The organism is Glaciihabitans tibetensis (genome assembly GCF_003003265.1).
Lineage (GTDB): Bacteria > Actinomycetota > Actinomycetes > Actinomycetales > Microbacteriaceae > Glaciihabitans > Glaciihabitans tibetensis.
This window is the reverse complement of sequence record NZ_PVTL01000007.1, coordinates 113,304-170,592: the sequence shown is the minus strand read 5'-3', so window position 1 is coordinate 170,592 and position 57,289 is coordinate 113,304. Positions and strand designations below refer to the sequence as shown.

The following is a 57,289-nucleotide window of genomic DNA, read 5'->3' as shown; positions in this document are numbered from 1 at the left end:
CGAAGGTGATTGCAACTTCGAGCGCGGGAAGGTTGTGGAATAAGACATAGACGAAGGGCGGGATCATTCGGTCTCCTCTACAACGGTGGCGGAGGCATGCAACGTGCAGCGCCGCCGCCTTGTGCTGTCAACCTAGCACAAGATTGTGCTGCGAGCGCAGTGCAAGTGGCCGCGGTCCGGTCGGAGCGGGAGAGATTGGCTACAGCGCTACAGATTGGCTACAGATTGGCTACAGATTCGCCGCACTGCACGGACGCGGCTCAACTCGGAGAAATGACCAGTGCTCGAATGGTCGCACTCACTACCGCGTGGGCGGCGTCTTCGCTGATCGGATCGTAGAGCAGCTGCGACGCGAGCCCTGCCGCGAAGGCCAGAACCGCTCGGGACAGAGCATCTGCGCTCATGGCGCGACTGAGCTCACCCTCTTCATGGGCTCGACGGGCGAGAAGCGTGAGGCGGGAGCGCAACTCGTTGTCCCAGCTTGCGAGCGTCACGGCAATCTTGGGATCAAACGGCGCCCGATCAGCGAACGCGATGCCAACGAGGCAGGCGCTACGCCGTTCGTCATCCAGCGGAAGCGTTGCCATCACCAGCCCAATCAGCCAGTCGGCAAGAGTGGGGCGGCCGGGTTCACTACTCACCTGGTCCGAAACAGAACTCTGTGCGTAACGCAGGGTCGCTGCGATCATGTCGCTCTTGGAACGAAACGTCTTCTGCACCGCACCTAACGACCAACCGGACTCGGTTGCGACGGCCCTAAACGTCACCCCCGAGAGTCCGTCGCGGGTGACGATACGCAGAGCAGCACTCGCGAGTTCATCTGTGCGTTCCACGGCCACGTCTTCTCTCCCCTATCAACCACTCGATCTACCCACTCGCGTTGCTTGCCGGCACTCGCGTTGCTTACCGGCACTCACGGCTGACTTGCGCGTTACAAGAATACAAGCGTATTCTCCTCGATTGACTGCTTAATACATTCGTATTCACGGGCGGTCACCCAGGAGGTAAATCCATGTCCGATCCCGCTCTCACCGTCCGGCGACCATATACGCTCATAGCTCTCACAACAGTCACACTGGTCGTCTTTCTTGGAGCCGCAGGCACTGCGATCTATCTCACCAGCGCGCAGTCTTTGTCTCCGGTACCGGTGGTCTTCCTTCCGGTCGCCGTGGCGCTGGCGATGTGGGCGACGATCACGGAGCGATGGAGCGCTCTCGGATACCGATCGCCTAGCTCGGACGCGTCCCGAATCGCGCTAGCGCGAACCCTGCCGGTTATTGCAATGGTGCTGGCGGTCATCCTTGTCCTCACCGCAGCCACGACCGGTGGAACCGCAGACCTGACCGCGGCGCGATGGCTCGAGATCATCGGTCTCGTAGTGCTGGTTGCGTTTGTGGAGGAAACACTTTTCCGTTCCCTGTTCGTCGGAATCCTCCGCTCCCGCGGGGCGGGCCGCGCGATGATCGCGAGCTCTCTGGCCTTCTCGCTGGCCCATTCAGTCAACGCGTTGTCGGGGCAGGATGTCGACACCACGATTCGACAACTCGTCTTCGCGTTCGTTTTCGGGTTGTCTGCGTCCGCCATCTTCCTCAGCACGGGCACCATCTGGATCACCGTCGTTTTGCACGCGGCCTTCAACTACCTCCAGCTATCCGGCTTGAACCAGACGCCAGCGGTGGTCGACTGGGCTACCATCGGCATTTTCCTCGCCCTCGCGGCCTGGTTGTGGACAGGGTTGGCGACTCAGCGCGACAGCGCCTGAATTTGGTCGACCACACGGTCGGGGCGGGAGATAAAGGGGTGATGCCCGGTCGGCAACTCAACCGAGCGCGTCGCTCGGACTGCGTGAAAACGCTGCAACCGGGCCGAGGTGCTGCGATCCTGGGTGCAGACGATGTACGTCGAGTCGATCCCCTGCCAGCCGGCGGCGGTGGTCGGCGTCATGAATGCCCCGGTGGCCTGCGCGGTGACCCGGTCCCACGCGTGACGCTGCACCGTGACATCCGCATCCTGAAGAAATCTCGCTCCGAACGACGCCGCATCGTAGCCAGCGAGGCCCAGCGTGCCATCGCCGTTGTCGCCAATCGAAACCGGGTTGCTCTCACCGCTCATGATCGCGCCCTGCGACTGGCCGACGTCGGGCAGGTAGGACGAGATATACAGCAGGTGGGCGACCGCGGCATGCTGACCGGCCTCGGCAATGACCGTGCCGCCGTAGGAGTGCCCGACGACGATCGCGGAGTCCACCTCGTCAAGCTCCGCTCGAAGCGCGGCTGCGTCAGCACCCAGTCCGTCGGACACCTGCTCGGGCGCACTCTCGCCGCACGACGGCAACGCGACCGCGCGGCTTCGAATGCCCGTGCGCTCTCGGAGCAGGTCAGCGGCCGGCTGCCACCACCACTGCCCGTCCCGCACCAGGGCACCGTGCACGAAGATGAGTTCCATTGCGGGTTCCTCTCGGGTTCAGCGGCCACGGGGAGCCTAGCCGCCCGGACGATCACGCGGCTAGGGTGGAGGTATGTCCACGGCGGTCATTGTTGATGCGGTGCGCACGGCCTCGGGCCGCGGCAAGCCCGGTGGCGCGCTCGCGGGATTTCACCCCGTCGACCTGCTGGCCTCCGTGCTGCGGGGCCTGGTCGACCGCAATGATCTCGACCCGGCGCTCCTCGACGATGTGATTGGGGGATGTCTCAGCCAGGTGGGCGGCCAATCCAGCAACATCACGCGTGCTGCTGCCCTCGCCGCAGGTTTTCCCGAGTCCGTCCCCGGTACCACGATCGACCGGCAATGCGGCAGCAGCCAGCAGGCCGTCGCCTTCGCGGCACAGGGAGTAATCGCGGGCGCCTATGACGTCGTGATCGCGTGTGGTGTCGAGCTGATGAGCAGCTATCCCCTTGGCAGTGCGACCCTCGGCGTGGACACCGCGGGAGTGAAGCTCGCCGCCCGCTACGCGGACGGTTTGATCGGCCAAGGGATCTCAGCAGAGCTCGTGGCCGCCCGGTGGGGGCTCGACCGCGAGACCCTTGACGCTTACGCACTGCGATCGCACCAGCTGGCGGCGGAGGCGGACTTCGCGCGCGAAATCCTCCCCGTGCGCGCGAGCGACACGGACCACCCGCATCACCTCGACGAAACCATTCGGCCGACCACCACACTTGAGGCCCTCGCGCAATTGGCGCCGGCTTTCCGCAACGACGCCGCCGCGGCCCGCTTTCCGGAGATCGACTGGCAGATCACCGCGGGCAACTCCTCGCCGCTGACCGATGGCGCCTCGGCGGTGCTCATCATGAGTGAGGACCGGGCAAAATCGCTGGGGCTCACCCCGCGCGCCCGGCTCGCCGCCTTCGCGGTGACCGGATCCGATCCCATCGAGATGCTCACCGGAGTGATCCCGGTGAGTTGGCGCATCCTCGACCGGGCACGCCTGGAAGTCGACGACATCGACACGTTCGAGGTGAACGAAGCGTTCGCCTCCGTGCCCCTGGCGTGGCTACAGGAACTCGGCGCCGATCCGGCTCTGCTCAACCCGCGCGGCGGCGCAATCGCGCTCGGTCACCCGATCGGCTCGAGCGGAACGCGCCTGCTGACCACAATGCTGTCGACCCTCGAGCAGGGCGGCGGCCGGTGGGGGCTGCAGGTGATGTGCGAGGGCGGCGGCATGGCGAATGCGACCCTGATCGAACGGCTGGGCTGATCAACGGATGGGCTGATCAACGGATGGGCTGATCAACTGCTGGGCTGACCGCTGGGCTGATCAAGCGACTGAGCCGATCGACCTGAGCCGATCACCCTGAGCCGCATACGTGCCCGACGCGCCCGTCAGGGACTCGCTGGGCTTACCTGCCGTCACTCAATCCACGGCCCCGTCACCCAGCGGACAGTCGTCGACCTGAGCCCCCTGTTCAGCCCCTCCACCGGACAACAATCGACGCATTCCGGACGAAAAAGCGACGCTACAGCCCTTTCGATGAGCGGTCCTCCTACGTCGAGTCGACAGCTGTCCTGTCGGCACCGATGCCCGTCGGCAACTGTCCGCTCGGCAGGCGCATTCGGCTGGGAGGCGCATCCGGCCGGCAGGCGCTAGAACAGCTCCTTGCCGAAGCACAGCGACCCGGGCACGACCTCGTACCCTCGGAACGACGGGATCGGCACATATCCGAGTCCCTCGTACAGTCGAATGGCGTCGATCTGCAGGTCCGCGGTCTGCAGGATGAGGGTACGCACTCCCCCGCTGCGGGCAATGATCTCCAGCTCCCGCATCAGCAGCTTGGACACCCCGCGCCCGCGATAGTCCCGCGCCACAAAAACGCGCTTCACCTCGAGTTGGTCACCAAAGGCACGCAGCGCGGCGTGCCCCACCGCGACGTCTCCGTCGAGCACCACGATTGACGTGACAATGTCGGCCGGGTCAATGGCGAACGCATCCTGCATCGGCGGGATCGACTCGGGCGGCATCGTCGCGAAGCGCTCGGCGTAGAGCTCGCCCATTTCGGCGTCCATTTCGGCACGCAGACGCAGCCCACGCGGGTCATCCCACTCAACCTCGATGATCGAGAGCGGATCGGGAGCCACCGGAGCGAAGGGGGACACGTGCGCGGATTCGACTCGGGGTTCACGGACTTCAGACACGATCGCCCAGCTTATCCCCACGCGAACTCCGACAGCCACCGCAGCCGGAACGCCCCACCGCGACACTCACCCGCGACACCCACCTGCCGAGCTGCTGTCGACCTCCCAGCACGCGCGTCTCCTTGCCCGCCGACCCGCCGGCACGCACCTCTCACCACCCGCCGACCACCCGCCGGTGCCCCTGCGCCCGCGTAAGCTAAAGCTCTTGTGAGTTCTTACGCCAGTTTGTTGAAAACCCCGGGGGTCGCCCGGATCATTGCCGCGCAGCTGACCGCCCGATTCCCCAACGGGATGCTGTCGCTCGCGTTTCTCCTCCACATCGAGCACATCACCGGCTCGTACGGCTCGGCCGGCCTGGTACTGGCTGCGACGAGCGTCGGTCAGGCGGTCGCGGGCCCCGTGACCAGCCGCTGGATGGGCGTCTGGGGCATGCGCCGCGTGCTGGTGCTGACCATCGCGGTTTCCGCCGCAATGACCGCGGTCATCGCGTTCGTGGAAATGTCGGTACCCGCCTACATGGTGGTCGGCCTCATTGTCGGGTTGAGCAGCCCGCCCGTGCAGTCGGCCGTGCGCACCATTTACCCCAAGATGGTCAACTCCCGCCAGCTCACTCCCCTCTTCGCGCTCGACGCCTCGGCCCAGGAGATCATCTGGGTTGCCGGACCGGTCATCACCACCTTCGTCGCGCTGCAGTTCAGCACCGTCGCCGCGATCGTGCTCGCGCTCGCCTTCCTGATCTTCGGCGGCGCCTGGTTTGTGTTGTCCCCGGAGGTCGGGCGGGTACGCATCCCGCGCAGCCGACGCAAACTCGGCAAGGTGCTCACCAAGCGTGCCGTGCTGTTGTCCACCATCACCGGATTCCTGCTGCTCGGCGCCTGCTCGGCCGTCGAGGCGAGCGTGGTGTCCGCCTTCGGTCACGACGGTCTCGAGGGTGGCCTGGTGCTCGGCATCTTCGCGATCGGTTCCCTGATCGGCGGACTGGCTCTTGGCCACCTTCCGGTGAGTCCCTGGTCGATGGCGCGGCGCATGTTCGCGGTGTTCGTCGGGATGGCGCTCGCGCTGTTCTCGCTCGATTTCTGGTGGCTGGCAGTGACCCTGCTGATAGCGGGGATCGGGATCGCTCCGGCATTCGGGGTGATGTCGGCGATCGTGACCTCAAGCGTCAAATTCAGCGACACGGCTGAGGCCTACGGCTGGGTCGGCACGGGCCAGCTGATCGGCGCCGCCCTCGGCTCTGCCCTCGCCGGGTTCTTGATTGACCTAAACGGTCCCTCCGGCGGGTTCCTGGTCGCTGCCACCTTCGCGTTCTTCGGGTTCCTCTTTCCCACGCTGTTCCGACGCTGGCACCCCGACCTTCGCGGGCGCGATGCCAGCCCGATTCCCGACACCGAGCCGGTCTATACACAACCCAGCTGAGCCATGGCAACTATTGGGGACACCAGGCGATAATCGGGGAGAATAGGGGGATGACTCCTGCCGCTTTCTCCCCGGTCCTGCCACTGTCTGACGGCAACGTCATTCCCCAACTCGGCCTCGGGGTCTACAAGGTCGAGGACACCGTCGCCAGCACGCTGGTCGCCGGTGCGATCGAGGCTGGCTACCGGCACATCGATACCGCCGCGCTGTACAACAACGAGCGCGGGGTGGGCGAGGGAGTGCGCGCTTCCGGCGTCCCGCGCGAAGAGATCTTCGTCACCACGAAGGTCTGGAACGACCGGCACGGCTACGACGAGACGCAACGCGCGTTCGACGAGAGCCTCGAGTTACTGGGAATGGACTACGTCGACCTGTATCTGATCCACTGGCCCGCTCCCGAGCAGAATCGCTACACGGAAGCGTGGCGAGCGTTGGTCAAGCTGCAGGAAGACGGACGAGTGCGCTCCATCGGCGTCAGCAACTTCAAGTCGCACCACCTCAACCGGCTGCGCGACACCTCTGACGTACTCCCCGTTCTCAACCAGGTGGAGTTGCACCCCTGGCTGCCGCAGTTGGAGACCCGTACCTTCGACCGCTCGCTCGGGATCCTGACGGAGTCGTGGTCGCCACTGGCCCGTGGACGCGTGCTCGGCAACGACATCCTGGACTCGATCGCAGACAAGCACGGTAAATCACCCGCGCAGGTGGTGTTGCGGTGGCACATCCAGCTCGGACTGGTGGTCATTCCCAAGTCGAACTCGCTCGACCGCATTCGCGAGAACTCCCAGGTGTTCGACTTCACCTTGGACGTAGCCGACGTGGCCGCGATCGCGGGCCTCGAAACGGGCGAGCGCACCGGTCTCGACCCGGACGATCACGGCTAAACCAGAACCTGCCTACCAGCGCTCGTGAATCGCGGCCCGGAAGTAGCGGTCGTAGAGCTCGGTCACGGCTTCGGTGAACGCGGCGTCGAGCGTTTCGACACTGCCCGCTGACGCGTTGGACTGCGCCTGCTCGACCGAACGTGCACCGGGGATGACCATGCTGACGCCCTCGAGCTGCGCGACCCAGGCCAGCGCCGCCTGCGCGGGGGTGAGGTCATAGCTGTCGGCGAGTACCGAGAACTCCTGGGCGGCGGCAACGCCTCGCTCGAAGTCGACACCGGAGAAGGTCTCCCCCACGTCGAAGGCCTCACCGTGGCGGTTGAAGGTGCGGTGGTCGTTCGCCGCGAAGGTGGTATCGGCCGTGTACTTTCCGCTGAGCAGTCCGCTGGCCAGCGGCACCCGCGCGATGATTCCCACGCCCGCCTCGGTCGCGGCCGGCAGCACTCGGTCAAGCGGCTTCAACCGGAACGCGTTCAGGATGATCTGCACGCTGGCAACGTTGGGGCGCGCGATGGCTGCGAGCGCTTCATCCGCCGTCTCCACACTAACCCCGTAGTTTTTGATGGCGCCGTCGGCCACCAGGGTGTCGAGTGCGTCGTACACGGAATCTGTGGAGAGAACGGATGTCGGTGGGCAATGCAACTGCACCAGGTCGAGCGTCTCGACGCCCAGGTTCTTCCGGGAGCGATCGGTCCAGGCGCGAAAGTTCTCCAGGGTGAAGTTCGAAGGGTCCTGTGCCTCGCGGCGACCCATTTTGGTGGCGACGAAGATGTCGGCCTCGGGGCGGTCGGCCAGATATCCGCCGATGAGCTGCTCGCTGCGGCCGTCGCCGTAGACATCGGCGGTGTCGAAGGCGGTGACGCCCGCGTCAACGGCGGCGTCGAGAACGGCCCGGGCATCCGCCTCGGTCACATCCCCCCAGTCGGCACCAAGCTGCCAGGTGCCGAGAGCGATAACGGAAACGGTGCGACCTGTGCGGCCGAGGATGCGCTTTTGCATTCCCTGAGGTTACCCGAAGCCGCTGACAGGAGTCGCTGACAGGAGCCTCTACCCGATCACCCGCGATACCGCACGAGCCAGCCGCTTGCGCACCAGGTGGTCGGCGGCCTCTACCCGGTGCATCGTCACGTGCCGCATCTGCTCGATGATGCGCATGGTTCCCGGGGTGATGAACTGGTCGAGAGAGCCGAACACCACGTCGATCGGCACCCGCACCGCCGCGATGTCACTGATCGTAGTTTGGGACTCGATGCAGTTCTTCATGGACAGGATGAACGCGGTCCAGTTGCGTTCGGAGATCTCAAACACCTCGGAGATCTGCAACAGCCGGCCGATGCGGGCGGCGTTGGCGATGGTGAACTCCTTGTTCACCCGAATGAATTCATACGCCCTCATGTAGGCGCCCACCTGATTACGCACCCGCGTATCGCCGAGTTCGCTGGGTGCAAGGTAGACCGGCGGGCTGATCAATACGAGCCGGGCGACCCGCTGCGGGCGAACGGCGGCGTAGCGGGCAGAGATCAGGCTGCCCAGCGAGTGCCCGACCAGGATGAACGGGGCCCGCAGGCCGAGCGAGTCGAGTGTTGTCGCGAGGGAGGCGACGTGCTCATCGAGGGTGAAGGTGGCGTCGTCTGGCGCGACGGACTCGCCAAAACCGAGGAGGTCGATGGTGATCACCCGGTGCCGGTCGACCAGCAGCGGAACCAGCCTGCGGAAGGTGACCGACGACGACGCGATCCCGTGCACGAGCACCACCACGGGGCCCTCCCCCTGGTCAGAGGCGACGTGGAGCAGCGGCACACGCGCTCGGAACAGTCGGCTCAGCAGAGTCATCACCTCATTATCCCCACCACCATCCCGTGAAGCACAAACGAATCGTGACGAACGACTTGTGAAAAACGTTGGGTAGCGACTCGCCCGGCGACCCACCTACGGTGACACCATGAGCTACTTTCCTCGGCGTTCGTCCCGCCGATTCCCTCTCCGCACCGCCGCCGCATTTGCCGCCGTGCTCGCGGGCGCCCTCGCTCTGGCGGGGTGCACGGCGGGCGCTGATTCGTCGGATTCGTCCGGTTCATTCAGCTCCGATTCGTCGCTGGCGACGGGCACCATGGAAGGGCCCATTGCCTCCGAAAGCGCCCCGGAACTAGCCGCACCCGGCGCCGGGAGCTCGACAGACGCAGCGGGCGCGGCAGTCCCGGGTGTCGCAGCGGCCGCGACCAGTCGCGAGGTCATCAGCACGGGCTGGGCCACCATCACCGCAGACGATCCGATCTCCGCCGCCGAGGACGCCGTGCGTATCGTCGAGGGTGCAGGCGGCAGGGTGGATGCCCGTTCGGAGCAGGCTCCGGTGGATGACACGCGCGGCCAGGTCAGCCTGACGCTGCGGATCCCCGCCGCGACGTTCACCGACACGCTTGAGCAGCTGAAAGATCTGGGCCGGGACATTTCGGTCGAGACATCCGCCACCGACGTCACCACCCAGACCCAGGATCTCGACGCCCGCATCGCGGTGCTCACCACCTCGGTCGACCGGCTTCTCGGGCTGCTCGCCTCCGCGGCGACCACCTCCGAACTGATCGAGGTGGAGACCGCTCTGGCTTCGCGGCAGGGCGAACTCGACAGCCTCCAGACTCAGCGACGATCTCTTTCCGAGCAGGTCATGATGGCCACCCTCACGCTCACCCTGGTTGCCGAGGCCGAGACTCCCTCCCCCGCCCCTGACACGTTCTGGGATTCGCTGGTCGCAGGTCTTGCCGCGTTCTCCGCGTTCTTTACCGCAGCGTTCCTCGCCCTCGGGTATGCGGTGCCGTGGCTGGTGCTGGCGGGCGTCGTGCTGCTGATACTGCTACTGGTTGCAAGGCGCAGGCGCAAGGGTGCCACCGAGTAAAAACCGGGGACTTAAGGCACATGTTTTAGCCCTCACGGTCGCCGAAGCTTGAGGTAACGACAAGCGAATAATCCGGTAACCATTAAAGGGGAACCATGACAATCATCGAAACCGCAGCCGACACTACCGCCCAGAAAATCGACACTCTGGTCGCCGCAGGAAACGTAGCGCTCCGCGAGTACGCAAACTTCACCCAGGAACAGATCGACCACATCGTCAAGAAGGCGTCCGTTGCGGCGCTCAGCCAGCACGGCGAATTGGCCGTCCTCGCGGTCGAGGAGACCGGACGAGGCCTCTTCGAGGACAAGGCGGTCAAGAACCTCTTTGCCTGCGAGCACGTCACCAACTCCATGGCCAAGCTCAAGACCGTTGGCGTCATCGGCTACGACGACATCACCGGCATCACCGAGATCGCAGAGCCGGTTGGCGTCATCTGCGGCATCACCCCGGTCACGAACCCGACGTCCACCGCCATCTTCAAGTCGCTCATCGCGCTGAAGACCCGCAACCCGATCATCTTCGGCTTCCACCCGGCCGCCCAGAAGTCCTCCGTTGCCGCCGCACGCGTCGTGCGCGACGCCGCCATCCTCGCTGGCGCTCCCGAAAACTGTATCCAGTGGGTCGAGGTGCCGTCGCTCGAAGCGTCCACCCTCCTCATGAACCACCCGGGTGTGGCCACCATTCTTGCCACCGGTGGTAACGCCATGGTCAAGGCCGCGTACTCCTGCGGTAAGCCCGCCCTCGGGGTCGGCGCCGGAAACGTGCCCGCCTTCATCGAGAAGAGCGCCAAGCTCAAGCGCGCCGTCAACGACGTTGTGCTCTCCAAGGCGTTCGACTACGGCATGATCTGCGCATCAGAGCAGGCCGTCATCATCGAGGAGCCCATCTACGCCGAGGCAATGGCGGAGTTCAAGATCCTTCACGCCTACCTCGCCACCCCGGAAGAGAAGACCCTCCTCGAAGACTTCATCTTCGGTGTCACGGCGATCTCGGAAAACTGCGCCGGCGCGAAGCTGAACCCGACCGTTGTGGGACAGTCCCCCCAGTGGATCGCCCAGAAGGCCGGCTTCACCGTTCCGGAAGAAACTTCGATCATCCTCGTTGAGGTCGGCAGTGTCGGACCGCAGGAGCCGATGACGCGCGAGAAGCTGGCCCCCGTGCTGGCCGTCCTGCACGCCAAGGACGCGGAAGAGGGCATCTCGCTCTCTGAGCAGATGGTGGAGTTTGACGGCCTCGGCCACTCGGGCTCGATCCACAGCGAGAACCAGGACATCATCCAGGAGTTCGGCAAGCGCATCAAGGCCGTCCGCATCATCACCAACGCCCCCAGCTCGCTCGGTGGTATCGGTGACATCTACAACGCATTCATCCCCTCGCTGACACTCGGTTGTGGCTCCTACGGACACAACTCGGTCTCGAACAACGTGTCAGCCATCAACCTGATCAACGTGAAGCGCATCGGACGAAGGAACAACAACTTGCAGTGGTTCAAGGTTCCCGCAAAGACCTACTTCGAGCCGAACGCCGTTCGTTACCTGGCCGACATGCGCAACGTCGAGCGAGTCACGATTGTGACCGACTCCACGATGACCCGCCTCGGTTTCGTCGACAAGATCCTCGACGTTCTGAACCGTCGCGAGAACCGCGTTTCGCTGCAGATCATCGACAACGTGCTCCCCGAGCCGACCGTCGCCGCCGTGCTCAAGGGTGCGGAAGAAATGCGCGCTTTCAAGCCGGACACCATCATCGCCCTCGGTGGCGGCTCGCCCATGGACGCCGCGAAGGTGATGTGGCTGCTGTACGAGCACCCCGAGATCGAGTTCGCCGACATGAAGGAGAAGTTCTTCGACGTGCGCAAGCGCGCGTTCAAGTTCCCCGACCTCGGTGAGCTCGCCAAGCTGGTCTGTATCCCGACCACCTCGGGCACCGGTTCAGAAATGACCCCGTTCGCCGTCATCACCGACGACGTCACCGGCACCAAGTACCCGCTCGCGGACTACGCCCTGCTGCCGACCGTCGCCATCATCGACCCGAACCTCACGGCCATGATGCCCGCCTTCCTCGCGGCTGACTCCGGCTTCGACGCCCTGACCCACTCCACCGAGGCGTATGTCTCGGTCTACGCGAACGACTTCACCGACGGCCTCGCGCTGCACGCGATCAAGCTGATCTTTGAAAACATCGTCACGAGTGTCAACGGCGGCATCGGCAGCACCGATGACGACGTGGTCAAGGCCCGCGAGAAGATGCACAACGCCTCCTCGATGTCGGGTATGGCGTTCGGTAACGCGTTCCTCGGCATAGTCCACGCGATGGCTCACGTCACCGGCGCCAAGATGCACCTCATTCACGGGCGCACCAACGCAACGTACCTGCCGCACGTGATCCGCTACAACGGAACGGTTCCGACCAAGCTGACCAGCTGGCCCAAGTACGAGCACTACATCGCCCCGCAGCGGTTCCAGGAGATTGCCAAGCACCTCGGCCTCCCGGCATCCACCCCCGCAGAGGGCGTCGAGTCCTACGCCAAGGCCGTTGAGAAGCTGCGCGACCAGGTCGGCATCAAGCCGTCCTTCCAGGCGCAGGGTGTCAACGAGGCCGAGTTCATCGGCCGCCTCGACGAGCTCGCCATGGCCGCGTACGGCGACCAGTGCGCACCCGCCAACCCGCGGATGCCTATGGTCAACGACATGAAGACGATCATGGAGGCCGCGTACTACGGCACCTCGTTCGCCGAAGTTCGTGCCAGCCGCGCAGCGACGGCCGACGCCGCCGCCGTGACGGGTGCCGAGGTCAAGACCGACGCCGCCGCCAAGAAGGCCAAGGCCACGAAGTAGTAGCACCAGCAGTACTGAGCTAATTGCTCACCAGAACGGCCCCGCTTCCAGACATGGATGCGGGGCCGTTCTGCTGCGTGCGTCGCTCAGAACCCAGCCAACTCGAACCCCGCAGACTCAGAACCCAGCCAACTCAGAACCCAGCCAACTCGAACTCCACCCGCGAGTAGCGCTGCCCGTTCACCTGCAACTCCAGCGCGTGCATCCCCGGGTAGTGCACGCGGGTGGTCATCGGGCGGAACGCATGCTTCTTACGCAGCGCGATGCTCTCGCCGGCCAGCACCGTTGCGGTGGTGAGCTTGAATACCTTGCCCGCGGTCGTTCCGTTGCTTTTCACGTAGTGCACCACGTAGTCGATGGCGAGGCGGGCAGCTTCGGTTCCGGTGTTTTTCACTTCGACGGTGAAGGTGAGCTCTCCGGGCAGCTCGACGACCGGGGCATCCAGCATCACATCGCCGACCGCCACGGTGACAACCGCAAATCCGAGCAGCTCAAGCGCCCGTGGGTCTGCCTTTTTGATGAGCACCCGCAGCCCGTGCCGCACCACCCATTCGGTGTGGGTGTCGCTCTGGTGCATCCAGCGCGCCGCGAGGGCGGTCGCGACGTCGGGTGACTGGCGTCCGAGGTCGTTGAGGTGGTTGGCGACCGACCGGCGAACGTAGTCGCTGTCGTCGCCGCGCAAAGCGTCGAGAATCGGCGTCGTGCTCGTCGGAGCCGCCAACAGGGCGGGCACGCGCACCGCCCACGGCAGAAAGGCGCGCGTTCCCTCGCTCGCGAGTCTGCGCACATGCTCGTTCGGATGCTCGGTCCAGGGCCGGATGACGGCGAGCGCCCGGTCGAGGTCCGCCCTCAGAAAACGGCGAATGGCGAACTCCGAGGTCAGGCGCGGGGTCAGTTCCGACAGCAGCGTCAGTCCGTCCTCGAAGTCAGCCGGATCATCCGAGCCGAGCGCGAGTGTCGCGACGGTCTCCGTCACCGGCCACATCATCCATCCGGTGAACTCTGGTGACGCGAGCGCCCCACGAAACACCGCAGCCACCGTGGCGTAGTCGCCGGGAAGGTCCACAACAAGCGCCCCACTGACCAGGTCGCTGCGTTCGCGCAGGCTCAGTCCGTCGACGCCCGCGGCGGCAGCCTCGAGGGCCGTCCATCGAATCGGAGACGTGCTCCCAGAAAGCAGGGTGAGGGGGATGCCGCTGTGCCCACGCACGCTCGAATCCAGCAGCGCGCGCAACCTATCCACTACCGCCGCATTGATCAGTTCGTTCATGGCGCCCATAGGGGCCCCACGCTACGCGCTCGGGTACATCGTCGCGGCACCCGGCTCGAACGAGAAGAAGACCGCGGCGCCGGGGCTCAGGTCGAGGTCGACAACAACGCTCGGCAGCACGTCCGCGGCGAGCGCCTGTCCAGCGCCCTCTGCACCACCGAGGGCCCCGAGCCCGCTGACCACTCCACTCCCACCCACAACGCCACGCACCCGAACGACGTCGCCCCGCGGTTCAAGGTCGTGCACGATGCCGCGCAGCACGTTGAGGCCGGCGCTCCGGTCGGCACTCGCCTGCTCAGTGCTCGTTGGGTCAGCACTCGCATGCTCAGCACTCGCCCGCTCAGCACTCGCATGCTCAGCCACCGAGACCGACACCGCCGAGGGACGCACCGCCATCGCCGCCGCCGCGCCGATCGGGAACGCCGCACCGGCGGCCGAATGCGCGACCGCCGCCGCGATCACTCGGCCCTCAAAACCCGTGCCCCCGCCCATACTCATGCCCCCGTCCACGCGCGTACCCATGAGCAGGTTGAGCGCGGCCAGCTCGGCGGTGAACCGTGTGCGCGGGTGCAGCAGCACCTCCCGGGTGGGGCCCTGCTCGACGATGGCTCCGTCGTGCATCACGACCACGCGGTCCGCGAGGGTGAAGGCGTCGAGCACGTCGTGGGTCACCACAACTACGGTCCTGCTCTCGAGTACGCGGCGCAGCATCCGTCGAAGCGCCGGGGCAACCGCCACGTCGAGTGCGGCAAAGGGCTCGTCGAGGAGAAGCAGCTGGGGGTCCGACGCCAGGGCCCGGGCCACGCCGATCCGCTGGGCCTGGCCGCCCGACAGCGAGGCCGGACGCCGCTCGGCGAGTTCGAGGGCGTCCACTTCCTCCAACCAGATACGGGCGATTGCGCGCGCGTCGCGGCTGCTCTTGCCCGCGCTTCTCGGACCGAACGCGACGTTGTCGAGCACGCTGAGGTGCGGGAACAGGAGGGGTTGCTGCGCGAGCAGCGACACCCCGCGCTCATGCGGCGGAACCCAGACGTGCGCCGCCGGATCAGCCAGCGTGCGGCCTGCGAGCGTGCGGCCCGCCAGCTGCACATGGCCAGTGTCCGGTCGCAGCAGTCCCGCGACCAAATTCAGCAGCGTCGACTTGCCCGCGCCATTGGGCCCCAGCACGGCGACCGTCTCCCCCGCCGCGACGTTCAGTTCGACCGAGAAGTTGCGCGCGGTGACCGCCGCCGCGAGGTCGAGCGTCACGGCACGATCGGGCGTCACAGCCCGATCGGGCGTCACAGCACGATGGGGCGTCACAGCGGCATCCCGCGTGCCGGCTGGTCACGCTCTGACAGGCGGCGCTCTGAAAGGCTGCGCTCCGACCCTCCGCGCTCCGACCCTCTGCGCTCCGACACCCCGCGCGACAGCCCCACCACGACGACGGCCACCAGCACCAGAACCAGGGAAAGGGCGACCGCGGCGTCCGGGTCGGTTTCGCGCTGCAGGTATATCTCCAGCGGCAGGGTTCGGGTGACGCCCTGGAGGCTTCCCGCGAAGGTGAGCGTGGCGCCGAACTCGCCGAGGGCGCGGGCGAACGACAGCATGGCGCCGGAGATCAGGGCGGGAAGCACCAGCGGAAGGGTGACCCGCAACAGCACCGTCGTCGGCTTCGCGCCGAGGGTCGCCGCTACGGCCTCGTAGCGGGTTCCGACCGTGCGCAGCGCCCCCTCGAGGCTGAGCACGAGAAACGGCAACGCCACAAAGGTCTGCGCGATCACCACCGCGGTCGTGGAAAACGCGATCTGGATGCCGAGCACCTCGAGCGTCGACCCGAGCAGCCCGCGCCGACCGAACGTGTAGAGCAGCGCGATCCCGCCGACCACCGGCGGCAGCACCAGCGGCAGCAGCACCAGCGCGCGAAGCACCTTCTGCCCGGCGAACTGCGTGCGCGCCAGCAGCAGCGCCAGCGGCACGCCGAGCACGACACAGAGCGCGGTCGACACCACCGAGGTCCGCAGGCTCAGCCCCAACGCCGCCACAGACGACTCGCTCGTAACCAGTGCGCCAAATTCCGGCCAGTTCACCCGCGTGATCATGGCGACCAAAGGCAAAACGATGAAGAGGGCGCCGACGGATGCCACGATGCCCACCCACCGCGGAAGCCCGAGCACCACCGGCCTCGAGTTCGGCACCGGCTTCGAAGTCACCGAAGACACCGAAGTCACCGAAGACACGTCCCGGCGCATGTCACGGCGCATGTCACGGAGCACCGAAGCCCGCGTCAGCGAGCACACGCTGGCCGACCGGACCGGTGACGAAGTCGATGAACGCGGCGGCGAGCTCGCCGTTCCCAGAGCCGTTCCCAGCACCGTTCCCAGCACCATCGACAGCGGCGATCGGATACGTGTTCACGGCCGCGCCCGCTTCGTCGAAGGAGATGCCCGTCACTGACTCACCCGCCGCCTCGACATCAGTGACGTAGACGAGACCGGCGTCGGCTTCACCCGAGCTGACCTTGCCGAGCACGTCCGTGACCGATGACTCCTCGCTGACGGGCTTGAGTGTCACGCCCGTCGCCGTCTCGATGGCCACCGTCGCGGCACCGCACGGAAGCTGCGGCGCACACACCACCGTCTTCAGGCCGGGCGCAGCGAGATCGGCGAAATCCTTGATCCCCGCCGGATTTCCGGGCGGTACCGCGATCGTCAACGTGTTGGACGCGAAGTTCACCGCGTCACCGCTGAGCAGGCCAGCGTCGCCCAGCTTGGCCATGTTCCTGGTGTCAGCCGAGGCAAACACGTCCGCGGGCGCGCCCTCGGTGATCTGGGTGACCAGATCGGAGGATCCCGCGAAGTTCAGCACCACCGACGTATCGGGGTTGGCGGCTTCGAACTCGGTCGCGAGCTCCGTGAACGTGCTCGTGAGCGACGCGGCGGCGAACACCGTGATGGAACCCGACACGCGCGAACCGCCCGCACACCCCGAAAGCGCGACCGAGACACCAGCAGCAACGAGAGCAGCCGCGACAGCAACACGGGCAACACCCCGCGGGTTCCCCAAGCCGAGCCGCGAGCGACGTGCCGAGCCCATCTCAGCTTCTTCCGGGAGTCTCAACGATGACCGTCGTCGCCTTGACCACCGCGATGGCGACGGACCCGAGCTCGAGCCCCAGCTCGCGCACGGCCTCGCTGCTCATCAGAGACACCACGCGATGTGGCCCGCACTGCAGTTCCACCTGGGCCATCACCTTGTCCATCGTGATCTCGGTCACCAGCCCAACAAACCGGTTGCGCGCCGACCGGCCGATCTCGGACGGATCGACGGGCAGCACCGCGTTTTTGCGTGCGAGATGCGCGAGGGCGAGTCCGTCGAGAACCGTTCGGCCCGAGTCATCCTGACCCGCGTCGAGAAGCCCGTTGTCGATCCACCGCCGGACCGTGTCGTCGCTGACGCCGAGATACACGGCCGCGTCCTTTATCCGTATCTGCGACATGATCGCCATCGTACAGCCGCAACTGCGGGTCGCGCCAGAATGTCAGATCAGATGGGAAGCCAGATCAGACAGACGCTAGATCAGAGCAGACCCCGCCGCTCAGCCTCAGACACAGCCCTCCGGCGCGACGACACGTTGAGCTTGCGGTAAATGCCGCGCATATGCGTCTTCACGGTATTGACCGACAGCAGCATGTCTGAGGAGATTTCGGCGACCGTGCGCAACGACTTCAACTCAGCCAGCAGCTCGCGCTCCTTGGGGGTGAGATGGCCGAGCCCGGAATCGGGGCGACTCATACCGGACGCGATCAGCTGCTCCGCGACCGGAATGTGGTCGCCGAAGCGGTCGAGTCCGCGCGCGAGCACCGTGCGCACCACGGATGGCTCCGAGCGCAATACCTCGGCGAAGGCTCCAGTGTCGCCCGCCCCCGCGAGCGCCCGAATCATCGCCTCGTGCGCGCGGAACGAGTTACCGGACTCGAACTCGAGCACAGAATCCAACGACCAGGCGATGATCTCCGAGGACGGCGTGCGCGGGCGGTGAGACGATTCCAGGAGCGGGGAGAGGATGCCGCGGGCCGACGATTGGCGACCCATCGAGTAGTGCACCAGCGCAGAGGCGACCTGCCAGTCGTACCCGTCACCGAGAACAACCCGCGACCGCTCGAGCAGCCGCTCAGTCCACCGCGGCTCCCCCAGCGCGCGCGCCATGCTCAGCCCCGCGTGCAGCGACGGCACGACCAGGCTCGGTGCCGCCTGCAGCGCATAGTTTGGCGGCCACGCCCCGGTGAATTCCTGCGCGACCCTCCTGCGGTCGGGCAGAGTGTCGAAGGTGACCCACTGGTACACGTGGCGCGCTTGGAGTGCTAGTTCCTCCAGAGGCTGCTGGGCGGCAAATTGCTGGGCCAGCTCCGCGTTCGCTTGGGCCGCAGCGACATCCAACATCTCGAACCGACCCCAGGCGATGAGAATGTTCGCGGCCGCGAGGGCGAGGCTGAGGTCCTGGCTCTCGGTGTCCTCGGCCAGCGCGACGGCGCGTTCGGCGTAAGCGAGCGTTTGACGCAGGTCGGTTCGTCCGAGCGCCGTGGCCGCCAGCCCGACCATGCTCATCACCTCGCTCGAGAGGTCACCCCGGCTTTCGGCGGTGGCCCGGGAGGCCTCCAACTCCTCCCGGGCCCCGGAAACCTCGCCCACCCTCGTCTGGGCGAGTCCGCGGGTGAGGTGCACGGCGGTCCGCAAGGGTGCGGGGAGGGCGCTGATGGTTTCGTCGGGCCACCCCGACGACACCGCGGTGACGCGCTCGTTGTGGGCGAGCGCGATGCGCACGGCGACGACGTATTTCAGCCAATCCCACTCGAGGGCATCCTCATCCTGGAGGCCGCGGGGTTTCGCGTTGGCCATTGTTTCTTCGGCGCGCTCGACCTTTCCCTCGGACACGGCCGCGAGGGCAACGATCAACGGGGAGAACACGCCAGCCAGGAGGGCGGACCCGTGGGTGGCGGCGAGCGCCAGCAGGTCGGACGAGTGCCCGTCGGCGATGAGCTCGCAGCCGACGCGACGCATCACGGAGTGGAGCAGCTCGGGCTCGGCCAATTCGGCAGCGAGCCGGAGTGCGGCTCGGGGGTCGCCCCATTCCAGATGCCAGGCCACCGCGATCGCACCGCCGCGGCGGAGCAACCCGGGCTGGGAGCTGATCAGCTTTTCACGGAGAAATTCCGCATACAGCGGATTGACGCGGTACCAGGATCTTCCGTTGGAATCGGTGGACGTGCGGCGGAGCATGGGGTTGTTGCGCGCGAGCCGACGCAGCGAAATAGCGCTTGATTCCTGCTGCAGGATCGCGTCGGCCAGGTCCGCCGAGAGCACCGGGCAGATCGCAAACGCGAACAGCGTCGGTTGGTCCTGAGGATCGACCTGGTCGAAGATCTCGCGCTGGAAATATTCGTAGAGCACGTCGGGGTCGAGAAGTTCCCGCGCACTGGCCGCGGGTACGTCGGTGGGAATCGCGCCCTGGGGAAGTGCAACTTCGGGGAGCGCGAGCCCGAGTACGGCCGGCCACCCCTCGGACGAACGGAAAAGTTCGTCGATCACGCACTCCGCGACGGCGAAGCCATCGAACAGCTCGGCCGTCTCACTTCGTGTGAACAACAGGGACTTTGCGTCGATTTCGTGCACCCGACGCACGAGCCGCGCGCGCTGGTCCGGAAGAGACGTGCGGGTGGCGAATGCGAGGTGCGCGTTCGCGGGACACAGCTCGAGGAGCTCACGAAACTCGTCCTCCGCTGGCGAGCCCGCCAACAGGTGAGTGTCGTCGAGGATCACCGCAGCGCCGTCGCCCAGCTCCTCGAGCGCTGCCTGGATATCCAGCAGAAACCGGCGGTGATCCTTCGGTTCGAAACCGCCGGCCGGGGGCGGGGCCGGCAGGACCAGCTGTCCGCTGCTGACGCTCGCGGGAGCCGCCATCTCCACGGCCGTCAGTACCGACTCCCAGAACACCGATGGGTCGCGGTCATCCCGGTCCAGTGAGCACCATCCCACTGCGCGCCCGGCGGCTAAGGCGACCGACATCCACTGCCCAAGCAACACGGTCTTGCCGTGCCCCGCCGGCGCGCTGAGCACGACAAACGAACCACCGGGAGGGCTCAGCCCCGCCGCGAGCTCATCGAGCAGTCGTGGGCGGTCGACGAGTCGCCCCGAGACGTTGGGCTGTGAGAGTCTCACTTGCCGTTGTAGTGATTGAGTGTCCGGTCTACTGGTCCACATGGGGTGAATATACGACCGGGAATGCCGGGTATGTAACCCGTCAAAGGTCATACTCACCCGATTGAGGTGAGACTGCACACTCGCCCGTCGTGGGCGACCTCGCCCGAGCACCGGGCCAATACGCTGCGTAAGCCAACACGCTGCGCACAAGGAGGAGCACATGGGACCCGTAATAGGCGAGATTCTCCCGCTGGCCGTGGGTGTCGCCATCAGTCCGATCCCGATCATCGCCGCCATCCTGATGCTGCTTGCACCGAAGGCACGTGCGACGAGCGTCGGTTTTCTGATCGGCTGGTGCGCGGGGATTCTTGTGGTGACGACGGCTTTTGTGCTGCTTTCCGCCGTAATTCCCGCAACCGATTCCTCGGACGAACGTCCCGTGGTGGGCACGATAAAGATAGTTCTGGGTGCCCTTCTGCTCTTGGTTGCGGCCCGCCAGTGGAGAACACGGCCTCGCGGCAGCGAAAAACCTGCCCTACCCAGGTGGATGTCTGCCATCGCCACCATGACCGTAGCGCGAGGTCTGGCGCTCGGGTTTGTTCTCGCCGCCGTGAACCCGAAGAACCTGCTGCTGTCTGCCAGCGCGGGCATCGCGATCGGAACCGCCGGACTCAGCACCGGATACGAGTTTCTTTCGATCGCCGTGTTCGCGGTCGCGGCCGCCTCGACCGTCGCAGTGCCGGTTATCGCGTACTTTGCCGCCGCGTCGCGGATGCGCGGTCCGCTCGAAAATCTGCGGGTCTGGCTGGAGCGCAACAATCACACGGTGATGAGCGTGCTGCTACTCGTGATCGGCGTCGTGGTGATCGGGCAGGGGATCGCCGAGTTCGGAGCCTAGCGGTTGGGCGCACTTGGCTCGCCGGCGGTTAGGCAGAGCGATCTAACTCGGGACCGGGTTCTCGCCCGTTTTGGGTCTTCTCCCACCCGGCCAGCTGGCCAAAAATCGAATCAAACTCGCGCCCCCTGGAGGTCCACATGCCCTTAGCTCCGATTGAAATACTGACGCTCGCGTTTCCCGGCAACAAATTCAACGGCAGGATCCTGCCGGAACTCGCCAAGTTGGTCGAAACCGACACCATCACCATCATCGACGGACTGTTTGTCGGGGTGGACGCGGACGGCACGGTGGTCTTCACCGAGTTCGACGAGCTCAAGAGCGACACGGACGCCTCCGCAATCACCGAGTTGGTCGAGCGCTTTGACGAACTCATCTCATCCGAGGACGTCGCCGAGATCGCCGCCGCGCTTGAACCCAACAGTTCAGCGGCCATCCTGGTCTTTGAACACAGTTGGATGACACCGCTTCGCGATGCACTGGTCGGATCCGGCGGCGTCCTGGTGGACAGCGTTCGCATCCCCGGCCAAGTGGTCGAGGAGGTCCTCGCTGCCGTGGCAGAGCTCGACGAGCTCGAACAGGAAGAACAGACACTCCAAGAACAGAAGGCGGAATAATGTTGCGTCGACGAATGGGAAGACCAGGCCTCGTGGGAACGATGGCCCGCACGGCTGTTGTGGCGGGAACCGCCACAGCCGTGGCCGGAAATGTGCAGCGCAGGCAACAGACGCGCGCGGACAACAAGGCGGCTGAGGAGGCCGAGAGCTTCCAGCAGGAGCAGGCCTATCAGGAGCCCGCTCCCGTCGCGCCCGCCGCGCCCGCCCCTTCACCTCCCGCCGAAAGCTCGCAAGATGTGATGCTCGAGCAGCTGGCGAAGCTTGGCCAACTCAAGCAGGCGGGGCTCATCGATGACGCCGAGTTCTCCGCGGCGAAAGCGAAAGTGCTGGGGATCTAGCCGGACTACAAAGCCGGCCGAGATACAACAAGACAAAGACAAAAAGACAAAGACAAATAAGAAGCGGGACGAGTCATCCGACTCGTCCCGCTCTTTGCGTTGCACTGCGTTTGTTTCGCTAGCCCCCGACACCTGCCGGTGTGCCCGCTGCGGTAGTTGTCGCCGAGGCGGCTGTCGCAGCAGTGGCTGTCGCAGCAGTGGCTGTCGCAGCCGCCGCCGGCGGGCGCTGCACGAGTTCGATCACCACGATGGCAGCCACGGCGCCGGCGAGCGTCCAGAAGATCAACGCCGGTGAGATCGGACGATTCAGCACGAGCACAAGCGACGCAATCACGGCAACAGCGGAGCGAAGGAGCACCCGCTGGTTGTAGACCCAGGTACCAACCGCGCCCGTGGTCACGTTGCGCTGCTCGGCAAACCCGCGCACCCCGTCTGCGCCGGAACGCGCGAGGGACCGCAGCTTGCGGGCAGGCTCAAACGGACCGGAGAACCAGGCCACTATCGCCACCACGACCGCCAGGGTGAGCACGGCCGCCGCCGTCGAGCGCATGCCCTCGACGACTTGCTCGAACAGGGCGTTCGACACGCCGCTCGGCACCATCTCGGGGCTGACCGAGCCGATGAAGAGCGCGTGCCCCACCACAAACAGGATCGCCGTGAGCACCATCATCAGGGCCAGAGCCAGGGCGGTCACGATCAACGCGACCGACTTGCGACGGGCGACGAGCACTCCAGCAGCCAAAAACGCGATCGCGATCCAGGGCAGCCAGATACCCGCGGCGACGGCCAATTGGTACGCGAGCTGAATGGTGGGCAGGGAGTCGGATTGCGCAACCACGATGGTGCGGTCGACCGAGGGGATGTTGCTCGCGAAGTCGATTCCCTGGTTCAGGAGAGCGGTTTTGACAGCATCGATGATGGGGCCGAGCTGGATCCCAATCTCTCCCCCTCCGCCGACGGTGATGGCGGAGTCCGGGTCGTTGGTGATCACGGCCGTCAGCTGGGTATGGGTTACTCCAAGCGCCGTGGCCCATACGTCCGCGAAGGCGTCGGATTGCACGAATGCTGCGATCCTCGATTCGATCAGCGACTGGATTCCCGCCGCCGCCGGGCCCTTGAGTGCGTCGAGCGCGGCGGTCGCCCGCGGGCCCGTGCCCAGGGAGGTGATGCCGTCTACGAGGTCGGATGTGAGCGTGGGAACGTCGATATTTTCATTGACTACCGCGACTGCCTGGTCCGTGACGTAGGTCTGCACGGCCGGATCGTCCGCAAGGGGAGCAAAGGTTGCGACGAACCGGTCTCGTTCCGTGAGTTCGGCTTGCGCCCACACGGCGATGATGGCGACCGGTGCCAGAAGTACACCGATCAGAACCAACACCGTGGACAGCAGGGCCCAGCCGCGTGAGCGACGTTTTGCCCGCGGCGGCGCGAAGTCCATCTTTGAACGGAGAGCCTCATTCTCGGCCTCGAGTGCCGTTAGCCGACGTTGCAGTTCCGCGGACTGGAGCGCGGATAGGTCTCGTTCTGCGACGTTCTGCTGCTGTTCCATAACAACCTCCCACCGTGGGTGAGACACCAGAGAACATCCGGGCGCTTCGACCCGGCACCCCCGTAGCGGGTGAGTTCTGACCTGCCGTCAGTTCACCCACGACAGATGATGGCCGCTCGCCCATCTCGGTGGCAAAGTCGACGACATGCGGAGGCACCGCGGAGAGAAGGCACACTGATGGACAGCGTCTGGTCGGACTTTTGGTCGGTTGTCTGGCTCTTCCTCGTGGGGTTCGCGTTTGTTGTTTACCTTTTTGCCGTCATCACGGTGCTCCGCGACATCTACCGCGACCGCACCCTGAACGGCTGGGGGAAAGCCGCCTGGACACTCTTTTTGATCTTCGTGCCGTTCCTCACGGTGCTCGTGTACGTCATCGCCCGCGGCGCCGGTATGGTCGACCGGCTCGAGCCGCGCGGGAATTACCAGCCCCCCGAGGACTACGCGCAGCCCCAGCCGCTGGCTGCCCCGGCCAGCGAGATCAAGCGCGCAAAGGAACTCGTCGACGCCGGGGTGATCACCCCCGGCGAGTTCGAGGCGCTCAAGAGCAAGGCGCTCGGCAACCGGTACTAAAGATCGATCGCGAAAATTCGCTGCGTTGCACGACGCCCCAGTCCGGGGGCGACCGCTGGTGTGGGCTTCCGGTCCACGCGATGCTGTGGAGGTGACCTCCCCTTCGACTCGCCCTCCTACAGGCTCGCGCGGGCTGATGATCGATGGACTCGGGCAGCGCGAAATCCGCCGCCTCATCCGACGTGTTGTTCTGGTGTTTGTCGTCGCCCTGCTGGTCGGTACGACCGGGGCGATCGCCCTGTGGCTAGTGGATGGCGCCAAGCACTCCCTGGTGGGCGGCGTATTTCTCGCGCTCACCTTGGCCTGCTTTGCCGCAAGCGTCGCATGCTGGACAACAATCTTTCCTGTGACCGGCGGGGATCGAGATATTTTTGGCTCTGACGCCGCACTCGCGAAAACCGTGCGCAGAGCAGTCCTGTCGTCGACGGCGCCCACCGTGCCGCCCAGCGCGCAGCCCGCCGTTGCTCTTACGCCAGACCAACGCCGGCTGGCAGCCCGCTTCGCGGCGATCCAGTCAGTGGCGATGCCTTTTCAGGTAGCGCAGGGCCTGTTGGCACTCCTGGGCGCTCTCTTCCTGGGCGCAAGCAACCTGCTCGGGCAGGACAGCGAGTTCCGGACTTTCCAGATCGTGATGATCGCCGTCGGTGGCATCGTTCTGGTGGCCGTCTCGCTGTTCGCGCTGCGCAACTGGCGCAGGATCACGCGGTACCGCGATGCCCACAGCGCCGAGCTCGGAGATTTCCCCGCCACGACCCCGACACGCCGCCCCAAAAACTGAGAAATCATTTTTGACGCCCCAATTTCGGGGCACCCTGTGAGTAGATCTGCGGACAACCCGCTCAATTCCAGTCATCCACAGGGGACAGTTCTATCCACAGCCTGTGGAGAATCACATCGGCGTAATTACTACACGTAGTGGCCCAAGAAAATGTCAGACCCCATATGTAGTATTGAAGTCTCAGCACGGCCGGCAACACCGTCCCGCACTAACTTCACGAAAGGACCTCGCACCATGGCGATCACGGTCTACAGCAAGCCCTCCTGTGTCCAGTGCACGGCGACCTACCGCGCGCTCGACAAAAAGGGCATCGAGTACGAAATCTTCGACGTTTCCGTCGACGAGAAGGCACTCGAGGCCGTTCGGTCGCTTGGGTACATGCAGGCCCCCGTCGTCATCACCGATGACGACCACTGGAGCGGATTCCGCCCCGACAAGATCGCCCTCCTCGCTAGCTAAGTAATAGTTAGGTAACGAGCTGGCTGAGAAAGTTAGCCAAGTAACGAACAAGCTCAACCGACGGTAGTGGGGGTGCACAAACAATGACTGAACTCGTCTATTTCTCGAGTGCCTCCGGCAATACTCACCGTTTCATCGAGAAGCTCGGGCGCCCGGCATCCCGCATTCCGCTCCACGGTCATGTAGACGGAATACGGCAAGACACGCTGCGCGCGGATTCTCCCTACGTACTCGTGCTCCCCACCTACGGCGGCGGGCTCAACAACGATGCCGTACCTCGGCAGGTCAAGCGGTTTCTGAACGACGAGAACAATCGTTCACTCATCCGTGGGGTCATCGGCGCAGGCAACACCAACTTCGGACAGGCCTTCTGCCTTGCGGGCGACATTGTCGCAGCCAAGTGCAAAGTTCCCCACCTCTACAAATTTGAAGTATTCGGCACACCCGACGACGTACTTGCCGTCGACGAAGGATTGGACACCTTTTGGACCTCCCTGTAATTGAGACCCCCGGTAAGGTCCAGATGGACTACCACTCGCTCAACGCGATGCTCAACCTCTACGGCGAGCGTGGAGAGATCCAGTTCGACAAGGATCGCGAGGCGGCGCGCGAGTTCTTCCTCCAGCATGTCAACCAGAACACGGTGTTCTTCCACTCGCTGCGCGAGCGCCTCGACTACCTGATCGAGAAGGAGTACTACGAGAAGGAGCTCATCGAGAGCTACTCCTTCGAGTTCATCACCAAGCTCAACGACCTGGCGTACTCGAAGAAGTTCCGCTTCCAGTCGTTCCTTGGCGCGTTCAAGTACTACACCTCCTACACGCTGAAGACCTTCGACGGAAACCGCTACCTCGAGCGCTTCGAAGACCGTGTTGTGATGACCTCACTCGGACTCGCCGCGGGCAACGAAGCCCTCGCGACCAACCTGGTCGAGGAGATCCTCGCGGGTCGCTTCCAGCCGGCCACCCCGACGTTCCTGAACTCGGGCAAGGCACAGCGCGGCGAGCTCGTCTCCTGCTTCCTGCTGCGCATCGAAGACAACATGGAGTCGATCTCCCGCGGCATCAATTCCTCGCTGCAGCTGTCTAAGCGCGGCGGCGGAGTAGCACTGCTGCTGTCGAACATCCGTGAGTCCGGAGCCCCGATCAAGCAGATCGAGAACCAGTCCTCCGGAATCATCCCCGTGATGAAGCTCCTCGAAGACTCCTTCAGCTACGCCAACCAGCTCGGTGCCCGCCAGGGTGCGGGAGCTGTGTACCTGCAGGCTCACCACCCCGACATCATGCGCTTCCTCGACACCAAGCGAGAGAATGCCGACGAGAAGATCCGCATCAAGACGCTGTCGCTGGGTGTTGTTGTTCCCGACATCACGTTCGAACTCGCGAAGAATGACGAGTGGATGTATCTCTTCTCTCCGTACGACGTCGAGCGTGTGTACGGCACCCCGTTCGCCGACATCTCGGTCACCGAGAAGTACCGCGAAATGGTCGACAACCCGGCCATCAAGAAGACCAAGATCAAGGCCCGCGAGTTCTTCCAGACCCTCGCCGAGATCCAGTTCGAGTCCGGCTACCCGTACATCATGTTCGAGGACACCGTCAACGCTGCGAACCCCATCAAGGGCCGCATCAACATGTCGAACCTCTGCTCCGAGATCCTCCAGGTCAACACCCCGACCACGTACAACGAAGACCTCTCGTACAACCAGATCGGTAAGGACATCAGCTGCAACCTCGGCTCGATGAACATCGCGCTGTCGATGGACTCCCCCGACTTCGGCCTCACGGTCGAGACCGCAATCCGCGGCCTCTCCTCCGTCTCCGACCAGAGCCACATCGCCTCGGTGCGCTCGATCGAAGACGGCAACGACAAGTCGCACGCCATCGGCCTCGGCCAGATGAACCTGCACGGCTACCTCGCTCGTGAGCGCATCTTCTACGGTTCAGAAGAGGGCATCGACTTCACGAACATCTACTTCTACACGGTGCTGTTCCACGCGATTCGCGCCTCGAACCGCATCGCGATCGAGCGCGGCATCGCCTTCGAGGGCTTCGCCGACTCGACCTACGCCTCGGGCACCTTCTTCGACAAGTACACGGGTCAGGAATGGGTTCCGGCCACCGACAAGGTGCGGGGCCTCTTCGAGACCTCCGGCGTGCACATCCCGACGCAGGCTGACTGGGACCAGCTGAAGGCCTCCGTCATGGAGCACGGCATCTACAACCAGAACCTCCAGGCCGTGCCGCCGACCGGCTCGATCTCGTACATCAACAACTCGACCTCGTCGATCCACCCGATCGCCTCCAAGATCGAGATCCGCAAGGAAGGCAAGCTCGGCCGCGTCTACTACCCCGCGCCGTTCATGACCAACGACAACCTGGAGTACTACCAGGACGCGTACGAGATCGGCTACGAGAAGGTCATCGACACCTACGCCGCCGCCACCCAGCACGTCGACCAGGGCCTGTCGCTGACGCTGTTCTTCAAGGACACCGCCACCACCCGCGACATCAACCGCGCCCAGATCTACGCCTGGAAAAAGGGCATCAAGACGATCTACTACATCCGTCTGCGCCAGATGGCCCTCGAAGGAACCGAGGTTGACGGCTGCGTCAGCTGCATGCTGTAGGAAACACACTGTTTCATAGTTCACAAAACAATAATTAGATGGCGGATGACGCGTGCCCCGCGTCATCCGCCTCACCCCATCTCCACCGGCAATAGCCGAGCAGCCTCCACAGCTGCGTCAACCTCAGGAACCGGACATGACCGAGAAACTCAAGCTAGTCAGCCACGTTGATGCGATCAACTGGAACAAGATCGAAGACGAAAAAGACGTCGAGGTCTGGAACCGTCTCGTCAACAACTTCTGGCTGCCCGAGAAGATCCCGCTGTCCAACGACATCCAGTCCTGGAACACCCTGACTCCCGCCGAGCAGAAGCTCACCATGCGCGTGTTCACCGGGCTCACCCTGCTCGACACGATCCAGGGCACCGTCGGCGCCGTTTCGCTTATTCCCGACGCGATCACTCCGCACGAGGAGGCCGTCTACACCAACATCGCGTTTATGGAGTCGGTGCACGCGAAGAGCTACTCCTCGATCTTCTCCACCCTGAGCAACACGAAGGACATCGACGAGGCGTTCCGCTGGTCGACGGAGAACGTGAACCTTCAGAAGAAGGCCGAGATCGTCATGAACTACTACCGGGGAGACGACCCGCTTAAGCGCAAGGTTGCTTCGACCCTGCTCGAGTCGTTCCTCTTCTATTCGGGCTTCTACCTGCCGATGTACTGGTCCAGCCACGCGAAGCTGACCAACACCGCTGACTTGATCCGTCTCATCATCCGTGACGAGGCCGTGCACGGGTACTACATCGGCTACAAGTTCCAGAAGGGCCTCGAGAAAGAGACCCAGGAGCGCCGCGACGAGCTCAAGGACTACACCTACAGCCTGCTGTACGAGCTCTACGACAACGAGGCCGAGTACACGCAGGACCTCTACGACGAGGTTGGCCTGACCGAGGACGTCAAGAAGTTCCTGCACTACAACGCCAACAAGGCGCTGATGAACCTCGGCTACGAGGCCATCTTCCCGAAGGACATCACCGACGTGAACCCGGCCATCCTGTCGGCCCTGTCGCCCAACTCGGACGAGAACCACGACTTCTTCTCCGGCTCGGGTTCCTCCTACGTCATCGGCAAGGCCGTTGTCACCGAGGACGAGGACTGGGACTTCTAGTCTCGTTCCAGCACACGCAACACACAAAATGCCCTGAGCGCGCTGTTCATCACAGCGGGCCAGGGCATTTTCTGTCTAGCGCTCGCTAGCGTCACGCAGCCGCTTGCCCGTCTCCCGCACGAACTCCAGGAACACCTCATCACCGTGCAGCTCGTACTCGACGCCGGGCGGAATCCAGGCGAGCGAGCCGAACATGCCCTCCACCGAGTCACCGCCGATCGGCCAACGGGTGTGCTCGGCGTCGACTGCTTCGGCGCCGGTCGCCCACGGCCCAAAGTGCGTCCGCATTTGCTCGATCGGCATCCGCATCACCACCTCGGCGTTCAGCCGCCCGCGGTGCAGGGAGGCGAGTGCGACCGCGACAAATTCGGCGGCGTCGGCTACCGGGAGCTGACGCGGTTCGCAGTGCACCCGGGTGCCGAAGAAGGAGCTGATCCGATCGACCCTGAAGGTGCGCCAGTCTTCGCGGCGGAGATCCCAGCACACAAAAAACCAGGTGCGCCCGGCTGCGACCAGCGAGTGCGGCTCGACCGCCCGTTCGCTCGTCACTCCGTCCGCCGCCACGTAGGAGAACCGGATGCGTTCGTGGTCACGACAGGCGAGAGCAAGCTGGCCGAGTAGCTCAGCCGAGATCCGTTCGCCCCGGGGCGTGAGCGACTGCACCGCGACCGACAGGGCGTTGACTCGTTGGCGCAGCGCCGTCGGGAGCACCTGCTCGAACTTCGCGAGGGCGCTGAGGGTGGTCTGCTCACCATCCGCGATGCCCTGCGTCGCGGCAACCCGCAGGCCGACCGCCATGGTCACCGCCTCGTCGTCGGTGAGCAGCAGTGGCGGGAGCTCGGCGCCCGCCTCGAGACGATAGCCGCCCGCGGCGCCGCGGGTGGCTTCTACGCGGTAGCCCAACTCGCGCAGCCGGTCGATGTCGCGGCGGAGGGTACGACCCGTCACCGCGAGTCGCTCTGCCAGCTCGGCTCCGGTCCACTGGCGGTGGGTCTGCAGCAGGTTGAGCAGCGCCAGGATGCGTGATGTGGTCTCCGCCATGCCCCAATCTTGTTCCTTTTTCAGGACAGAAAGCGACCTATTTCAGACTTAGCGTGGCGGCATGAACCCACCTACAAACACACAAACAGACACACAAACAGAAACCCGGCCCACAGAAACGGTGATCTTCGCCGAAGGCCTCAGTAAGCAGTTCCAGGTCAAACGCGAGCGCGTTGATGCCGTGACCGGTCTCGACCTGGAGGTGCGGCGAGGCGAGCTCGTCGCGTTCCTCGGGCCGAACGGTGCGGGCAAGTCGACGAGCCTGCGGATGCTCACGACCCTGCTCACGCCCAGCTCCGGAACCGCCACCATCTGCGGCCATAGCGTGCTCGCCGATCCCGCGTCCGTTCGCCGCCGCATCGGCTACATCGGCCAGGGCAACAGCGGCAGCTACGGCCAGCGCGTACGCGACGAGATGATGAGCCAGGGCGCTTTCTACGGCATGTCCCGCGCGGCGACAGCGAAGCGGACCGCCGAGTTGCTCGACTCCCTCGAACTCGCACCCCTCGCGAAGCGCACGGTGATGAGCCTCAGCGGGGGCCAAAAGCGACGCCTGGACATCGCCCTCGGGCTCATCCACTCCCCCGAAGTGCTGTTCCTCGATGAGCCGTCGACCGGCCTCGACCCGCAGAGCCGCGCGCACCTGTGGCAGCACATCCTCGACCTCCGCCGAGACCACGGCACCACCATCTTCGTCACCACTCACTACCTCGATGAAGCGGACCAGTTCGCCGAACGGGTGATGGTCATGGACCACGGCCGCGTGATTGCCGACGACACCGCCGACGCGCTCAAAACTACCCTCGCCGGTGACGTGATCACCGTTGGCTTTTCCAGCGAAGCGGATGCCACGGCCGCACGCACTGTGATCGGCGAGGTGACCGGCGCCGAGACATCCGCCGACCCAGGTTCAGCCACAACTGCACCCCCTGTGACAGCACTCTCTGTGACCGTGCAGTCCGGGGACCGGCTGCTGCCGCGGCTGCTGCACGGGCTCGATGCTGCGGGCGTGCCGGCGGTATCGGCCACCCTGCGCCAACCCACCCTGGACGACGTGTTTCTCTCGCTCACCGGACGGAGTCTGCGGGAGGAAAGCGCGGGAACAGGAAGTGCGGGCGCACCCAAGCTCACCCCAACCGAAAGCGAGTCCCTCGTATGAGTACCTCAAGCGTCACTACCTCAAGCGTGACTACCTCAAGCGTGGCTACCTCAAGCGCAGCCACCCCAACCGGCGCGCCCAACGCCGCCCGCGACACCTGGAACATCCTCGTGCGAGAACTGCGTCCGTTGGCGCGCGACCCGTTCTCGCTGATCTTCAGCCTGCTGCAACCGCTGGTATTCCTCGGGCTGTACGGGCCGCTTCTCGTGTCATCGTCCGGGCAGCCGGTGGGCGAGACGCTGAGCTGGTTTGTTCCCGGCATCCTCGTCATGATCGCTCTGTTCGCTACGGCGGCGACGGGATCCAACCTGCTGTTCGAGATGCAGACCGGATCGCATGAGCGCACTCTGGTCGCGCCGATTGCGCGTTCCTCGTTGATCCTCGGCCGTTCCCTCAAAGAGATGGCGCCGATTATCGTTCAGGCCGGGGTGATCGCGGTCGCGACGATTCCGTTCGGGTTCACGGTGAACCTGCCCGGAATGCTGATCGGGCTCGTCCTTCTCGCCATCTTCGGCATGGGTTTTGGTGCGTTGAGCTACGCCCTCGCCCTCGCGAGCCACGGTCGCGACTGGTTGTTCTGGGGAGTGCAGCAGGCGGCGATCTTTCCGCTGATGATCCTCTCGGGGATGCTGCTGCCACTCGAAACCGGACCGGAATGGATGCGCGCGGTCGCAGCCGTGAACCCGGTGAGCTACGTCGTCACCGCCGAGCGCGCCCTCTTCGCGGGCGACCTCGCGTCCGCCGAGGTGCTGTGGGGATTCGTCGCGGCGATCATTCTTGCGGTTGTCGGGCTTGCGGTCGGCATCCGATCCGTTCGACGGTCGAAGTAAAAGCAAGTGACGAAGCAAGTGACGAAGCAAAGGAGCACCATCATGGACTGGAAGATCGAATTGCTCGCCGTTCCCGTTACCGACGTGGACCGCGCGAAGGACTTCTATACGAAAATCGGATTCAACGACGACGTGGACGTGCGCGTCAGCGAGACCCTGCGCTTCGTTCAGCTCACTCCGCCGGGGTCCGCATGCTCCATCTGCCTCGGCGAGGGCCTCACCAAGATGGCGCCGGGTTCGCTCGACAGCATCCAAATCGTGGTCAAAAACGCGGACGAAGCCCGCGCGCACCTCGTCGAGCGCGGGATCGAGGCGAGCGAGGTCGACGAGCAGGACTGGGGCCGCTTCGTGTACTTCTCGGACCCGGATGGCAACTCCTGGAGCCTTCAAGAGCTGGTTCCGCGGGACTGAGAGCGTGCGGGCAGCTGGGGATGCCCGCTAGGCCGAAGGCCTCACAGCGCTGACATGCACGAATGCCGCCAGTTCTTGCGCCATGGGTTCGGCTTCCCAGGAATGATTAGCCCCCGGCATCCGCTTCTGAACGGCTCCGGGGATCGCATTCACGATCGACTCGGCTGCCTGCTCCATGATCGGAAGGGTCTGCTCCCCGTACATGACCTCGACGGGCACCCTGATGCTCGCGAAGAGTTCTCCGTGCGGCGCCGATTCCGCCCACGCGAGCGACTGGGCATCGGCGAGCAGGCTCGGGGCCTGCGCAACCAGCGCGGGGAAGAATGGTGCAGAGCGCGCGCCTTCCAGCCATTCCGGGGGCATGTCCTTCATGTAGTGGAGCAGCGCGCCTTCGAGGTCGCCAGCGTCAACCCGTCGCTCGACCTCTTCGGCCCATTCGCGTCCGCCACTTCCCTGGGGAGCGAGCGGCGCCTCCCAGAGCACAAGCCCGTTCACGGGCAGGCCGGTGGCGGCCGCCGCCAGCGCGATGGAGCACCCGGACGAATGGCCGCACAACACCGCAGACCCTCCTGCGACCTCGAGCAGGGCCGTAATCGCCGCGAGCTCTCGCGGAAGGTCAAGCGAATGGTCGCTCGAATGGTCGCTCGAATGGTCGCGCGAATCGTCGCCCGAATGGTCGCTCGAATGGGCGCGCGACTGGTCGCTCGACTGGTGAGTGGCGTCGTCCACCTGGCTCTCGCCTCTGCCGAGGCGGTCGTAGACGATGGCGGTCACGCTCTGGGCGGCGACGGCCTCAGCGGTCGCGGTGGTGAGCGGATCGCTGGCGCGATGCTGCATTGCGCCAGCGACGAAGATGAGTGCCGGCCCCATGCCGGTCTTGTCGTAGGCGACACGGTCGCCCGCGGAAGACGTCACGAATTCAGTCATGCACATCAGCGTAGACAGAAAGGTGCTGTCTGTCGCGGGGTATTCAGCGGTTGTGGGGAGGCCTCGCCACCCTGCTGCGCGCGATCAGGCGCCCCACCACGCCCACCGCAAATACCGCACCGCCGGCGACAATGGACCCCACCGGGAGCGTCACGACCAGCGCGACACACGCGACCGCGCCCAAAAGCTGGAACGCCCTCGGGTACCGCCGCTGGTCCGACGGTTGGGTGAACGCCGCGACGTTCGCGACGAAGTAATACAGGAGTACGCCGAAGGACGAGAAACCGATGGCGCCGCGAACATCCACAGCGACCACGAGGATGCTGACCGCCGCCGCGAGTGCGATCTCGGCGTGGTGCGGCGTGTGGAAGCGGGGATGCACCGCTGCAAGCCACCGGGGAAGGTCGGACTCTCGCGCCATCGCGAGCGTGGTTCGTCCGATGCCCGCGATCAACGCCAAGAGTGCCCCGAGGGATGCCGCTGCCGCTCCCACCCGCACGATTGGAGCAGCCCAGCTCCAGCCCGCCGCCGCGACCACGTCGCTGAGTGGTTCGTTCGACGCGGCGACTCCTTCGGCACCGAGCGTCGCAAGGAGGGTGAGTGCGATGATTCCGTAGACCACTACCGCGAGAGCCAGCGCGACAGTGATGGCGCGGGGAATCGTGCGGGCAGGGTCCCGTACTTCCTCGCCCATCGTCGCGATGCGCGCGTAGCCCGCGAATGCGAAGAACAGCAGCCCCGCGGACTGCATGACGCCGTACAACCCGCCTGCTGCGAGTTGGTTCGTCAGTGGGTTCGCTCCTGTGCTCGCTGGCGTGCTCGCTGGCGTGCTCGCTGGTGTGCTCGCTGTTGTGCTCGCTGTTGTGCTCGCTGTTGTGCTCGCTGTTGTGCTCGCTGTTGTGCTCGCTGTTGTGCTCGCTGTTGTGCCGCCGGGCCACCCGTCTGCGAAGGGATGGCCCGAGCTAACTCCGGCCGCGACCACAACCGCGAGGGTCAGCAGCACTACAACGACGATGATGCGAGTTAGCCGAGCGGTACGCGTCACGCCGCGGTAGTTGACCGCGGCCAGGCCGATGACCGCGGCAACCGCTACCGGCTTCTCCCACCCGCTCGGCGCTGCGTAGGCCGCGAAAGTGAGAGCCATCGCGGCGCAACTCGCCGTCTTGCCCACCACGAAACCCCAGCCAGCCAGGAATCCCCACCACGGACCCAACCTCTTGCGGCCGAACACGTACGTTCCGCCCGACGTCGGGTACACGGCGGCCAGCTGCGCGGATGAGGTTGCGTTGCAGAATGCGACCACGGCAGCAACGGCAAGTCCGACGAGCAACCCGTTGCCCGCTGCCTGAGCTGCTGGGGTGAAGGCTGCGAACACCCCTGCCCCGATCATGGAGCCGAGGCCGATGAATACCGCGTCGTGCAGCCCGAGCTTGCGGGACAGCGCCGGCGACGCCGTATTGCCGCTCGAAGTCATGCGGCCACTCTAGGAGGTCAGGGTGTCCGGAAAGGGGTGGGGTGTTCATAAGGGGTTGAACGCAGTGACACCTAGAACGGGAACTCGTCCTGCGCCACGGTGTCGTCTGTATCTGGTGGTTCTGCGTCGGTTCGTTCGAGATCGGGTGGTTCGACGTCTGGTGGTTCGGAGTCGGGTGGTTCGGATTCTCCTGGGGTGAATCCTGTTGGCGACGCTTGGGGTGGGGTGGTGTGGAGTCGGGTTTCTGGGGTGGTGGTGTGGGTGGTTCCGGTGGGGGATGTCCAGGTGCAGACGCCGTGTTTGTCTTGGGTGTAGTTCCAGTCGGTGTGGTGTTTTAGGTCGTGGTGTGCGGGGCACAGTGAGGCGAGGTTGGTGGCGTCGGTGGCGCCGCCGTATTGCCAGTCGAGGGTGTGGTCGAGGTCGCAGTTGCGTGCGGGGGTCATACATCCCGGGAATCGGCAGGTCAGGTCTCGGGTCATGAGCCATAACCGCATTGCGGCGGGTACTTTGTAGCGGGTGGTGCCGATGGTGAGGATGGTGCCGGTTTCGGGGTGGGTCAGGATGCGGGTGAAGCTGGTGGCGGTGCCCATCAGTTGCCGGGCGCGGTCCATCGTGATGGGGCCGTATCCCTCGAGCGTTGCCGGTTCGGTGTCGTGGCCGAGCAGGCTCAGGACCGGGACCTGGATCGCGACGTGCGCCACGATCCCGCTACCCAGCCCGCTACCGAACGCCGCACCCGCACCCGCACCAGCACCCGTGCCCGCACTGCTGCCGTCGGCGGAGGTCCCGGTGCCGGTGCCGATGGTGGTGGGGGTGGTGCCGGTGAGCAGGAGGTGGGTGGCGGCATCGGCGCGGAGCTGGCTCAGGGTGCGGGGATCGGCCGGGTGTTTCATACCCTGCGCAATGGCGGTCGCGCGCGAGGCGATCGCGGTCGCGTCGATCGCGTCGATGTAGAGACGCAGTTCAGCCATTCCGTCGTCGAGAGGGGTCAAGCTCAGCTGACGGCGCTGGACGGCTTCCTCGTGGCGTTGTTCCAGGGCGTCGGGTTGGTAGCTGTCGGCCAGGCGGCGGGCTTTGCGGTCGAACTGGGTGGGAGTCATGATCGCGGCGAACGGCAACAGGATGGTTTCGTACTCTTGGCGGTGTTCGTCGGGGACCCGGTAGCTGTGGGTGACGAGGATGTCGGCGTTGCGGTAGCTGATCTCCCCGGCCTCCAACGCGGCCAAGGTCGCGGGGAGCAGGTGGACCAGGGTGGTGCTGGTGGCGATGAGGTTTTCGGCGGCGCGTTCGGTGATGTGGAATTGGGTGGCGACCATCGCGGCGAATCCGCGGAACGCGATCTCGGACTTCGTCCACCCCGCAAACGCCGTCGTGCCATCACCCGCCTTCCCCCCACTGCCACTGCCACTGCTGCCGCTGCCGTTGGTGCGGCTGCGGCGGGGGTCGGTGGGGTTCTCCTTCAGAAACACCGCACGTTCCGCATGCTGCCGGGCAGCGTCGAGTTGGCGGGCGCGGAGCCCTAACGCTGCAGCGCTGGCGCGTTCGGCGGCGAGGCCGGCATCGAGGAAGTCTTGCGACAGATGAAACTCTTCCGCCGATGCCCGAAGACGCACCGGATCCGACCGCACCGCAGGCTCGCCCACCGCAGCCTCCGAAAGCACAGGCTCCGACACCACAGGCTCCGAAAGCACGGGCTCCGGCTCCGACAAAGCCTCCTCCCCCGGCAGCAACTCATCGCCAGGCACCACGGCGGCAGAGGAGGAGGAGGAGGAGGAAGAGGAGGAACCACCGGCAGCGCGAGCGCGCAGGCGGAGCCGCACGAGTAGCACCATCTCCGCTACGGCGAGAGCGAGCAACGATTCGATCGGCTCGGCACCCTTGGTGGGTTCAGCCGGATCGATTAACTCGGCAGCGGCTTGGCCCGCCCCTGCGTCACCGGCGTCACCGTCACCGGCGTCACCGTCACCGGCGTCACGGTCACCGGCGTCACGGTCGAATGCATTGCGACGCAGCAGGGCTCCGAGCTTCACTTCGACGCTGTCGGGGGCGGGGCGATTCATACCTCAATTATCGCAGAAAGGGATCGACATTCGAAACTTTATTCGAACATGTGGACAAGGGTTGACATCACCCCGCACCCGAACCTGCACCCACTCAGGCACTAGAACCGATACCGGCACCGGCACCCGCACCTACTCAGGCACCCGAACCGACACCGGCACCTGCACCTGTGCCCGTGCCCGTGCCTGCGCCCGACCGCACGATCGCCAGCGGGCACGGCATCGCAAGAATTAGTTGATGGCTGACGGACCCTAGCCAGAATCGCGCAAACCCCTTTCGCCCGTGGGTGCCGACGACCAACATCCGTGCCCCAAAGGCAGCCCCGATGAGCGCGTCCACGGGCAGGGCAGCGTTCATGTCCAGTGTGACCTGCAGGTCGGGGTACTTCTCTGGCAATCCAGCCACGGACTCCGCCAGCAGCATCCGATCCGAATCTTCGGGCTCGACGGGCCAGTCGACCTCGATCGTGGCGATCGTCCACGGCGCGGGAACACGCCAGGCGAAAACGACCCTCAGTGACTCTCCATGCCGGTCGGCCTCGGCGGCGGCGAACTCGACCGCGGCGAGCGATGCGGGCGAGCCATCCACGCCCACCACAATGCCGGAACCCACATCCCGCGGCTCAACCGGGATGATGACCACCGACACGGACGCCCGCGAGACAATCTGGGCGGCGCGCGTACTGAAGATGAGATTGCTGAAGCGCTTGAGGGAGTGAGTTCCGATTACCAGGAGCTCGGCCTCGGCGGCGCGATCGGTCAGCTCGTCGACGGGTGAACCCTCGAGTACCGTCGAATGCACGCGTAGTAAGGGGTTCGCCGCCATGATGCGGTTCGCCTCGTCCCGCAATTGGTGCTCGGCAGCAAGGAGCAGTTCGCCGCGAATTCCCTTGGGTAAGAATGCCCGCGTCTCCTCGAGCACGTGCGCGAGCTCGATTTCGTCGTGGTGGGGCGCGGCGTAGTCGACGGCCCACTGAACCGCCGGTTCGATGGCCCCGATGGCGACGTCGGTCGGCGCGTCTTCGCCCGGCACCGCGTCGAGGTCGGGTGCCTGATGGGCACTACCCACCTCCGTCGCCTCGGGCGAAAATGCGGTATTGACCCCGACCACCAGACGATTGCTCATCTCAGCCTCCCCTTGTGGCCGGCGCCACTCATGACCCCAATTTCGCCCCGTCGCACGGCAACCGGCAGGGCCGAAGGTCCCGGCGCGGTAGGTTTGTGGTTCCTATCGTGCACACCCCGGCCCCAAAGGATCGTCCATGGAACACAGTCACGCGGGTAGCGGCGCGGCGCCCGGCGCGCTCATCGGTGGACGGTACCGCGTCGAGAGCCTGATCGGTCGCGGCGGAATGGCAGCGGTGTATCGCGCGAAGGACGAGTCGCTCGGACGAAGCGTCGCGCTCAAGCTCTTCGCCTCCGACGACGCTGAGGCCGGGGCTCTCCGGCGCGAGACGTCCGAAATCCAGCTGCTGGCGTCCATGAATCACCATGCTTTGGTCACCCTGTTTGATGCGAATGTGGATATCTCGGGCGAAGCCGAGCGCGCGTTCCTCGTCATGGAGCTCGTCGAGGGACCTACCCTGCAGCAACGGATCGCCCAGGCCACCGTCGCCCCCGCAGAAGTCGCGTTGATGACCGTCGACATCGGCGAGGCCCTGCACGCCGTGCACTCGCAGGGTGTTGTCCACCGAGACATCAAGCCCGCGAACATCCTTCTCGGTCCCGCGCTGTCGACGGGTCGCGAGTTCCGGCCGAAGCTGGCCGATTTCGGCATCGCGTACCTCATCGACTCCACCAGACTGACCACCCCCGGCACTCTCATCGGCACCGCTGCGTATCTCAGCCCGGAGCAGGCGAATGGCTCCGCGCCGGGTGCCGCGTCGGACATTTACTCCCTCGGTCTGGTGCTCCTCGAATCGCTCACCGGTGTTCGCGCCTTCACCGGCACGATGGTCGAGTCGCTCACCGCGAGACTGATCCGCGGACCCGACATCCCCGGATCCCTGGGCTACGAGTGGAAGTCCCTTCTCTCCGCCATGACGGCGATGAACCCTGACGCCCGCCCGACAGCGCTTGAGGTGGCGGATGTCGCTCGCCAGATCAGCTCGGGAGCGGCAACGTCCGCGGCTCCAGAAGAGACCGCGCCGCTGGGAAGCGGTGCGACGGCGCCGCTGGGCAGCGCCGCGACCGTGCCTTTCGATGCCGCGACCGCACCACTGGATGCTGCAACCGCTGAGCTCGCCACACCGACCGCCGTTCTTAGCAGCCCCGCCACACCGACCGCCGTTCTCAGCCCCGCCGCGCCTGACGCGCCCACGATGGCGTTCGCGCCGGCGGATCCGACTTCGGCGACGGAGGTCATGCCCGGCGTGAAGTCGGCGAGACCGACATCCGCCCACCGCACGCCTGAAAACCGCACGCCCCAAAACCCGGGCACCTCGAAGCCACGCAACATTCGCCGGTGGGTGCTGATCCTGGTACTCATTGCGGTGCTCGTTACCGTTGGCATCGTCGTCTGGTCGGGGTTGGCTTCTCCGCAGGCGCCAAGCCTTCCCAGCGTCGACGGCGACCTTGGGGTGCACCTGGAAGAGCTGATGGAAGAAGTGAGCCCGTAGCCTGAGTCGCTGGCCTGAGTTGCGGCCCCGAGCGGTGGCCGCAGTCACTGGTCAGACACGGCCCGACACGACCGTGCGGGGCGGCGCTAGGCGGTAAACCGCGCGCTCCTATAGGTTGGGGTCATGTCTGCCTCCTCCCCCCGGGCCATCCGCGTGATCGGGGCCGCCCTCGGTTCGCTCTCGCTGACCGTGATCGCGGGCCTGTTGATCGCCGCCCTCGTCACGCCAGCCATCACCGTGGTCGGAGCTACGGTCGAGAGCACGGCGGGCATCTTCGACAGCCTCCCGGAATCGATCGAGATCGACCGCCAGCGCGAACAGAACCGCATCTACGCGACCCAGGACGGCGCACCCGTGCAGATCGCGACCACGTTTGACCAGAACCGTGAATCGGTCGCGTGGGACCAGGTGTCGGAGTTCGCCAAGATCGCCGCGATTTCCGGTGAAGACCAGCGGTACTACGAGCACGGCGGAATCGACCTGCAGGGCATCGCCCGCGCGGCCGTCACGAACATCGCGGGCGGCGGCATCGAGGAGGGTGCCTCCACGATCACCCAGCAATACGTGAAGAACACCTTCATCCAGGAAGCGCTCAATCTCGACACCGAAGAAGAGCGCGACAAGGCGTACGAGCTGGCGATTGATCCGAGCTTCGACCGCAAGGTGAAGGAGATGAAGCTCGCCATCTCGTTGGAGAAGCGGTACACCAAGGAAGAAATCCTCCTCGCTTACCTGAACATCGCAAACTTCGGCGGCAACACCTACGGCATCGAGGCCGCGGCGAAGCGCTACTTCGCGACAACAGCGCTGAACCTCACGCCGGCCCAGGCGGCGAGCCTGATCGCCATCGTGCAGTCGCCCGGCGTGCTCCGTCTGGACTACCCGGAGAACCTGCCGGCCAACCAGGTGCGGCGCGACTTCATCCTCAACATGATGCTCGACGACGAGGGCATCACGCGGGAGCAGTACACCGAAGCGGTCTCTACCCCGCTCGACGCGACCACCGTCATCATCACCGAGCCCGTGCAGGGCTGCGCCGCGGCCAATGACCACGCGCGGTTCTTCTGCGACTACGTGCTCAACCTCATCGAGGACCTGCCGGCGCTGGGCGCCGACGAAACGGAGCGTACGGAGAACTTCAAGCGGGGCGGGTACGAGATTTACACCTCGCTCGATCTGGGCGTGCAGGTTCCGGCGCAGGACATCAGCTGGCAGTACGCGGACAAAAACGCGACGGCGCTCAAGCTCGGCAGCGCGACCGTCTCGGTCGAGGTAGGCACCGGCCGCATTCTGGTCATGGCCCAGAACAAGGACTACGACAACACGGAGGACGGCGCCGGCTCGTCGGCAACCGCAGTCAATTTCAGCACGGACAGGAACTACGGCGGATCGAGCGGATTCCAGCCCGGCTCGACCTACAAGGTCTTCACCCTGCTCAACTGGCTGCAGAACGACCACGGTCTCAACGAGGTTGTCGACGGATCCCCGCGCACCGTGCCCTCGGCCGCGTTCACGGACAGCTGCGGCGGCCCCTGGTTCGGCCCGTACCCGTTCAAGAATGACGACTCGTTCGGTGGTCAGATGACCGCGGCGACCGCGACCCAGCGCTCCGTGAACGGTGCGTTTATTTCGATGGCGCTGAAGCTCGACCTGTGCGAGATCAAAAACACCGCAGAGTCGCTCGGAGTGCACCGCGCAGACGGCAAGCCCCTGATGACGAACCCGTCCAGCGTTCTCGGAACGAACGAGATCGCCCCGCTCACGATGGCTGCCGCCTATGCCGGTATCGCCTCGGGGGGAACGTTCTGCGACCCGATCGCCGTCGACCGCGTCGTCGGGCCGACCGGTGAGCAGCTTCCCGGACAGATCGCCAATTGTCGTGCTTCCCTTGAACCGGATGTCGCGAACACCGCAGCCTTCGCGATGTCGAAAGTCATGACGGACGGCACCGGACGCACGTCGAACCCCAACAACGGCGTGCAGTACATCGGTAAAACGGGAACCACCGACAGCTCGAACCAGACCTGGATGGTCGGCGCGACCACCCGCGTCGCAACCGCGGTGTGGGTCGGCAACATCGTCAACGCGGTCCCGTTGCGGAGCGTGCGCATCGGCGGACTCCAAGCCTCGGTCATCAGGCACGCGATCTTCAAACCGACCGCCACCGTGATCGACAACACCGGCTCGTACCGCGGTGGCGCATTCCCCGGTCCGGCAGCGTCCCTGCTCGACGGCACCGGAAAGGCAGTGCCCAACGTCACCGGGGAGTCCCTCGACAATGCACGCTCAATCCTCGAAGCCACGGGATTCACCGTGGTGGACGGCGGGCCCGTCGACTCGGCCCTGCCCCTGGGCGCGATCAACAACTCGAATCCGGCGGCCGGCTCGCTCGTGTCCCTGGGTTCGGCGGTTACCGTCTACACGAGTAACCAGTCCGGCGGCACCATGCCCGACGTCGTCGGCAACGGAATGATCTCCGCGGCCGATGCCCGCGGCTCCCTTGCCGCGCAGGGCTTCACCAACATCGCGGCAGACTACTGCGTACAGCTGCCGGCCGACCAGCTCGGTCGGGTGGGCAGGGTGATCAGTACAACGCCCGCGGCGGGAACCCCGACCCCGGCGTCTTCGTCGGTCGCGATTGGAATTGGCGCGCCTAGCTGCTGACTTGTCAGCTGCTCAGCTTGGTTGCTCAGCTTTGTTGCTTAGCTCGGCCGCTCAGCTTGGCTGGTCAGTGCGGCTCAGCTCGGTTGCTCTGCCGGGTCGGGTAGCGCGTAGATTTCTTCCGCGACCGATTCAACGTGGTCGCGCCACTGCGTCCCGGTACTCGTCCCGTGCAGTGGACCCTGGCTGACGAGTAGGCGCGCTCCCCCGGGGCCGGTCGTCAGCTCCCACTGCACGCGGCTGCGATCCGGCAGGGCCACGGTGATTCGCTCACGCTCGACGACCTCCACCACCCGACCGGCCCCGAGCCCCGCGGGCACGAGTTTCTCCAGCGCGGGCATGCCTCCCGGTGCAAGCAGCCGCCACACCTGCTCGGGGCTCCGCATCATCAGTTGGCGTTCGACCGCGACCTCGGTCGCACTCACCGCGGGCTGATCGAGGCCGAACAGGTGCACGTACATCTCGTAGCGGGCGAGGCCGGGGGTCGCTCCCGAGGCCGCGCCGTTGCGCGCGCCATAGTCCCCGCCGGAGGCACCGCTCAACACCCCTCCCAACGCATCGAAACAGGCGTCCCACCCGGCGGCGTAGGCCGCTGCGGCGGGGCGATCGTCGAACTCCTGCGAGAAAAGGAGGATGCAGCCTGGGCCGTCCGTGCGGAGTTCGAACCGCAGCAGGGTGTCGCCCTCGCGCGGCATGTCCTCCATCGCCAGCTCCACAAAGGCGAGCACCTCGGGCTCCTGGTACTCGGTCACCTGTCCCGTTCCGCGCATCTGCTCGCCACCGGCGGTCGAATAACTGAAACGAATCGCTCCCCCCACCGTCGGTTGCAGCTCGTCGACGGTCGCCGGGTACCACCGGCTGAGCAGCTCGGGTTCGACCAGCGCGGGCCAGACGTCCTGCTGGCTCTGGTCAAACCTGCGATGCATCCGCAGGCGATGCCGCCCGTTGTGTTCCGTCAGGTCGGGGTTCATCGTCGCCTCGCTTTCCCTCACTTTCCCTCGCGATCCAACAGTTTTCTCCCCCGAGACACAAGCCCTGCTGCGGCAGAATCGAGGCATGAGCGCACACATCGGCACGTCCGGGTGGAGCTACGACCACTGGGAGAACGTGCTCTACCCACCCGGGCTCCCCCCGCGGGACCGACTGCAGCACTACGTGCAGCGCTTCTCCACCGTCGAGCTGAACGCGAGCTTCTACCGCTGGCCGAGGGAGAGCACCTTCGCGGGGTGGAACCGCCGCCTGCCGCCGGGGTTTCTGCTCACCGTGAAGGCGCCGCGTGGTCTGACCCACGCGAAGAAGCTGTACGCGCCCGAGGTCTGGGCGGAACGGATCGCGCGCAGCTGGCACGAACTGGGTGCCAAGCGCGCGGTTTTGCTGGTGCAGCTGCCACCCTCGATGGAGCGGGATGACGCTCGCCTCGAGTATTTCTTGGCAGCGCTACCGTCGTGGATTCGGGTGAGTGTGGAGCTGCGGCATCCCACCTGGAATCACGACGACGTTTACCGCCTGCTCGAACGGTTTGGCGCGGCCTACTGCGTGATGAGCGGCGCGGGGCTGCCGTGCGTGTTGCGGGCGACCGCGGACTTCGTTTACGTGCGACTGCACGGGCCGGACACAGACTCCCTCTACGGCGGGTCGTACTCGGACCAGGACCTGAGGTGGTGGGCCGACCGGATCCGCGAGTGGGAGGCCGGCGGACGGGATGCTGGCGGACGGGAGGTGTTCGCCTATTTCAACAACGATGGCGGGGGCAACGCGGTGCGCAACGCCGAGACGCTGCGGGCGTTTGTCGACGGTGCGTGAGTCGGGGGCGGCGAACTCTGAAACTGCTGGCTCTGAAACTGCCGGCTCTGAACAGATGAGCCCTGCAGCTGCAGCACCCGGTCGCCGTCGCGCTGGTCGGCGAGGTGGTGGGTCACCAGCACTGCGATCTGATCACTGAGTGCCGAGCGCAGGTCGTACATGAGGCGCGCGGACGCTTCACCGTCCAGGTGTGCGGTCGGTTCATCCAGCAACACCACTTCGGCGCGGGTCAACAGGGTGCGCGCGACGGCGACGCGCTGCCGCTGCCCGCCGGAGAGCTGCGCGCCCTCCGAACCGACGCGGGTGTCGAGGCCGTCGGGAAGCGACACCAAAAACTCTGCGAGTCCCACCCGGCGGAGGGCGTCGATCATTTCTGCTTCGTCCGGGGCGTCCTGCCGCGAGCGCGCCAGCAGCAGGTTCGCTCGCAGGGTCGAGTCGAAGAGGTGTCCCTCCTGCGGCGCCCAGGCAATGTGACGGCGAAGCGCGCGCGTATCCAGGATGCGGGAGTCGAGCCCGTCGACAAGGTAGCTTCCCCCGGAGGGTTGGAGATAACCGAGCAGCACCGTGAGCAGGGTCGACTTTCCCGAACCGGACGGGCCGGAGACGACCAGCCACTCCCCCAGTCCGACGTGGGCATTGAGTCCCGAGAAGACATCGGTGTCGTTGTCGCTGTCGGTGTCGGTGTCGGTGCCAGTGTCTGGCCAGCGGGCGGAGAGGTCACGCAGGGCGATCTGGTCGACGTCGGAGGGCAGGTCCACACCGGGGACGGCAGAGGAACCCGCGGCCGTGCTTGGCGTGAAGGGCGCCAGGCGCCGCACCGCCTGCGCCAGCACCGGCCACTGCTGCACCGCGTCGACGACGCCGAGCAACGGCTCGAGCAGGCCGAGCGGGAGCAGCACGAGAACCGCGAGCACCTCGCCGGGAAGCGTGCCTGCGGCCACCGCGGGCGCAGACACCCAGAGCATCAGCACGGCGGTCACGCAGTTGACGGCGACGGTGAACGACCCGCCGAGGCCCAGCGCCCAGGCGCTGCGGCGTGCATCAACCCCGGCGCGCGCGTCGAGCCCGCGGAGGCTCGCACGTTCTGCGGAGTCCACCGCGTTGGTGCGAAGGTCATCAGCGGCGGCGAGGAGCGCGGCAAAGCGGCGCGTCACTTCGGAGCGAATCAGCTGCTGTCCGCGACTCGCCCTCCGGTCACCCCAGGTCGCGAGCGCCGGCGCCACGAACAGGGACAGCACCAGGCTGACGACGAGCACGGGCACGGCCGGGGAATGCAGCATCGCAACGCCAATCACCGCGGCGACCCCGGTCAGCAGGCCGACGACAGGCGGCATGAGCACGCGCGGGGCGAGGTCGCGCACCGCGTCGGCGGTGACCACGAGGTAGTCGAGGGCGGTTCCCCCGCGCAGCAGGGCGCGGGAGCTTGTGCCGCGTTCGGCGAGGGACTTCCAGATGCGCACCCGCAGCGAGGTGACCGCCGCGAAGATGCCGTCGTGGGTCACGAGGCGTTCCGCGTAGCGCAGGGTGGCGCGGCCCACACCAAAGAAACGCACGCCCACGATGGCGACCATCAGGTACATCATCGAGGGCTGTTGGCTCGCCCGCACGATGAGCCAGCCGGAGGTGGCGGTCAATGAGACGGCGAACAGCGCGGCGAGCGCCCCGAGGAAGACCGCGAACACAAAGCGCCACTTCGCGGGACGCAGGATTGACAGGATGAGGCGCAGCGCGCCGGGTGCGGGTGCGGGTTGGGCTTTGGGTGTGGCGACGGGTGTGAAGGCGGGTGTAGAGACGGGCGAGGGTTGGTTGACCAGGGGACGTTCGATGGCGGATGTCTCGTGCGCGACCCGATGCGGTGTGGCGACCTGCGCCTGACCCAGCCCCTGCCCCTGCGCCTGCGCCTGCCCAACGGCGTCGTCCCGCCCGGCAGCGCTGCTGTCGAGGTACACCCGCACCGACGCGAGGTTGGTCACGCCCACCTCATGCGACGCCAGCACGACGGTCACACGACCCCGCAGCGCGGCGATGCTGTCCTCGATGATGCGGCTGCTGTGAGCGTCGACGTGGGCCGTGGGCTCGTCGAGCAGCACTACCTCGGCGCCGGCGTCGACCCGGAGCAGGGCGCGTGCGACCGCGACCCGGCGCAGCTCGCCCGGGCTCAGCTGGGCCGGATCGGCGTCGACCGTGTGCGACAACCGCAGCTCGGCCAGCAGGGTGTCGATGCGGGCGTCGAGCGTGCTCTCGAGCTCGAGCTCAAGCCCGAGAGCGGTGTCGAATGCCAGTGCCGGATGCCGGGTCCCGCCGTACAACCGCAGCTCGTCCCGCACGGTCGCACCAACCGTGTGCGGGTGTTGCGGAACCCAGGCGAGCCGCCCGACGTCGATTCCGGTAACTTCTCCGGCCAGGATCGCCCCATCCGTGCCATTGCGCAGGCGCCCCGCGAGAATCGCGAGCACGGTGGACTTACCACTGCCGCTCACGCCACAGATCGCCGTGATCTCGCCGGCGGGCGCGACAAAGCTGAGCGCGTCGACGGCCGGTTCACCGCGTCCGTCGTACTGCGCGGTCAGGTCGGTCACGCGGATTGCAGGAGCGCCGCGCTCAGCGGCCGCTGCGGGCGTCACGGCGGGCGTCGCTGCGGCCGTCACGGCGGGCGTCACGGCTGGCGTCGCTGCGGGAGTAACGAACTGTTCGGGAGAGCGCGCCGCGATGATCCCGCGCGCACGCCCGAGCGACAGCACACCGTCCTGGGCCGCATGGAACGAAGCGCCGAGGTCGCGGAACGGCGCGTAGCATTCTGGCGCCAGAATCAGTGCGAGCAGTCCGATTTCCAGCGGCAGCGAGCCATCCACCAGCCGCACGCCCACAAATACCGCGACCACCGCGACAGAGATCGTGGAAATCAGTTCGAGCGCAAGGGACGACAGAAATGCGGTGCGGAGCGTTTCCATCGTGCGCAGCCGGTAGTTGTCCGAGATTGTGCGCAGTGCCTCGGTCTGCTCCTCGACCCGGCCGAGACCGACCAGCACGGGCAGGCCCCGGGCGAGTTCAACCAGATTGTCGGAGAGGCGTCCAAGCGAAGCGGATGCCGCGGAGACGCGTTCCTGCGTGTGCATACCGATCAGCGCCATAAAGACGGGCACGAGCGGAATCGTGAGCACCACGATCAGGGCACTGACCCAGTCGGCGAACAGGATACGCACGCCGATCAGGGCCGGGATGACGGCGGCGCTCGTCACCGCGGGCAGCACCACCGAGTAATACTTGTCGAGCTCGTTGAGCCCCTGGGTTGCGAGCGACGTCATCGCCCCAACGGAGCTGCCGCCGTCGCCGACGAGCTTGTCCGCGAGGTCCTGGCGCGTCGCCTCCTTGACTCCGAGCGCCTCCCTGGCGGCGAACGCCTGGGTGGCCCAGTGTGCGATTGCGCGCAGGATCGCGGAACTGACACCGAGCCCGAGCCAGAGGCTCCAATCATCCGCCCCCTGAATAACGCCCACAACGCCCCGGGCAAGCGACTCGGCCAGCCCAACGAGGGCGAGGCCCTTCAGTGCGCTGAGGATGCCGAGCACGTACAGGGTGCGCATGCCTCCCGGACCGAGACCGGCACGGGCGAACGCCGTGTCGGCAGCGAGCCTCAGCCGGTCGGCGGCGCGAGGCAGGGCGGTCCGAGGCAAAGAGGTGCGAGGCAGGGTGGTGCGACTCACTTGCGGATGGCGGGCACAATCAGGTGCGCCTCGGGAATGTGGTGGTCGCTGACGCGCTTGCGGAAGACCCAGTAGGTCCAGCTCTGGTAGGCGAGGATCAGCGGGAGGGCGAAGGCCGCGACCCACGTCATCACACCGAGGGTGTAGTCACCGCTCGACGCGTTCGAGACCGTGAGGTCGAACGCGGGGTCGAGGGTCGACGGCAGCACGACCGGGAACACGTTGGCGAAGATCGACGCCGCACCGGCGACGAGGAAGATCGCCGTTCCGGCGAACGCGCGACCCTCGCGGCCCGCTCGGGCGTTGACGTAGGCCCAGACAATCGCCACGACCGCAACGACCACGATGGCGAGCGTGTAGAGCTTGCCGCTCTGGAACTGCACAACAAGAACCCACGCGACGATCGGCAGCAGAAGAATCGGAGCCCAGCGGAGGAAGAACTTGTTCGCGAAGACGCGCACGGTGCCGTCGGACTTGAGGGCGAGGAAGGTGGCCGCGTGCACGAGGCAGAACCCGACGACCGCGAGGCCGCCGAGCACGGCGTAGGGGGTGAGCCACGCGAAGGCACCGCCTACCCGGTCGCCGTTCTCGTTGAGGGGCAGGCCCGTCGTGGTCAGCCCGAGCGCTGCGCCGACACCGAAAGCGGAGACGAGCGAGCCGAGCCCGAGGGCAAGGTCCCAGTTTCGGCGCCACCGGTCGGTGTGCCCCTTGCCGCGGTACTCGATGGCCACGGCGCGAAAGATGAGTCCGAGCAGCACGAAGAGCAACGGCAGGTAGAGCGCCGAGAACAGGGACGCATACCAAAACGGGAATGCGGCGAAGGTGGCCGCACCCGCGGTGATCAGCCAGACCTCGTTGCCGTCCCAGACCGGGCCGATGGTGTTGAGCATCACGCGGCGCTGGGTGTCGTTCTTGGCGCTGAACAGCATGTGCATTCCGACGCCGAGGTCGAACCCCTCGAGCAGCAGGTAGCCGATCCAGAGCACGGAGATGGCGATAAACCACACTGTGGGCAGAACATCCATGGTGTCTCCTCCTCGACCTAGTACGCGAACGACAGGACGTCGTCGCCGGATCTTGTGGCGCGGGTCTTGTCGCCGGAGCCGGTGGTGTCATCGTCGCTGTGGTCGTCGTTGTCGCTCCGGTGCGCGATCTCGGGCATCGCCGACACCACACCACCGCGCACGTACTTAGTCAGCAGCTTCACCTCGACAACCAGCAGGGCACCGTAGACCAGGGTCAGGGTGATCAGGGAGAACAGCATCTCCCCCGCACCGACGCCCGGCGAGACCGACGCTGCGGTGAACATAAACACGCCGTCCACGCCGCTCGGGGTGGGGTTCGGAACAACGGAGAACGGCTGGCGGCCCATCTCGGTGAAGATCCAGCCCGCGGAGTTTGCCGCGAAGGGAGCGAGGATGCCGAGGATCGCCAGTCGCTGGATCCACTTGGACTCCGGCACCGTGCCCTTCCGGGTGATCCAGAGCGCAACGACGGCGGCGAAGGCGGCAAGGCCACCGAATCCGATCATCAGTCGGAAGCCCCAGTAGGTGACCTCCATGATCGGCACGTAGTTGATCTCGCTGCCGGCACGCTCCCCGTAGATTGCCTCGTCGGGAATGTTGGTGCCGTAGGCCTCCTGGTACTGAGGAACCAGCGTGTTCACGCCCTGCACCTCGGTGTCGAAGTCACCGTGGGCGAGGAACGACAGCAGACCGGGAATCTCGATCAGGCCGACGACGTCGTTACAATCGCTCGACCCGAGGTCGCCGATCGACAGTACGGAGAAGCTTGTGCCGTCCTGGCACGCGGCCTCTGCGGCGGCCATCTTGAGGGGCTGCTGCTCGAACATCAGCTTGCCCTGCAGGTCGCCGGTGATCGCGACGGCCCCGAATCCCAGAATCGCGACGACCGCGCCGATGCGCAGCGACGTGATCCAGACCTTGAAGTCCTCCTTGTCGCGTCCACCGATCTCCGGCGCTTCTCCCACAATGACGCGCTTGTCGGCGTCGACGGTGTCGATACCGTCCTTGCGGCGACGCCACAGGTGATACCAGGCGATACCCAGCAGGAACGCGCCGCCGACCGCAATCGCGCCAGAGATGGAGTGGGTGAAGGCCGAGATCGCCGTGTTGTTGGTGAGTACCGCGAAGATGTCGTTCATCACGGGCCTGCCGTCGACCAATTCAACACCGACGGGATGCTGCATCCAGGAGTTTGCGACCAGGATGAAGTAGGCGGAGGCGATCGACCCGGCGACCGCGATCCACAGGCAGGCGAGGTGGATCTTTTTCGGGAGCTTGGTCCATCCGAAGATCCACAGTCCGAGGAACGTGGACTCGAAGAAGAAGGCCAGCAGCCCCTCCATCGCCAGGGGCGCCCCGAAGACGTCGCCCACAAAGCGGGAGTACTCGCTCCAGGCCATTCCGAACTGGAATTCCTGTACGAGCCCGGTGGCAACACCGAGGATGAAGTTGATGAGGTAGAGCTTGCCCCAGAACTTGGTCATGCGCAGGTAGCGTTCTTTGCCGGTGCGCACCCACATGGTCTGCATTAGAGCGACAAGGGGCCCAAGACCCAGGGTCAGCGGAACCAACCAGAAGTGGTACACCGTGGTGATACCGAATTGCCAACGGGCGATCTCGACCGGATCCACATTTCCACCAATACTCGGGACTCGTTAGGGGGTATTTCTTCGTGCTCCTGCGTATCTCTACGCATTTCTCAGGCATTTCTACGCACGCGTAGAACTCACTTCTACGTCAGTGTAGAACACATTTCTACACGAAGTAGAACTGGGCAGGACACTGGGGTAGCCTGAATCTACGTGTCCCTATCTAATTGGTGGATAGACGGCGGAACCAGTGACCAAAGACCTGTTCCCGCCGTTCGACAGACTTTTTATCAGTTTTCAACTCGAATGACGTTTCAACAGGCGAAGGGTGGCGGTCCACATGGTGACTCTCGGTGAACTGGAACGCTCCGTGATGGACATCCTGTGGGAGTCCCCCCGTGTGCAGACACTGTCGGCTTATGAGCTGCAAGATCGGCTCGCGACATCCGCTCCCGACTCCTCAAAAAAGCTCGCGGCCACGACAATCCTGACGGTGCTCTCCCGCCTCGAGAAAAAGGGGTTCGTCGAACGCGAACGCGCGTCCCGTCCCCATCGGTACCGGTCCGCGGCATCCCGCGAAGATCACATGGCCGAGCTCATGCACGAGGTACTCGGTGGGGCGTCGAACCGGGTCGCCGTGCTGGAGCGTTTCATCGGCCAGGCGAGCTCCGGTGAGACCGACATGCTCCGCAAACTTCTCGAGTCAAGCGGTCGCTGATCCTCACAGCATCGGCCTTCCTCGCGGCTCTCGCGCTGACCCTCGCCTGGCCGGTGCCCGTCGTGCTCGCGCGCGCGACCTGGCCATGGCGCGCACCGGCGACGGCCCTGCTGCTCTGGCAGGGCATCGCTCTCGCGGGTGGGCTGTCGATGATCGGATCGTTGCTCGCGTTCGGCCTTGTACCCTTCGGCGACAACCTGTTCACGAGTGCCGACGGACTGCTGCGCGCCCTGATGACGGGTTCGACGATCTCCACGGTCGACGTTCTGCACCTGGCAAGCCTGTGTGGGGCCGTGTTGCTCGGACTGCACCTCGTGCTGAACCTGGTGCTGACGATCGTCGTGAGCGAGCGTCAGCGTCGCAGGCACCGGCAGCTCGTCGAGCTCCTCAGCTCTCCGGTTCCCGGCAGTCCCCACACCCGCCTGATTGACCACAGCGTGCCCGTCGCCTACTGCCTCCCGGGCACCGCCCACTCGGTGACGGTGTTCTCCGCGGGGCTTCTCGAGCTACTCGGCGACCGCGAACTGGCGGGCGTGATCGAGCACGAGAAGGCACACCTGCTCCAGCGCCACTACATGGTGCTCATGGCCTTCGGCGCCTGGCGTAGCTCGCTGCCGTGGTTTCCCATCGCCACCCGCGCGCACCGGGAAGTGGCGCTGTTGGTGGAGATGTTGGCGGATGACTACGCTCGGCGTGTGGTGGATGACCAGACACTCGCCACCGCGATCGCCCTCGTGAGCAGCGAGACACCGCGCGCAGTGACCGCGTCGGAGCCCTACGACAGCTGGGCCCCCGCGGCTGTCTCGCGCGAACAGCTCGCCGCCCGGGTCGGTCGTCTCATCGACGGGCGGCCTCCCGTTGCCGTCCCTGGGCGGATTCTCGTGGTCGCCGTGGCGCTGGCGCTCGTCGTCGTGCCGACGGTGTTGCTCGTGCTTCCATCGGCGTAAATTACTGATCACACGAGAGACACAACACGCAAGACACACATCAAAGGAGATGAGTGACATGTTGAAGGAAGCGCACACGGTGCTGCCCGCGAAAGACCTACAGCGCGCCCGGCAGTATTACCACGACAAGCTCGGGCTCGACCCCGACCAGGAGCACGAAGGCCTGGTGACCTACCACACCGATGGGGGAACCTACTTCGACCTCTACGAGACGCCCAACGCCGGAACGGCCCAGAACACCCAGATGTGCTGGTCGACCGACGACATCGAGGCCGAGATGCGGCAGCTGCGCGAGCACGGTGTTGTGTTCGAGGACTATGACGTTCCCGGGCTCAAGACCGTCGACGGCATCGCGACCGACGCTGACATGCGCACCGCGTGGTTCCGCGACAGCGAGGGCAACTTCCTCTGCGTCACGCAGATGCTGTGAGCCCAGGGCTACCCCTAGCCCCCACATCACGAAAAAAGCTCCGGCGTGTGCCGGAGCTTCTTTCGTGATGTCTGCAGGTTGTGATGCGATGCAGATGTGATGCAGTACAGGTTGTGGACCCTAGGAGATTCGAACTCCTGACCTCCTCGATGCGAACGAGGCGCGCTACCAACTGCGCCAAGGGCCCGTTTGCTGCGTGGCAACGTTACCAGCTTCTGCAGCAGTTTCGATAATCGTCGCTAGCTTGCCTGACGGCGGCGGCGCAGCACGGCGTCGAGGTCGGTGCCAATAACTTCGCTCGGATCAACGATTCCCATCCGGGCGAAGCGGCTGGGCGGCCCCTGCACAGCGGTTGCCTGCACAGCGATTGTCGGCGCAGCGGTTGCCGGCACAGCGGCTACAGGAACAGCGGCCACGATCGGCACAACCTCGGGCGCGGCCTGGGCCGCGCGGAGCCTCGCGTCCGCCTGTGCTGCGGCCGAGCGAAGCTCGTGCTCGGCCTCCGCTGCCGCAGCGGCCATCGCGACTGTAGTGGCCGCGGAGCCAGCAGAAGCTGTCGATGCCTGACGAGCGGCGGAAGCGACCTCGGTGCGGGAGAGGTAGAGCGGCTTCGGAACTGGCACGGGGGTCCACGCTGCAGGCGCCGCCGCGACGGTGGGAGCAGCGGGGGCCGCGGCCCGGCTCATCCGGGTGCGCGCGGGGCGGACGGCAGCAACCGGCGCGGCGGCCTTGCGTCGGGCAACGGACGCGAGGCGTACCAGCGCGGCAACTCCCGTGAGCGCGGCGATGGAGGCGAAGCCGATGACGGCACCGCCCGCTCCGGCGGCCCCGGTGGCGACCATAACGATCGCCTGCACGGCAATCACGAGGAGCGCGGCTAACACGACGAGGGAGGCGGTCGCGCGGGTGCGGCGAAGGCGACGAGCCGCGAGGATGCGAGGCGAAGTCGGAGCAACAAACGGTGTGGAATGCACGGTCGGGGGCTCCTGAGCTGCGGCTGACTTCGCACGCGCCACTGCTTCGGCGAGCGCACGCGTGTCCTCTGCCTGGTCGGTGAGAATTTGGGCGTTGTGGGTGCGGGCGGCGGCCGCGTCCCGTGATCGGGCGATCGCGAGGGATCGCTGCCGTTGCTCGCGCAGGGCTCTCTCCTGCGCGGCGATGCTGTGGGCAGACGTTTCTGCACGCACGATGGTGGGAACTTCCGACGTCTCCGCGAGAACACGCAGCGTCTGCTGCAAGCGCACCGCGTTGCGTTCCGTGGCGAGATACTCACGCCGCCTGAACCAGGTCGGCATCAGGTACACCAGCCACAGGCCCGCGGCAGCAGCGAACATAAGTCCGCCTCCGAGGCCCGAAATTTCCATGGTGCTAACGGTATGAGTAAGCAAGGCAAATGCGGGTGTGCCGCGCTGTAGCCGCGCCGAAGATTCGAAACTTACGCACGGACTTACTCACGGACCTACACGCTGGCTTACCCACGAGGCATCCGCTCTCCGTCCGGCCGCCGTGTTCCCACGAGTCGCAGCAGGTCGCGCGGGGCAAAGCTGCTGTCTCCGAGCCCGACATCCAAAAGACGATCGAATGTGCGGATGTCGGCGCCGCACGCACGGATCACGGCGTCGAGCACCCGTCTCGACTCAAGCAGCGGGTACAGCAGCGCGCTCTGGCGGTGTTGGCGTCCGAAGCGCTGACGCAGCTGCCGCGTATAGCGCGCGGCCGGGGTGTCTGCGTGTGTCGCGGCGCTGCCAGACACTGCGACCCTGTCAGAAACCGCGGCGCTGCCAGACACGGCTGCACTGTCGGACACCGCGACTCTGCCGGCCAGGGCGCCGGAGGCCAGCGCGGTGAAGATCCCCTCGCCGGTGAACGGATTGATCAGACTCGCCGCGTCGCCCGTGAGCAACACGCGCCCAACGGCCGCGCGCGGACGCTGGATAGTGAGCGGAAGAGTGTGGCCGACGAGGTCCACCCCCGTGAGGTCGAACTCGCCGAGCAGTGCGCGCAACCGCGAGGTGAGGTGTTGCCGGCCACTGCCACTCACGCGGGACAGCCCGGCAGCCGACATCCCGTACCCAATATTGCTCACGCCATCTCTGGTCGGAAAGGCCCAGGCATAGCAGAGGCCGCCCTGACGCTGGATGTCCCAGCGCAGCAGCAGTTCGTGCGCGTGGCCGGGCGGGGTGGGCGCGTAGCCGCGCAGCGCGACCGCGAGCGCGCGGCCACGGTTGGCGGGTTCGCCGACGAGCCGGCGCACCACGGAATTGGCGCCGTCTGCCGCGACGACGACGGGGGCTGTGAGCCGACCGTTGACGGTCACTTCGCGCGAGTTTTGGGTGAGTGTCGTCACCCGCTCCTGACGAAAGTGCGCACCCGCGGCGATCGCCGCCCGGGCCAGACGTTCGTCGAAGGTGCGGCGCGGCACCACGTAGCCGGGCGACTGGGTGAGCGCGGACCGCCCGCCGCCGCTCGGCGAAACCAGCCGCACCGCCGGCACGATCTCGTCAGGATCAACCGCGCTCACCCCAAGCGCGTCGAGCTCGGCGACCGCGTGCGGAGCGATCCCGTCGCCGCAGACTTTGTCGCGGCCGAGCGGGGAGCGATCCAGCAGCAGCACGCGGGCGTCCGGGCGGTCGCGGAGGGCCGCGAGTGCTGCGGCACTTCCGGCGGGGCCAGCGCCGACGACGATCAGGTCGAAGTGCTCTGCTGACATCGGCGCTGCTGGGCTACGGCCGGGAGCTGACGGTGAGCGGGGTCATTGCCCGGGTGCGGTCCACCGCGGGCACCTCGGCGTTGCCGATCGGGGCCTTGCCGTCGAGCCAGCGCCGCAGTACGCCCTGCGGGAGCTCATCGACGGTGAGCGCGAAGCAGAAGTGGTCGCGCCAGTCGCCGTTGATGTGGATGTAGCGGCGGCGCAGTCCCTCATAGCGGAAGCCCAGCTTCTCGACCACGCGAAGACTCGGCGCGTTCTCTGGGCGGATGCAGATTTCCATGCGGTGCAGGCCGAGGCCGAAGAAGCAGTGATCGGTCGCCATGGCGACCGCCGTGGGAGTCACATTGTGGCCGGCAAAGCGCTCCCCCACCCAGTAGCCGATGGTGGCGGAGCTGAGCGAACCATAGCTGATGGAGGACACGTTCAGTTGTCCGGCGAGCTCGCCGTTGTACTCAATGACGTACGGGAGTCCGTGGCCTGCACGCGCGTTGGCCTGCAGGCTCCGGATGCTCCCCCGTACGTCAAAACTGAGTGGGCCGTGCGGATTGGTTGCTTCCCATTTGCGCAACCATCCCCGGTTGTCTACGAGCTCCCGTTCGAGAGAGCGAGTATCGCGCAGCCGGATGGGCCGAATGGTGACGGCACCTTCGGTGTGCGTGGGGATGGTTGTGGCCATGGTTACTCTCGTTACTCCAGAGTGGTGACGAAGTCCTTCAGCCACGGACGAAGGTCCGGACCGAGGTCTTCGCGGTCGACCGCAAGCTGAACGATGGCCTTGATGTAGTCGAGGCGATCGCCCGTGTCGTAGCGACGACCGCGGAATACGACACCGAACACGCCCCCGGCGATGTCGTTTTCCGCGAGAGTCTGGAGTGCGTCAGTCAGCTGGATCTCTCCACCCTTTCCGGGCGGAGTGTGCTCGAGCACCTCGAATACCTCCGGCTGCAGAACGTAGCGACCGATGATCGCGAAGTTGGACGGCTGCGTTCCGGGAGCGGGCTTCTCCACCAGACCGGTGATGCGCACCACATCTTCTTCTTCAGTCGCCTCGATCGTGGCCACACCGTAGAGGTGCGCGGCCTCGGGGGCGACCTCGAGCAGGGCGACGATCGTCGCTCCGCGCTCGAGCTGCACCTGGATCATGCGCGACAGCAGCACATCACGGTCGTCGATGATGTCGTCACCGAGGAGTACGGCGAACGGCTCGTTGCCCACGTGCATCTTGGCGCGCAGAACCGCGTGCCCAAGACCCTTGGGGTCGCCCTGACGCACGTAGTGCATGTCGGCGAGTTCTGTCGAAAAGTTCACCTTGGCGAGCTTCTCTTTGTCGCCCTTGGCCAGAAGCGTAGCTTCCAGTTCCCCCACGCGGTCAAAGTGATTCTCTAGGGCGTTTTTGTTCCGCCCGGTGATCATGAGGACGTCGGTGAGGCCCGCGGTAACGGCTTCCTCAACGACGTACTGGATGGCCGGCTTGTCGACGACGGGCAACATTTCTTTCGGCATGGCCTTGGTCGCCGGAAGAAAGCGCGTACCAAGCCCCGCTGCAGGAATGACTGCCTTGGTTATGTGTGTGCTCATAGCAACAGGCTATCGGTGATCTGCTCGTATGATTGCGGAATGAACGACGAGGTCGGGCACCAAAAAAGGGCCCTGCGAGCCGAGCTCCGCGAGCGCCGTCAGACCATGACGGCCACCGAACGGGAGACCGCGGCGACCGCACTCACCCACAATCTGCAAACCTTGGCGTCGGCGCCGGGAATCAGCTATATCGCCGCATATCTGTCGACTCCGAACGAGCCGAACACGCGGGACTTTTTGGCCTGGGCTGCGGCCCGTGGCATCCGTGTGCTCCTTCCTATTTCGCGCCTCGACGGCCTACTCGACTGGGCGCCGTTCAACCCGAGTGATGAGGTGGATGACGAAGGTCGGGACGGTCTCGGCATGCCGACCCCCACGAGCGAGCTTCTCGGGCCGATCGCGATCAATGATGTCGACCTGATCATCGTGCCCGCGGCATCCGTCGACCGCACGGGCATGAGAATGGGGTGGGGTCGGGGATACTTCGACAAGACCCTCGGATCGATGGAACGCTGCCCACCCGTCTATGCTGTGATATTCGACCATGAGCTC

Annotated in this window: 51 protein-coding genes and 1 tRNA gene (2 of these 52 only partly in view); 25 read left to right on the top strand and 27 right to left on the bottom strand. The window is 65.6% G+C overall.

Going from position 1 to position 57,289, the window contains the following annotated elements; all coding sequences use genetic code 11:
• On the bottom strand, positions 1–67 hold the 5' portion of the coding sequence (locus tag B0I08_RS13835) for a hypothetical protein (RefSeq protein ID WP_106213823.1). The gene continues 1,043 nt to the left of window position 1, outside the view; only the first 67 of its 1,110 coding nucleotides appear in the window; the start codon lies at positions 65–67; its stop codon lies off the left edge, out of view.
• 193 nt (positions 68–260) lie between these two features.
• Entirely contained in the window at positions 261–833 is a 573-nt protein-coding gene (locus tag B0I08_RS13830) for a TetR/AcrR family transcriptional regulator (protein ID WP_106213821.1), read from the bottom strand.
• A gap of 179 nt (positions 834–1,012) precedes the next feature.
• Here B0I08_RS13830 and B0I08_RS13825 point away from each other — a divergent pair, with 179 nt between their 5' ends.
• Entirely contained in the window at positions 1,013–1,762 is a 750-nt protein-coding gene (locus tag B0I08_RS13825) for a CPBP family intramembrane glutamic endopeptidase (protein WP_106213819.1), read from the top strand.
• On the opposite strand, the gene B0I08_RS13820 is transcribed toward B0I08_RS13825, so the two are convergent.
• A complete protein-coding gene (locus B0I08_RS13820; protein ID WP_106213817.1) occupies positions 1,744–2,445 on the bottom strand; it encodes an alpha/beta hydrolase in 702 nt (233 codons plus the stop codon). The two genes, B0I08_RS13825 and B0I08_RS13820, sit on opposite strands and share 19 nt — an antisense overlap.
• A gap of 73 nt (positions 2,446–2,518) precedes the next feature.
• On the opposite strand from B0I08_RS13820, the gene B0I08_RS13815 reads away from it, so the two are divergent.
• The gene (locus tag B0I08_RS13815) at positions 2,519–3,694 is read left to right on the top strand and encodes a thiolase family protein (RefSeq protein WP_106213815.1); all 1,176 of its coding nucleotides are present in this window, start codon (positions 2,519–2,521) and stop codon (positions 3,692–3,694) included.
• A gap of 386 nt (positions 3,695–4,080) precedes the next feature.
• Here the strand turns inward: B0I08_RS13815 and B0I08_RS13810 are convergent, their stop codons facing one another.
• On the bottom strand, positions 4,081–4,629 hold the full coding sequence (locus tag B0I08_RS13810) for a GNAT family N-acetyltransferase (RefSeq protein WP_146134429.1): 549 nt from the start codon (positions 4,627–4,629) through the stop codon (positions 4,081–4,083).
• A 207-nt stretch (positions 4,630–4,836) separates the two neighbouring features.
• Here B0I08_RS13810 and B0I08_RS13805 point away from each other — a divergent pair, with 207 nt between their 5' ends.
• Complete coding sequence (locus B0I08_RS13805) at positions 4,837–6,045, top strand: MFS transporter (RefSeq protein ID WP_106213811.1); 1,209 nt, start codon at positions 4,837–4,839, stop codon at positions 6,043–6,045.
• A gap of 50 nt (positions 6,046–6,095) precedes the next feature.
• Positions 6,096–6,929 (top strand): aldo/keto reductase, encoded by an 834-nt coding sequence (locus tag B0I08_RS13800; RefSeq protein WP_106213809.1) that lies wholly within the window; start codon positions 6,096–6,098, stop codon positions 6,927–6,929.
• 12 nt (positions 6,930–6,941) lie between these two features.
• Here the strand turns inward: B0I08_RS13800 and B0I08_RS13795 are convergent, their stop codons facing one another.
• Both B0I08_RS13795 and B0I08_RS13790 read right to left on the bottom strand, forming a co-directional pair.
• The gene (locus B0I08_RS13795) at positions 6,942–7,928 is read right to left on the bottom strand and encodes an aldo/keto reductase (protein WP_106213807.1); all 987 of its coding nucleotides are present in this window, start codon (positions 7,926–7,928) and stop codon (positions 6,942–6,944) included.
• 48 nt (positions 7,929–7,976) lie between these two features.
• Positions 7,977–8,762 (bottom strand): alpha/beta fold hydrolase, encoded by a 786-nt coding sequence (locus tag B0I08_RS13790; protein ID WP_106213805.1) that lies wholly within the window; start codon positions 8,760–8,762, stop codon positions 7,977–7,979.
• 109 nt (positions 8,763–8,871) lie between these two features.
• On the opposite strand from B0I08_RS13790, the gene B0I08_RS13785 reads away from it, so the two are divergent.
• Together B0I08_RS13785 and adhE are read left to right on the top strand one after the other, a co-directional pair.
• Positions 8,872–9,819 (top strand): DUF4349 domain-containing protein, encoded by a 948-nt coding sequence (locus tag B0I08_RS13785; protein ID WP_106213803.1) that lies wholly within the window; start codon positions 8,872–8,874, stop codon positions 9,817–9,819.
• Between the two features lie 95 nt (positions 9,820–9,914).
• Complete coding sequence (gene adhE / locus B0I08_RS13780) at positions 9,915–12,656, top strand: bifunctional acetaldehyde-CoA/alcohol dehydrogenase (protein ID WP_106213801.1); 2,742 nt, start codon at positions 9,915–9,917, stop codon at positions 12,654–12,656.
• Positions 12,657–12,789: 133 nt separating this feature from the next.
• On the opposite strand, the gene B0I08_RS13775 is transcribed toward adhE, so the two are convergent.
• The 6 genes from B0I08_RS13775 to B0I08_RS13750 form a co-directional block, all read right to left on the bottom strand.
• Complete coding sequence (locus B0I08_RS13775; RefSeq protein WP_106213799.1) at positions 12,790–13,935, bottom strand: DNA alkylation repair protein; 1,146 nt, start codon at positions 13,933–13,935, stop codon at positions 12,790–12,792.
• Positions 13,936–13,947: 12 nt separating this feature from the next.
• Positions 13,948–15,192: a sulfate/molybdate ABC transporter ATP-binding protein gene (locus tag B0I08_RS13770; RefSeq protein WP_342748183.1), complete on the bottom strand. Its 1,245-nt coding sequence runs from the start codon at positions 15,190–15,192 to the stop codon at positions 13,948–13,950.
• A gap of 32 nt (positions 15,193–15,224) precedes the next feature.
• The gene (locus B0I08_RS13765) at positions 15,225–16,118 is read right to left on the bottom strand and encodes an ABC transporter permease (RefSeq protein ID WP_245884815.1); all 894 of its coding nucleotides are present in this window, start codon (positions 16,116–16,118) and stop codon (positions 15,225–15,227) included.
• A gap of 52 nt (positions 16,119–16,170) precedes the next feature.
• Complete coding sequence (modA, locus tag B0I08_RS13760) at positions 16,171–17,001, bottom strand: molybdate ABC transporter substrate-binding protein (protein WP_106213797.1); 831 nt, start codon at positions 16,999–17,001, stop codon at positions 16,171–16,173.
• Between the two features lies 1 nt (position 17,002).
• Positions 17,003–17,404 carry a TOBE domain-containing protein gene (locus B0I08_RS13755; protein WP_106213956.1) on the bottom strand — a complete coding sequence of 134 codons (402 nt, stop codon included), beginning with the start codon at positions 17,402–17,404 and terminating at the stop codon, positions 17,003–17,005.
• A gap of 80 nt (positions 17,405–17,484) precedes the next feature.
• Positions 17,485–20,124: a helix-turn-helix transcriptional regulator gene (locus B0I08_RS13750; RefSeq protein WP_106213795.1), complete on the bottom strand. Its 2,640-nt coding sequence runs from the start codon at positions 20,122–20,124 to the stop codon at positions 17,485–17,487.
• A gap of 202 nt (positions 20,125–20,326) precedes the next feature.
• Between B0I08_RS13750 and B0I08_RS13745 the strand changes: the two genes are divergently transcribed.
• The 3 genes from B0I08_RS13745 (at position 20,327) to B0I08_RS13735 (ending at position 21,956) form a co-directional block, all read left to right on the top strand.
• Positions 20,327–21,004 (top strand): GAP family protein, encoded by a 678-nt coding sequence (locus tag B0I08_RS13745; protein WP_106213793.1) that lies wholly within the window; start codon positions 20,327–20,329, stop codon positions 21,002–21,004.
• Positions 21,005–21,141: 137 nt separating this feature from the next.
• The gene (locus tag B0I08_RS13740; RefSeq protein WP_106213791.1) at positions 21,142–21,618 is read left to right on the top strand and encodes a DUF6325 family protein; all 477 of its coding nucleotides are present in this window, start codon (positions 21,142–21,144) and stop codon (positions 21,616–21,618) included.
• Between the two features lie 14 nt (positions 21,619–21,632).
• Positions 21,633–21,956 (top strand): SHOCT domain-containing protein, encoded by a 324-nt coding sequence (locus B0I08_RS13735; protein ID WP_219905677.1) that lies wholly within the window; start codon positions 21,633–21,635, stop codon positions 21,954–21,956.
• Positions 21,957–22,074: 118 nt separating this feature from the next.
• On the opposite strand, the gene B0I08_RS13730 is transcribed toward B0I08_RS13735, so the two are convergent.
• Positions 22,075–23,505, bottom strand: coding sequence for a hypothetical protein (locus B0I08_RS13730; protein WP_181243421.1), 1,431 nt, complete (start codon positions 23,503–23,505; stop codon positions 22,075–22,077).
• Between the two features lie 177 nt (positions 23,506–23,682).
• On the opposite strand from B0I08_RS13730, the gene B0I08_RS13725 reads away from it, so the two are divergent.
• From B0I08_RS13725 to nrdF, 6 genes are all read left to right on the top strand, one after another.
• A complete protein-coding gene (locus B0I08_RS13725; RefSeq protein WP_106213787.1) occupies positions 23,683–24,075 on the top strand; it encodes an SHOCT domain-containing protein in 393 nt (130 codons plus the stop codon).
• A 91-nt stretch (positions 24,076–24,166) separates the two neighbouring features.
• Positions 24,167–24,853, top strand: coding sequence for a hypothetical protein (locus tag B0I08_RS13720; RefSeq protein ID WP_146134428.1), 687 nt, complete (start codon positions 24,167–24,169; stop codon positions 24,851–24,853).
• 234 nt (positions 24,854–25,087) lie between these two features.
• Positions 25,088–25,312, top strand: a complete 225-nt coding sequence (nrdH, locus tag B0I08_RS13715; RefSeq protein ID WP_106213783.1) for a glutaredoxin-like protein NrdH — start codon at positions 25,088–25,090, stop codon at positions 25,310–25,312.
• 83 nt (positions 25,313–25,395) lie between these two features.
• The gene (gene nrdI / locus B0I08_RS13710; RefSeq protein ID WP_106213781.1) at positions 25,396–25,812 is read left to right on the top strand and encodes a class Ib ribonucleoside-diphosphate reductase assembly flavoprotein NrdI; all 417 of its coding nucleotides are present in this window, start codon (positions 25,396–25,398) and stop codon (positions 25,810–25,812) included.
• Positions 25,813–25,835: 23 nt separating this feature from the next.
• Positions 25,836–27,941 carry a class 1b ribonucleoside-diphosphate reductase subunit alpha gene (gene nrdE, locus B0I08_RS13705; protein WP_106213779.1) on the top strand — a complete coding sequence of 702 codons (2,106 nt, stop codon included), beginning with the start codon at positions 25,836–25,838 and terminating at the stop codon, positions 27,939–27,941.
• A gap of 136 nt (positions 27,942–28,077) precedes the next feature.
• Entirely contained in the window at positions 28,078–29,052 is a 975-nt protein-coding gene (gene nrdF, locus B0I08_RS13700; RefSeq protein WP_106213777.1) for a class 1b ribonucleoside-diphosphate reductase subunit beta, read from the top strand.
• Between the two features lie 75 nt (positions 29,053–29,127).
• Here nrdF and B0I08_RS13695 read toward each other — a convergent pair whose 3' ends face one another.
• The gene (locus B0I08_RS13695; RefSeq protein ID WP_106213775.1) at positions 29,128–30,093 is read right to left on the bottom strand and encodes a helix-turn-helix transcriptional regulator; all 966 of its coding nucleotides are present in this window, start codon (positions 30,091–30,093) and stop codon (positions 29,128–29,130) included.
• 61 nt (positions 30,094–30,154) lie between these two features.
• Here B0I08_RS13695 and B0I08_RS13690 point away from each other — a divergent pair, with 61 nt between their 5' ends.
• From B0I08_RS13690 to B0I08_RS13680, 3 genes are read left to right on the top strand one after another with little or no spacing between them, the layout of a single operon-like run.
• Positions 30,155–31,252 carry an ATP-binding cassette domain-containing protein gene (locus B0I08_RS13690; RefSeq protein WP_106213773.1) on the top strand — a complete coding sequence of 366 codons (1,098 nt, stop codon included), beginning with the start codon at positions 30,155–30,157 and terminating at the stop codon, positions 31,250–31,252.
• 26 nt (positions 31,253–31,278) lie between these two features.
• Positions 31,279–32,082, top strand: coding sequence for an ABC transporter permease (locus tag B0I08_RS13685; RefSeq protein WP_425433005.1), 804 nt, complete (start codon positions 31,279–31,281; stop codon positions 32,080–32,082).
• Between the two features lie 42 nt (positions 32,083–32,124).
• On the top strand, positions 32,125–32,493 hold the full coding sequence (locus tag B0I08_RS13680) for a VOC family protein (RefSeq protein WP_106213769.1): 369 nt from the start codon (positions 32,125–32,127) through the stop codon (positions 32,491–32,493).
• A gap of 27 nt (positions 32,494–32,520) precedes the next feature.
• Here the strand turns inward: B0I08_RS13680 and B0I08_RS13675 are convergent, their stop codons facing one another.
• The 4 genes from B0I08_RS13675 to B0I08_RS13660 all read right to left on the bottom strand — a co-directional run bounded on the left by B0I08_RS13675 (position 32,521) and on the right by B0I08_RS13660 (position 38,080).
• Complete coding sequence (locus B0I08_RS13675) at positions 32,521–33,420, bottom strand: alpha/beta fold hydrolase (protein WP_106213954.1); 900 nt, start codon at positions 33,418–33,420, stop codon at positions 32,521–32,523.
• A gap of 43 nt (positions 33,421–33,463) precedes the next feature.
• On the bottom strand, positions 33,464–34,894 hold the full coding sequence (locus B0I08_RS13670) for an APC family permease (RefSeq protein WP_106213767.1): 1,431 nt from the start codon (positions 34,892–34,894) through the stop codon (positions 33,464–33,466).
• A 71-nt stretch (positions 34,895–34,965) separates the two neighbouring features.
• On the bottom strand, positions 34,966–36,954 hold the full coding sequence (locus tag B0I08_RS13665) for an HNH endonuclease signature motif containing protein (protein WP_106213765.1): 1,989 nt from the start codon (positions 36,952–36,954) through the stop codon (positions 34,966–34,968).
• A gap of 136 nt (positions 36,955–37,090) precedes the next feature.
• Entirely contained in the window at positions 37,091–38,080 is a 990-nt protein-coding gene (locus B0I08_RS13660) for a universal stress protein (protein ID WP_106213763.1), read from the bottom strand.
• Between the two features lie 136 nt (positions 38,081–38,216).
• Here B0I08_RS13660 and B0I08_RS13655 point away from each other — a divergent pair, with 136 nt between their 5' ends.
• A complete protein-coding gene (locus tag B0I08_RS13655; protein ID WP_106213762.1) occupies positions 38,217–39,572 on the top strand; it encodes a serine/threonine-protein kinase in 1,356 nt (451 codons plus the stop codon).
• 123 nt (positions 39,573–39,695) lie between these two features.
• The gene (locus B0I08_RS13650) at positions 39,696–42,236 is read left to right on the top strand and encodes a transglycosylase domain-containing protein (protein ID WP_106213760.1); all 2,541 of its coding nucleotides are present in this window, start codon (positions 39,696–39,698) and stop codon (positions 42,234–42,236) included.
• A 74-nt stretch (positions 42,237–42,310) separates the two neighbouring features.
• Here the strand turns inward: B0I08_RS13650 and B0I08_RS13645 are convergent, their stop codons facing one another.
• A complete protein-coding gene (locus B0I08_RS13645; RefSeq protein ID WP_181243420.1) occupies positions 42,311–43,225 on the bottom strand; it encodes an SRPBCC domain-containing protein in 915 nt (304 codons plus the stop codon).
• A 64-nt stretch (positions 43,226–43,289) separates the two neighbouring features.
• On the opposite strand from B0I08_RS13645, the gene B0I08_RS13640 reads away from it, so the two are divergent.
• A complete protein-coding gene (locus B0I08_RS13640) occupies positions 43,290–44,036 on the top strand; it encodes a DUF72 domain-containing protein (RefSeq protein WP_106213952.1) in 747 nt (248 codons plus the stop codon).
• Here B0I08_RS13640 and cydD read toward each other — a convergent pair.
• Genes cydD through B0I08_RS13625 form a run of 3 tightly spaced genes read right to left on the bottom strand, consistent with a single transcriptional unit; the run spans position 43,961 to position 50,396 of the window.
• Entirely contained in the window at positions 43,961–47,740 is a 3,780-nt protein-coding gene (gene cydD / locus B0I08_RS13635) for a thiol reductant ABC exporter subunit CydD (protein ID WP_245884813.1), read from the bottom strand. The two genes, B0I08_RS13640 and cydD, sit on opposite strands and share 76 nt — an antisense overlap.
• Positions 47,737–48,765, bottom strand: a complete 1,029-nt coding sequence (cydB, locus tag B0I08_RS13630) for a cytochrome d ubiquinol oxidase subunit II (RefSeq protein WP_106213757.1) — start codon at positions 48,763–48,765, stop codon at positions 47,737–47,739. Before cydB ends, cydD begins: the two co-directional genes overlap by 4 nt.
• Before the next feature lie 17 nt (positions 48,766–48,782).
• Entirely contained in the window at positions 48,783–50,396 is a 1,614-nt protein-coding gene (locus B0I08_RS13625) for a cytochrome ubiquinol oxidase subunit I (RefSeq protein ID WP_106213755.1), read from the bottom strand.
• A gap of 298 nt (positions 50,397–50,694) precedes the next feature.
• Between B0I08_RS13625 and B0I08_RS13620 the strand changes: the two genes are divergently transcribed.
• The 3 genes from B0I08_RS13620 to B0I08_RS13610 are packed head-to-tail and all read left to right on the top strand — an operon-like array spanning position 50,695 to position 52,449.
• Positions 50,695–51,072 (top strand): BlaI/MecI/CopY family transcriptional regulator, encoded by a 378-nt coding sequence (locus B0I08_RS13620; RefSeq protein WP_106213753.1) that lies wholly within the window; start codon positions 50,695–50,697, stop codon positions 51,070–51,072.
• Positions 51,073–51,125: 53 nt separating this feature from the next.
• Positions 51,126–52,019, top strand: coding sequence for a M56 family metallopeptidase (locus B0I08_RS13615; RefSeq protein ID WP_245884812.1), 894 nt, complete (start codon positions 51,126–51,128; stop codon positions 52,017–52,019).
• A gap of 49 nt (positions 52,020–52,068) precedes the next feature.
• Positions 52,069–52,449: a VOC family protein gene (locus tag B0I08_RS13610; protein ID WP_342748182.1), complete on the top strand. Its 381-nt coding sequence runs from the start codon at positions 52,069–52,071 to the stop codon at positions 52,447–52,449.
• 114 nt (positions 52,450–52,563) lie between these two features.
• Here B0I08_RS13610 and B0I08_RS13605 read toward each other — a convergent pair.
• From B0I08_RS13605 to galU, 5 genes are all read right to left on the bottom strand, one after another.
• Positions 52,564–52,636: transfer RNA gene (locus B0I08_RS13605), tRNA-Ala, on the bottom strand.
• A gap of 52 nt (positions 52,637–52,688) precedes the next feature.
• Positions 52,689–53,813: a hypothetical protein gene (locus tag B0I08_RS13600; RefSeq protein WP_106213747.1), complete on the bottom strand. Its 1,125-nt coding sequence runs from the start codon at positions 53,811–53,813 to the stop codon at positions 52,689–52,691.
• 107 nt (positions 53,814–53,920) lie between these two features.
• Positions 53,921–55,159, bottom strand: a complete 1,239-nt coding sequence (locus tag B0I08_RS13595) for a geranylgeranyl reductase family protein (protein WP_106213745.1) — start codon at positions 55,157–55,159, stop codon at positions 53,921–53,923.
• Positions 55,160–55,172: 13 nt separating this feature from the next.
• A complete protein-coding gene (locus B0I08_RS13590) occupies positions 55,173–55,835 on the bottom strand; it encodes a GNAT family N-acetyltransferase (protein WP_106213743.1) in 663 nt (220 codons plus the stop codon).
• Between the two features lie 11 nt (positions 55,836–55,846).
• On the bottom strand, positions 55,847–56,737 hold the full coding sequence (galU, locus tag B0I08_RS13585; RefSeq protein ID WP_106213741.1) for a UTP--glucose-1-phosphate uridylyltransferase GalU: 891 nt from the start codon (positions 56,735–56,737) through the stop codon (positions 55,847–55,849).
• Positions 56,738–56,776: 39 nt separating this feature from the next.
• Here galU and B0I08_RS13580 point away from each other — a divergent pair, with 39 nt between their 5' ends.
• A protein-coding gene (locus tag B0I08_RS13580) for a 5-formyltetrahydrofolate cyclo-ligase (protein ID WP_106213739.1) crosses the window boundary here: on the top strand, positions 56,777–57,289 show its 5' portion. The gene runs 84 nt beyond the window's last position; 513 of the gene's 597 nt are visible here — the first part of the coding sequence; the start codon lies at positions 56,777–56,779; its stop codon lies off the right edge, out of view.

What these genes read in the sequence shown, in the direction of transcription:
- B0I08_RS13825 (WP_106213819.1), top strand. Translation starts at nt 1,013, where the DNA reads ATGTCCGATCCCGCTCTCACCGTCCGGCGACCATATACGCTCATAGCT.
- B0I08_RS13820 (WP_106213817.1), bottom strand. Translation starts at nt 2,445, where the DNA reads ATGGAACTCATCTTCGTGCACGGTGCCCTGGTGCGGGACGGGCAGTGG.
- B0I08_RS13815 (WP_106213815.1), top strand. Translation starts at nt 2,519, where the DNA reads ATGTCCACGGCGGTCATTGTTGATGCGGTGCGCACGGCCTCGGGCCGC.
- B0I08_RS13800 (WP_106213809.1), top strand. Translation starts at nt 6,096, where the DNA reads ATGACTCCTGCCGCTTTCTCCCCGGTCCTGCCACTGTCTGACGGCAAC.
- B0I08_RS13795 (WP_106213807.1), bottom strand. Translation starts at nt 7,928, where the DNA reads ATGCAAAAGCGCATCCTCGGCCGCACAGGTCGCACCGTTTCCGTTATC.
- B0I08_RS13790 (WP_106213805.1), bottom strand. Translation starts at nt 8,762, where the DNA reads ATGACTCTGCTGAGCCGACTGTTCCGAGCGCGTGTGCCGCTGCTCCAC.
- B0I08_RS13785 (WP_106213803.1), top strand. Translation starts at nt 8,872, where the DNA reads ATGAGCTACTTTCCTCGGCGTTCGTCCCGCCGATTCCCTCTCCGCACC.
- adhE (WP_106213801.1), top strand. Translation starts at nt 9,915, where the DNA reads ATGACAATCATCGAAACCGCAGCCGACACTACCGCCCAGAAAATCGAC.
- B0I08_RS13775 (WP_106213799.1), bottom strand. Translation starts at nt 13,935, where the DNA reads ATGGGCGCCATGAACGAACTGATCAATGCGGCGGTAGTGGATAGGTTG.
- modA (WP_106213797.1), bottom strand. Translation starts at nt 17,001, where the DNA reads ATGGGCTCGGCACGTCGCTCGCGGCTCGGCTTGGGGAACCCGCGGGGT.
- B0I08_RS13755 (WP_106213956.1), bottom strand. Translation starts at nt 17,404, where the DNA reads ATGTCGCAGATACGGATAAAGGACGCGGCCGTGTATCTCGGCGTCAGC.
- B0I08_RS13745 (WP_106213793.1), top strand. Translation starts at nt 20,327, where the DNA reads ATGGGACCCGTAATAGGCGAGATTCTCCCGCTGGCCGTGGGTGTCGCC.
- B0I08_RS13740 (WP_106213791.1), top strand. Translation starts at nt 21,142, where the DNA reads ATGCCCTTAGCTCCGATTGAAATACTGACGCTCGCGTTTCCCGGCAAC.
- B0I08_RS13735 (WP_219905677.1), top strand. Translation starts at nt 21,633, where the DNA reads ATGGGAAGACCAGGCCTCGTGGGAACGATGGCCCGCACGGCTGTTGTG.
- B0I08_RS13730 (WP_181243421.1), bottom strand. Translation starts at nt 23,505, where the DNA reads ATGGAACAGCAGCAGAACGTCGCAGAACGAGACCTATCCGCGCTCCAG.
- B0I08_RS13725 (WP_106213787.1), top strand. Translation starts at nt 23,683, where the DNA reads ATGGACAGCGTCTGGTCGGACTTTTGGTCGGTTGTCTGGCTCTTCCTC.
- nrdH (WP_106213783.1), top strand. Translation starts at nt 25,088, where the DNA reads ATGGCGATCACGGTCTACAGCAAGCCCTCCTGTGTCCAGTGCACGGCG.
- nrdI (WP_106213781.1), top strand. Translation starts at nt 25,396, where the DNA reads ATGACTGAACTCGTCTATTTCTCGAGTGCCTCCGGCAATACTCACCGT.
- nrdE (WP_106213779.1), top strand. Translation starts at nt 25,836, where the DNA reads ATGGACTACCACTCGCTCAACGCGATGCTCAACCTCTACGGCGAGCGT.
- nrdF (WP_106213777.1), top strand. Translation starts at nt 28,078, where the DNA reads ATGACCGAGAAACTCAAGCTAGTCAGCCACGTTGATGCGATCAACTGG.
- B0I08_RS13695 (WP_106213775.1), bottom strand. Translation starts at nt 30,093, where the DNA reads ATGGCGGAGACCACATCACGCATCCTGGCGCTGCTCAACCTGCTGCAG.
- B0I08_RS13690 (WP_106213773.1), top strand. Translation starts at nt 30,155, where the DNA reads ATGAACCCACCTACAAACACACAAACAGACACACAAACAGAAACCCGG.
- B0I08_RS13680 (WP_106213769.1), top strand. Translation starts at nt 32,125, where the DNA reads ATGGACTGGAAGATCGAATTGCTCGCCGTTCCCGTTACCGACGTGGAC.
- B0I08_RS13675 (WP_106213954.1), bottom strand. Translation starts at nt 33,420, where the DNA reads ATGACTGAATTCGTGACGTCTTCCGCGGGCGACCGTGTCGCCTACGAC.
- B0I08_RS13670 (WP_106213767.1), bottom strand. Translation starts at nt 34,894, where the DNA reads ATGACTTCGAGCGGCAATACGGCGTCGCCGGCGCTGTCCCGCAAGCTC.
- B0I08_RS13665 (WP_106213765.1), bottom strand. Translation starts at nt 36,954, where the DNA reads ATGAATCGCCCCGCCCCCGACAGCGTCGAAGTGAAGCTCGGAGCCCTG.
- B0I08_RS13660 (WP_106213763.1), bottom strand. Translation starts at nt 38,080, where the DNA reads ATGAGCAATCGTCTGGTGGTCGGGGTCAATACCGCATTTTCGCCCGAG.
- B0I08_RS13655 (WP_106213762.1), top strand. Translation starts at nt 38,217, where the DNA reads ATGGAACACAGTCACGCGGGTAGCGGCGCGGCGCCCGGCGCGCTCATC.
- B0I08_RS13650 (WP_106213760.1), top strand. Translation starts at nt 39,696, where the DNA reads ATGTCTGCCTCCTCCCCCCGGGCCATCCGCGTGATCGGGGCCGCCCTC.
- B0I08_RS13640 (WP_106213952.1), top strand. Translation starts at nt 43,290, where the DNA reads ATGAGCGCACACATCGGCACGTCCGGGTGGAGCTACGACCACTGGGAG.
- cydB (WP_106213757.1), bottom strand. Translation starts at nt 48,765, where the DNA reads ATGGATGTTCTGCCCACAGTGTGGTTTATCGCCATCTCCGTGCTCTGG.
- B0I08_RS13620 (WP_106213753.1), top strand. Translation starts at nt 50,695, where the DNA reads ATGGTGACTCTCGGTGAACTGGAACGCTCCGTGATGGACATCCTGTGG.
- B0I08_RS13610 (WP_342748182.1), top strand. Translation starts at nt 52,069, where the DNA reads ATGAGTGACATGTTGAAGGAAGCGCACACGGTGCTGCCCGCGAAAGAC.
- B0I08_RS13600 (WP_106213747.1), bottom strand. Translation starts at nt 53,813, where the DNA reads ATGGAAATTTCGGGCCTCGGAGGCGGACTTATGTTCGCTGCTGCCGCG.
- B0I08_RS13595 (WP_106213745.1), bottom strand. Translation starts at nt 55,159, where the DNA reads ATGTCAGCAGAGCACTTCGACCTGATCGTCGTCGGCGCTGGCCCCGCC.
- B0I08_RS13590 (WP_106213743.1), bottom strand. Translation starts at nt 55,835, where the DNA reads ATGGCCACAACCATCCCCACGCACACCGAAGGTGCCGTCACCATTCGG.
- galU (WP_106213741.1), bottom strand. Translation starts at nt 56,737, where the DNA reads ATGAGCACACACATAACCAAGGCAGTCATTCCTGCAGCGGGGCTTGGT.